At 59.6% G+C, this 56,633-nt stretch carries 53 protein-coding genes and 1 tRNA gene (1 of these 54 only partly in view); 31 read left to right on the forward strand and 23 right to left on the reverse strand.

Annotated elements, in window-relative coordinates; translation table 11 throughout:
• Positions 1-2: 2 nt before the first annotated feature.
• Entirely contained in the window at positions 3-629 is a 627-nt protein-coding gene (locus tag ACZ5Y5_RS08510; protein WP_464808217.1) for a 2-dehydro-3-deoxy-6-phosphogalactonate aldolase, read from the reverse strand.
• Positions 626-1,528 (reverse strand): 2-dehydro-3-deoxygalactonokinase, encoded by a 903-nt coding sequence (locus ACZ5Y5_RS08515; RefSeq protein ID WP_464808218.1) that lies wholly within the window; start codon positions 1,526-1,528, stop codon positions 626-628. Before ACZ5Y5_RS08515 ends, ACZ5Y5_RS08510 begins: the two co-directional genes overlap by 4 nt.
• 139 nt (positions 1,529-1,667) lie before the next feature.
• On the opposite strand from ACZ5Y5_RS08515, the gene ACZ5Y5_RS08520 reads away from it, so the two are divergent.
• The gene (locus ACZ5Y5_RS08520; protein ID WP_464808219.1) at positions 1,668-3,470 is read left to right on the forward strand and encodes an IlvD/Edd family dehydratase; all 1,803 of its coding nucleotides are present in this window, start codon (positions 1,668-1,670) and stop codon (positions 3,468-3,470) included.
• A 109-nt stretch (positions 3,471-3,579) separates the two neighbouring features.
• Positions 3,580-4,326 (forward strand): FadR/GntR family transcriptional regulator, encoded by a 747-nt coding sequence (locus tag ACZ5Y5_RS08525; RefSeq protein ID WP_464808220.1) that lies wholly within the window; start codon positions 3,580-3,582, stop codon positions 4,324-4,326.
• Positions 4,327-4,382: 56 nt separating this feature from the next.
• Here the strand turns inward: ACZ5Y5_RS08525 and ACZ5Y5_RS08530 are convergent, their stop codons facing one another.
• A complete protein-coding gene (locus ACZ5Y5_RS08530) occupies positions 4,383-7,040 on the reverse strand; it encodes a GAF domain-containing protein (protein WP_464808221.1) in 2,658 nt (885 codons plus the stop codon).
• A gap of 168 nt (positions 7,041-7,208) precedes the next feature.
• Here ACZ5Y5_RS08530 and ACZ5Y5_RS08535 point away from each other — a divergent pair, with 168 nt between their 5' ends.
• Both ACZ5Y5_RS08535 and ACZ5Y5_RS08540 read left to right on the forward strand, forming a co-directional pair.
• Positions 7,209-7,928, forward strand: a complete 720-nt coding sequence (locus ACZ5Y5_RS08535) for a protein-L-isoaspartate(D-aspartate) O-methyltransferase (RefSeq protein WP_464808222.1) — start codon at positions 7,209-7,211, stop codon at positions 7,926-7,928.
• Between the two features lie 273 nt (positions 7,929-8,201).
• Positions 8,202-9,191, forward strand: coding sequence for a LacI family DNA-binding transcriptional regulator (locus ACZ5Y5_RS08540; protein WP_464808223.1), 990 nt, complete (start codon positions 8,202-8,204; stop codon positions 9,189-9,191).
• Here the strand turns inward: ACZ5Y5_RS08540 and ACZ5Y5_RS08545 are convergent.
• Together ACZ5Y5_RS08545 and ACZ5Y5_RS08550 are read right to left on the reverse strand one after the other, a co-directional pair.
• On the reverse strand, positions 9,188-10,045 hold the full coding sequence (locus ACZ5Y5_RS08545) for an SMP-30/gluconolactonase/LRE family protein (RefSeq protein WP_464808224.1): 858 nt from the start codon (positions 10,043-10,045) through the stop codon (positions 9,188-9,190). The genes ACZ5Y5_RS08540 and ACZ5Y5_RS08545 overlap by 4 nt on opposite strands.
• 4 nt (positions 10,046-10,049) lie before the next feature.
• On the reverse strand, positions 10,050-11,144 hold the full coding sequence (locus tag ACZ5Y5_RS08550; protein WP_464808225.1) for an aldose epimerase family protein: 1,095 nt from the start codon (positions 11,142-11,144) through the stop codon (positions 10,050-10,052).
• 164 nt (positions 11,145-11,308) lie between these two features.
• Here ACZ5Y5_RS08550 and ACZ5Y5_RS08555 point away from each other — a divergent pair, with 164 nt between their 5' ends.
• A complete protein-coding gene (locus tag ACZ5Y5_RS08555) occupies positions 11,309-12,613 on the forward strand; it encodes a sugar MFS transporter (protein ID WP_464808226.1) in 1,305 nt (434 codons plus the stop codon).
• A gap of 67 nt (positions 12,614-12,680) precedes the next feature.
• Here the strand turns inward: ACZ5Y5_RS08555 and ACZ5Y5_RS08560 are convergent, their stop codons facing one another.
• Complete coding sequence (locus ACZ5Y5_RS08560) at positions 12,681-13,574, reverse strand: N-formylglutamate amidohydrolase (protein WP_464808227.1); 894 nt, start codon at positions 13,572-13,574, stop codon at positions 12,681-12,683.
• A 149-nt stretch (positions 13,575-13,723) separates the two neighbouring features.
• On the opposite strand from ACZ5Y5_RS08560, the gene cpdR reads away from it, so the two are divergent.
• Positions 13,724-14,101: a cell cycle two-component system response regulator CpdR gene (gene cpdR / locus ACZ5Y5_RS08565; protein ID WP_464808228.1), complete on the forward strand. Its 378-nt coding sequence runs from the start codon at positions 13,724-13,726 to the stop codon at positions 14,099-14,101.
• A gap of 5 nt (positions 14,102-14,106) precedes the next feature.
• Here the strand turns inward: cpdR and ACZ5Y5_RS08570 are convergent, their stop codons facing one another.
• Positions 14,107-15,441 carry a dicarboxylate/amino acid:cation symporter gene (locus ACZ5Y5_RS08570; protein ID WP_464808229.1) on the reverse strand — a complete coding sequence of 445 codons (1,335 nt, stop codon included), beginning with the start codon at positions 15,439-15,441 and terminating at the stop codon, positions 14,107-14,109.
• Positions 15,442-15,564: 123 nt separating this feature from the next.
• Between ACZ5Y5_RS08570 and ACZ5Y5_RS08575 the strand changes: the two genes are divergently transcribed.
• The 8 genes from ACZ5Y5_RS08575 (at position 15,565) to ACZ5Y5_RS08610 (ending at position 21,294) form a co-directional block, all read left to right on the forward strand.
• Positions 15,565-15,639 (forward strand) — tRNA-Val (locus ACZ5Y5_RS08575).
• A 515-nt stretch (positions 15,640-16,154) separates the two neighbouring features.
• On the forward strand, positions 16,155-17,192 hold the full coding sequence (locus ACZ5Y5_RS08580) for a tyrosine-type recombinase/integrase (protein WP_464808230.1): 1,038 nt from the start codon (positions 16,155-16,157) through the stop codon (positions 17,190-17,192).
• A 137-nt stretch (positions 17,193-17,329) separates the two neighbouring features.
• Positions 17,330-17,527: a type II toxin-antitoxin system VapB family antitoxin gene (locus ACZ5Y5_RS08585; protein WP_082919612.1), complete on the forward strand. Its 198-nt coding sequence runs from the start codon at positions 17,330-17,332 to the stop codon at positions 17,525-17,527.
• Positions 17,524-17,895 (forward strand): type II toxin-antitoxin system VapC family toxin, encoded by a 372-nt coding sequence (locus ACZ5Y5_RS08590; RefSeq protein WP_464808231.1) that lies wholly within the window; start codon positions 17,524-17,526, stop codon positions 17,893-17,895. Before ACZ5Y5_RS08585 ends, ACZ5Y5_RS08590 begins: the two co-directional genes overlap by 4 nt.
• Before the next feature lie 88 nt (positions 17,896-17,983).
• The gene (locus ACZ5Y5_RS08595) at positions 17,984-18,331 is read left to right on the forward strand and encodes a hypothetical protein (RefSeq protein ID WP_464808232.1); all 348 of its coding nucleotides are present in this window, start codon (positions 17,984-17,986) and stop codon (positions 18,329-18,331) included.
• 235 nt (positions 18,332-18,566) lie between these two features.
• Complete coding sequence (locus tag ACZ5Y5_RS08600) at positions 18,567-18,788, forward strand: AlpA family transcriptional regulator (protein ID WP_464808233.1); 222 nt, start codon at positions 18,567-18,569, stop codon at positions 18,786-18,788.
• Positions 18,789-19,017: 229 nt separating this feature from the next.
• Positions 19,018-20,055 (forward strand): tyrosine-type recombinase/integrase, encoded by a 1,038-nt coding sequence (locus ACZ5Y5_RS08605; RefSeq protein WP_464808234.1) that lies wholly within the window; start codon positions 19,018-19,020, stop codon positions 20,053-20,055.
• A 543-nt stretch (positions 20,056-20,598) separates the two neighbouring features.
• Positions 20,599-21,294 carry a class I SAM-dependent methyltransferase gene (locus tag ACZ5Y5_RS08610; RefSeq protein ID WP_464808235.1) on the forward strand — a complete coding sequence of 232 codons (696 nt, stop codon included), beginning with the start codon at positions 20,599-20,601 and terminating at the stop codon, positions 21,292-21,294.
• Between the two features lie 18 nt (positions 21,295-21,312).
• On the opposite strand, the gene ACZ5Y5_RS08615 is transcribed toward ACZ5Y5_RS08610, so the two are convergent.
• From ACZ5Y5_RS08615 to rlxS, 7 genes are all read right to left on the reverse strand, one after another.
• Entirely contained in the window at positions 21,313-21,726 is a 414-nt protein-coding gene (locus ACZ5Y5_RS08615; RefSeq protein ID WP_464808236.1) for a GtrA family protein, read from the reverse strand.
• Positions 21,690-22,319, reverse strand: coding sequence for a class I SAM-dependent methyltransferase (locus ACZ5Y5_RS08620; protein ID WP_464808237.1), 630 nt, complete (start codon positions 22,317-22,319; stop codon positions 21,690-21,692). The genes ACZ5Y5_RS08615 and ACZ5Y5_RS08620 overlap by 37 nt, the downstream gene beginning before the upstream one ends.
• 2 nt (positions 22,320-22,321) lie before the next feature.
• On the reverse strand, positions 22,322-23,245 hold the full coding sequence (locus tag ACZ5Y5_RS08625) for a glycosyltransferase (protein WP_464808238.1): 924 nt from the start codon (positions 23,243-23,245) through the stop codon (positions 22,322-22,324).
• Positions 23,246-23,252: 7 nt separating this feature from the next.
• Positions 23,253-24,470 (reverse strand): glycosyltransferase family 2 protein, encoded by a 1,218-nt coding sequence (locus ACZ5Y5_RS08630; RefSeq protein WP_464808239.1) that lies wholly within the window; start codon positions 24,468-24,470, stop codon positions 23,253-23,255.
• A gap of 128 nt (positions 24,471-24,598) precedes the next feature.
• On the reverse strand, positions 24,599-26,185 hold the full coding sequence (locus ACZ5Y5_RS08635; RefSeq protein ID WP_464808240.1) for a hypothetical protein: 1,587 nt from the start codon (positions 26,183-26,185) through the stop codon (positions 24,599-24,601).
• Between the two features lie 536 nt (positions 26,186-26,721).
• A complete protein-coding gene (locus ACZ5Y5_RS08640; protein ID WP_464808241.1) occupies positions 26,722-27,141 on the reverse strand; it encodes a hypothetical protein in 420 nt (139 codons plus the stop codon).
• A gap of 148 nt (positions 27,142-27,289) precedes the next feature.
• The gene (rlxS, locus tag ACZ5Y5_RS08645) at positions 27,290-29,344 is read right to left on the reverse strand and encodes a relaxase/mobilization nuclease RlxS (protein WP_464808242.1); all 2,055 of its coding nucleotides are present in this window, start codon (positions 29,342-29,344) and stop codon (positions 27,290-27,292) included.
• A 277-nt stretch (positions 29,345-29,621) separates the two neighbouring features.
• Between rlxS and ACZ5Y5_RS08650 the strand changes: the two genes are divergently transcribed.
• The 4 genes from ACZ5Y5_RS08650 (at position 29,622) to ACZ5Y5_RS08665 (ending at position 31,164) form a co-directional block, all read left to right on the forward strand.
• Positions 29,622-29,984 (forward strand): hypothetical protein, encoded by a 363-nt coding sequence (locus tag ACZ5Y5_RS08650; RefSeq protein ID WP_464808243.1) that lies wholly within the window; start codon positions 29,622-29,624, stop codon positions 29,982-29,984.
• Positions 29,985-30,086: 102 nt separating this feature from the next.
• Positions 30,087-30,227 (forward strand): hypothetical protein, encoded by a 141-nt coding sequence (locus ACZ5Y5_RS08655; RefSeq protein WP_464808244.1) that lies wholly within the window; start codon positions 30,087-30,089, stop codon positions 30,225-30,227.
• A gap of 85 nt (positions 30,228-30,312) precedes the next feature.
• Entirely contained in the window at positions 30,313-30,882 is a 570-nt protein-coding gene (locus ACZ5Y5_RS08660) for a PEPxxWA-CTERM sorting domain-containing protein (protein ID WP_464808245.1), read from the forward strand.
• A gap of 105 nt (positions 30,883-30,987) precedes the next feature.
• The gene (locus ACZ5Y5_RS08665; RefSeq protein WP_464808246.1) at positions 30,988-31,164 is read left to right on the forward strand and encodes a hypothetical protein; all 177 of its coding nucleotides are present in this window, start codon (positions 30,988-30,990) and stop codon (positions 31,162-31,164) included.
• A 106-nt stretch (positions 31,165-31,270) separates the two neighbouring features.
• Here ACZ5Y5_RS08665 and ACZ5Y5_RS08670 read toward each other — a convergent pair whose 3' ends face one another.
• Together ACZ5Y5_RS08670 and ACZ5Y5_RS08675 are read right to left on the reverse strand one after the other, a co-directional pair.
• Positions 31,271-31,588: a sigma factor-like helix-turn-helix DNA-binding protein gene (locus ACZ5Y5_RS08670; RefSeq protein WP_464808247.1), complete on the reverse strand. Its 318-nt coding sequence runs from the start codon at positions 31,586-31,588 to the stop codon at positions 31,271-31,273.
• Positions 31,581-32,486 (reverse strand): ArdC family protein, encoded by a 906-nt coding sequence (locus ACZ5Y5_RS08675; protein WP_464808248.1) that lies wholly within the window; start codon positions 32,484-32,486, stop codon positions 31,581-31,583. The genes ACZ5Y5_RS08670 and ACZ5Y5_RS08675 overlap by 8 nt, the downstream gene beginning before the upstream one ends.
• Before the next feature lie 1,881 nt (positions 32,487-34,367).
• Between ACZ5Y5_RS08675 and ACZ5Y5_RS08680 the strand changes: the two genes are divergently transcribed.
• Positions 34,368-34,562, forward strand: a complete 195-nt coding sequence (locus ACZ5Y5_RS08680) for a hypothetical protein (protein ID WP_464808249.1) — start codon at positions 34,368-34,370, stop codon at positions 34,560-34,562.
• A 116-nt stretch (positions 34,563-34,678) separates the two neighbouring features.
• Here ACZ5Y5_RS08680 and ACZ5Y5_RS08685 read toward each other — a convergent pair whose 3' ends face one another.
• Complete coding sequence (locus tag ACZ5Y5_RS08685; RefSeq protein WP_464808250.1) at positions 34,679-35,308, reverse strand: PEPxxWA-CTERM sorting domain-containing protein; 630 nt, start codon at positions 35,306-35,308, stop codon at positions 34,679-34,681.
• Positions 35,309-35,451: 143 nt separating this feature from the next.
• Positions 35,452-36,045 carry a PEPxxWA-CTERM sorting domain-containing protein gene (locus ACZ5Y5_RS08690; protein ID WP_464808251.1) on the reverse strand — a complete coding sequence of 198 codons (594 nt, stop codon included), beginning with the start codon at positions 36,043-36,045 and terminating at the stop codon, positions 35,452-35,454.
• A gap of 783 nt (positions 36,046-36,828) precedes the next feature.
• Between ACZ5Y5_RS08690 and ACZ5Y5_RS08695 the strand changes: the two genes are divergently transcribed.
• The 3 genes from ACZ5Y5_RS08695 to ACZ5Y5_RS08705 all read left to right on the forward strand — a co-directional run bounded on the left by ACZ5Y5_RS08695 (position 36,829) and on the right by ACZ5Y5_RS08705 (position 39,227).
• A complete protein-coding gene (locus tag ACZ5Y5_RS08695; RefSeq protein ID WP_464808252.1) occupies positions 36,829-37,359 on the forward strand; it encodes a PEPxxWA-CTERM sorting domain-containing protein in 531 nt (176 codons plus the stop codon).
• 906 nt (positions 37,360-38,265) lie between these two features.
• Complete coding sequence (locus ACZ5Y5_RS08700) at positions 38,266-38,577, forward strand: hypothetical protein (RefSeq protein ID WP_464808253.1); 312 nt, start codon at positions 38,266-38,268, stop codon at positions 38,575-38,577.
• A gap of 170 nt (positions 38,578-38,747) precedes the next feature.
• Positions 38,748-39,227, forward strand: a complete 480-nt coding sequence (locus ACZ5Y5_RS08705) for a helix-turn-helix transcriptional regulator (RefSeq protein WP_464808254.1) — start codon at positions 38,748-38,750, stop codon at positions 39,225-39,227.
• Between the two features lie 189 nt (positions 39,228-39,416).
• On the opposite strand, the gene ACZ5Y5_RS08710 is transcribed toward ACZ5Y5_RS08705, so the two are convergent.
• Positions 39,417-40,328, reverse strand: coding sequence for a HEPN domain-containing protein (locus tag ACZ5Y5_RS08710; protein WP_464808255.1), 912 nt, complete (start codon positions 40,326-40,328; stop codon positions 39,417-39,419).
• Positions 40,329-40,838: 510 nt separating this feature from the next.
• Positions 40,839-41,324, reverse strand: coding sequence for a PilZ domain-containing protein (locus ACZ5Y5_RS08715; protein WP_464808256.1), 486 nt, complete (start codon positions 41,322-41,324; stop codon positions 40,839-40,841).
• A 921-nt stretch (positions 41,325-42,245) separates the two neighbouring features.
• On the opposite strand from ACZ5Y5_RS08715, the gene ACZ5Y5_RS08720 reads away from it, so the two are divergent.
• The 5 genes from ACZ5Y5_RS08720 to ACZ5Y5_RS08740 all read left to right on the forward strand — a co-directional run bounded on the left by ACZ5Y5_RS08720 (position 42,246) and on the right by ACZ5Y5_RS08740 (position 48,575).
• On the forward strand, positions 42,246-43,643 hold the full coding sequence (locus ACZ5Y5_RS08720; RefSeq protein WP_464808257.1) for a sugar transferase: 1,398 nt from the start codon (positions 42,246-42,248) through the stop codon (positions 43,641-43,643).
• Between the two features lie 14 nt (positions 43,644-43,657).
• Positions 43,658-45,139, forward strand: a complete 1,482-nt coding sequence (locus ACZ5Y5_RS08725) for a glycosyltransferase family 2 protein (RefSeq protein ID WP_464808258.1) — start codon at positions 43,658-43,660, stop codon at positions 45,137-45,139.
• Between the two features lie 56 nt (positions 45,140-45,195).
• Positions 45,196-45,852 (forward strand): WecB/TagA/CpsF family glycosyltransferase, encoded by a 657-nt coding sequence (locus tag ACZ5Y5_RS08730; RefSeq protein WP_464808259.1) that lies wholly within the window; start codon positions 45,196-45,198, stop codon positions 45,850-45,852.
• A 235-nt stretch (positions 45,853-46,087) separates the two neighbouring features.
• Positions 46,088-47,440, forward strand: a complete 1,353-nt coding sequence (locus ACZ5Y5_RS08735) for an oligosaccharide flippase family protein (protein WP_464808260.1) — start codon at positions 46,088-46,090, stop codon at positions 47,438-47,440.
• A 37-nt stretch (positions 47,441-47,477) separates the two neighbouring features.
• Positions 47,478-48,575, forward strand: a complete 1,098-nt coding sequence (locus tag ACZ5Y5_RS08740) for a polysaccharide pyruvyl transferase family protein (RefSeq protein ID WP_464808261.1) — start codon at positions 47,478-47,480, stop codon at positions 48,573-48,575.
• On the opposite strand, the gene ACZ5Y5_RS08745 is transcribed toward ACZ5Y5_RS08740, so the two are convergent.
• The 3 genes from ACZ5Y5_RS08745 to ACZ5Y5_RS08755 all read right to left on the reverse strand — a co-directional run bounded on the left by ACZ5Y5_RS08745 (position 48,565) and on the right by ACZ5Y5_RS08755 (position 52,778).
• Positions 48,565-49,626, reverse strand: a complete 1,062-nt coding sequence (locus tag ACZ5Y5_RS08745) for a glycosyltransferase family 4 protein (protein ID WP_464808262.1) — start codon at positions 49,624-49,626, stop codon at positions 48,565-48,567. The two genes, ACZ5Y5_RS08740 and ACZ5Y5_RS08745, sit on opposite strands and share 11 nt — an antisense overlap.
• 6 nt (positions 49,627-49,632) lie before the next feature.
• Complete coding sequence (locus ACZ5Y5_RS08750; protein ID WP_464808263.1) at positions 49,633-50,937, reverse strand: hypothetical protein; 1,305 nt, start codon at positions 50,935-50,937, stop codon at positions 49,633-49,635.
• 116 nt (positions 50,938-51,053) lie between these two features.
• Positions 51,054-52,778 carry a hypothetical protein gene (locus ACZ5Y5_RS08755; RefSeq protein ID WP_464808264.1) on the reverse strand — a complete coding sequence of 575 codons (1,725 nt, stop codon included), beginning with the start codon at positions 52,776-52,778 and terminating at the stop codon, positions 51,054-51,056.
• Positions 52,779-53,092: 314 nt separating this feature from the next.
• On the opposite strand from ACZ5Y5_RS08755, the gene ACZ5Y5_RS08760 reads away from it, so the two are divergent.
• The 4 genes from ACZ5Y5_RS08760 to ACZ5Y5_RS08775 form a co-directional block, all read left to right on the forward strand.
• Entirely contained in the window at positions 53,093-54,271 is a 1,179-nt protein-coding gene (locus tag ACZ5Y5_RS08760; protein WP_464808265.1) for a glycosyltransferase, read from the forward strand.
• Between the two features lie 69 nt (positions 54,272-54,340).
• Positions 54,341-55,366 (forward strand): glycosyltransferase, encoded by a 1,026-nt coding sequence (locus ACZ5Y5_RS08765; RefSeq protein ID WP_464808266.1) that lies wholly within the window; start codon positions 54,341-54,343, stop codon positions 55,364-55,366.
• Positions 55,351-56,388, forward strand: a complete 1,038-nt coding sequence (locus tag ACZ5Y5_RS08770) for a glycosyltransferase family 2 protein (protein ID WP_464808267.1) — start codon at positions 55,351-55,353, stop codon at positions 56,386-56,388. The genes ACZ5Y5_RS08765 and ACZ5Y5_RS08770 overlap by 16 nt, the downstream gene beginning before the upstream one ends.
• A gap of 116 nt (positions 56,389-56,504) precedes the next feature.
• On the forward strand, positions 56,505-56,633 hold the 5' portion of the coding sequence (locus tag ACZ5Y5_RS08775; protein ID WP_464810507.1) for a serine O-acetyltransferase. Its footprint extends 303 nt past the window's final position; only the first 129 of its 432 coding nucleotides appear in the window; its start codon is at positions 56,505-56,507; the stop codon falls past the right edge of the window.

Raw genomic sequence — 56,633 nt, forward strand, 5'->3', positions numbered from 1 at the left:
CGTCAGATCGCGCGCCAGGCGGCGACCAGGGCTGCGGCCCGCTCGCCCACCAGATCGGCGCTGTCGCCGGGGCGGTAGAGCGCGCCGCCGACGCCGATGCCTTCGCACCCGGCCGCGAGCCACTGGCCGATCGTGTCCGCGCCCGCGCCGCCTACGGCCCAGAGGCCGACATGGCGCGGCAGAACTTCCTTCACCGCCTTGATATAGGACGGGCCGAGTTGCGCCGCGGGGAAGAGCTTCAGGCGGCGGGCACCAGCCTTTACGGCCACAAACGCTTCGCTGGGAGTCATGAAGCCGGGCAGCAGTTCAAGGCCCAATTCCGCGCCGCGCGCGATGACGGCAGCGTCGGTGTTTGGCGTCACCATGATGCGGCCGCCGCTGCGGTGCAGATCCTCCACCGCATCGACCGTCAGCACGGTGCCGCCGCCGATCAGCGCGCGATCGCCGAACGCCTGCTGAAGCATGGCGATGCTCTCCAGCGGGTCGGGTGAATTCAGCGGCACTTCCAAGATGCGGATGCCCGCATCGATGAGGGCCGCGCCGATCGCCGGGGCTTCATCGGGGCGCAGGCCGCGCAGGATGGCGGCGATCGGAGGGGCGCCGTCGGCGAGCAGGGCGTCGAGTGTCATGCGTCATTCTCCGGTAGGGTGAGGCCCGCGAGCACGCAATCGTCACCATCGAGCATGTGGCTGGAAAGACCGCGCACTTCCAGCGCATGCGCGTAACGGGCGCACAGGCGCTGGTCGCCGATCAATGTGATGTTGCCTGCTGTCCCCAATATCTTGAGAATCTCGGCAATCTCGCAACCTATGAGCAGGCCGGACAGATAACCCGCCGCCCAGTCGGGAGACCGCCCGGCGCGAAGGCGCATGGCGCGGGCGGCAAAGAGGCTGGTCAGCAGACGGCCCTCCCCTGCCCGGCCGAGCCCTTCAGCGAAGCCTTCGCTTTCCAGCGAAGGATCGCGCGTGTCCGACTTGGGTCCAAGGGTCGATTGATCGTGGAGCAGCGCGTACAGCTCCCCCGTAGGGACCGTTCGGAAGGCGATGATGCGGCCGTCTTCGACCAGCGTCCACTTATTGTGCGTACCGGGCAGGACGATCAGTTGCCGTCCCTCGGCCAGTTCGGGGTGCTGCTGGATTGCGCCGAACAGCTGGGTTTCCTCACCCCGCATGACGTCCGCCACGCCATCGCCGTCCGTGCAGGCGAGCCCGGCGAGAATGGAGACAGGCACGCCCCGCCAGTCGAACCGAGCGGCGGCAGAGCGCCAGTCACGCGCGGCGGCGGGGCAATCGGCATAGGGCGCCTCCACCCAGCCGTCCCGCGCTCCCGCCATGCCGCAAAGGCGGATTTGGCCGGGCATGCCCTCTTTCAGCCAGGGCGCGATGGTTTCTGCGAAAGCCGCTTCCGCCTGCGCGCCAGCCGCGGCGATGCCGGGGCCTGCGAGGCGCGCAACGGCTTGCCCCTGTTCGATGCGGAACAGGCGCAGACGGCTTGTGCCCCAATCGCCTACGACCTCATAGCCGCTCATGCCGGAGCGCCTGCACTACAGGGTGCCAGGAGTTTCACGAGAAAATATAATCCATCCTTGTCTCGGTATTTGTATGAGTATATGGATCAGGCGAAGGCGTCAATCTGTCGCGCCGCCCCATCTTTCTCAGGATGCTTTCATGGCCGCATCGTTCCCCACCGACCGGAAATTGCGCAGCCGCGCCTGGTTCGACAACCCCGATAATATCGACATGACCGCGCTCTATTTGGAGCGTTACCTGAATTTCGGCCTGACGCTGGAGGAACTGCGCAGCGGCAGGCCGATCATCGGCATCGCCCAGACCGGCAGCGATCTGTCGCCCTGTAACCGTCACCATCTGGTGCTGGCGGAACGGATGCGCGAGGGCATTCGCGAAATGGGCGGCATAGCGCTCGAATTTCCCGTCCACCCGATACAGGAAACGGGCAAGCGTCCGACCGCCGGGCTGGACCGCAACCTCGCCTATCTGGGGCTGGTCGAGGCGCTTTACGGCTATCCGATCGATGGCGTGGTGCTGACCACCGGATGCGACAAGACGACGCCGGCGCTGCTGATGGCGGCGGCCACGGTCAATATTCCCGCGATCGCGCTGTCGGTCGGGCCGATGCTGAACGGCTGGCACAAGGGGGAGCGGACAGGTTCGGGCACGATCGTCTGGCATGCGCGGCAGCTGCTCGCGGCGGGCAAGATCGATGATGAGGGCTTTATCAAGCTGGTGGCGTCGTCCGCGCCCTCGACCGGCTATTGCAACACGATGGGCACGGCGACGACGATGAACTCGCTGGCCGAAGCGCTGGGCATGATGCTGCCCGGATCGGCGGCAATCCCCGCGCCCTATCGCGACCGGCAGGAAGCCGCTTACCGCACCGGCAAGCGGATCGTGGAGATGGTGGCGGAGGACCTGAAGCCTTCCGACATCCTGACGCTGGACGCCTTTCACAACGCGATCGTGGTCAATTCGGCGATCGGCGGTTCGACCAATGCGCCGATCCACCTGGCGGCGATCGCACGGCATGTCGGCGTCGAACTGCCGCTCAAGGATTGGGAGACGGTGGGGCACAAGGTGCCGCTGCTGGTGAACCTGCAGCCTGCGGGCGAATATCTGGGCGAGGATTATTATCATGCGGGCGGCGTGCCTGCGGTGGTCGGGCAGCTGATCGCCCAAGGGCTGATCCGCGAAGGCGCGATGACCGTCAACGGCCGGACCATCAGCGAGAATTGCCGGGGCGTCGAAATCGAGGATGAGAAGGTCATCCGCCCCTTCGCGCAGCCGTTGAAGGCGGAGGCCGGGTTCCTTGTCCTGTCCGGCAATCTGTTCGACGCGGCCATCATGAAGACCAGCGTCATCAGCGACGAATTCCGCCAGCGCTATCTGTCCAACCCCAACGATCCCAATGCGTTCGAGGGGCCTGCGGTCGTGTTCGACGGGCCGGAGGATTATCATGCGCGGATCGACGATCCGGCGGTCGGCATCACGCCCGACACGCTGATGTTCATGCGCGGCGCCGGGCCGATCGGCTATCCGGGCGCGGCGGAGGTCGTGAACATGCGGCCGCCCGCCTATCTGATCACCGAAGGCGTGAGCGCTCTGCCCTGCATCGGCGACGGGCGGCAATCTGGCACCAGCGGCAGTCCGTCGATCCTGAACGCCTCGCCCGAGGCGGCGGCAATGGGTGGGCTTGCGCTGTTGAAGACGGGCGACCGGGTACGCATGGACCTGAACACAGGCACGGTGAATGTCCTCATTCCGGACGAGGAGTTGGAGGCACGGCGATCGGCCCTGGTGGCGCAGGGCGGCTATGCCTATCCGGCTTCACAGACGCCCTGGCAGGAAATCCAGAGGGCGCTGGTGGGGCAGATGGACAGCGGCGCGATTTTGGAAGGTGCGGAGAAATATCAGCGCATCGCCCAGACCAAGGGGCTGCCGCGCGACAATCATTGATCCTGTCGGAGGGCACCTGAAGAAGCTGGCTGCGGCGGGAGATGAACGGCTTTCCTTGCTGGCGGCATTGCCGTACGGCTGCGTTCGATGACCAACTAGGGAGCGCGCGTTGGGTAGCGAAGGCAAGCATTCGGCTGAACGCATGTTCGGACATGAGGAAGGCACGCTTCGCATCCACCAGGCGATCGCCCGCCAACTGGGCACTGCGATCGTCGCAGGGGTCCATAAACCCGGCGACCTGTTCGAAGGCGAAATCGAGGCGGCCGAGCGGCTGGGCGTGTCCCGCACCGCCTATCGCGAGGCCGTGCGCATCCTGATCGCCAAAGGCATGCTGGAAAGCCGCCCCAAGGCGGGCACCCGCGTGCTGCCGCGCAGCCGCTGGAATGTGCTGGACCCAGAAATGCTGGCCTGGATGTTTGCGGGGGAGCCCGATCCTGCCTTCGTGCGCGACCTGTTCGAACTGCGCGGGCTGATCGAACCTGCGGCGGCGGAACTGGCAGCGCGGCGGCGGACCGAGGCCCAGCTGGCAACAATGGAGCAAGCGCTCGCCGCGATGGGCCAGCATGGGTTGGCGACAGAGGAAGGGCGCGCGGCGGATCAGCTATTCCACCACGCGATACTGGCCGCGACGCAGAATGACGCGCTGGCCGCGCTGGCAAGCTCCGTGGGCGCGGCGGTCAGCTGGACAACCACCTTCAAGCAGCGGAAGACAGCACCGCCGCGCAATCCGCTGCCCGATCATCGCGCGGTGTTCGAGGCTATTGCCGCCCGCGACACGGCGGCGGCGCGCTCCGCCATGGCCGAATTGTTGCGGCTGGCGCTGGCGGACATGGATATCGCGCTCAACGAACCTTGAGACTGTCGGCCTGAGGACTGGCACGGCCTAACAATTTCGGGATGACGAAGTCGGGCTCAGTCGCGGTCCAGTATGTCACGCAGGCGGCTGGCCAGGTCTTGCGAGGTGAAGGGCTTAGGCAGCAGCGCAATGCCAGGGTCGAGCTTTCCGTCGCGCAGGAAGCCGTCGCGGGTATAGCCGCTGGTGTAGAGAATCTTGAGCTGCGGCTGTAGCGCACGGGCGCGTTCGCTCAGTTCCTTGCCTGACATTCCCGGCATCACGACGTCGGTGAAGAGCAGGTCGATCGGCTGGCCATCCGCCTCGATCAGGCGCAGCGCGGCATGACCGTCCGCCGCCTCCAGCGCCTGATAGCCCATGTCCCGCAATATCTCGACCGAATAGGCGCGGACGGCGTCATCATCCTCGACCACCAAGATGGTTTCTCCCGAGGCCGACAACTTGTGGGCCGTGCCCCTCTCCTCCTGCACCCGCTCCGCATCGCCGGTGAAGCGCGGCAGGTAGATTTTGACGGTGGTCCCCAGCCCTTGTTCGGACAGAACCTCCACATGACCGCCCGATTGCTTGACGAAGCCATAGACCTGGCTGAGGCCAAGCCCTGTACCACGCCCGATTTCCTTCGTGGTGAAGAAGGGTTCGAAGATGCGGGACAGGACGGGCGGAGCCATGCCCGTGCCGGTATCGCTGACCGCGACCATGACATAGTTGCCGGGCGCGACATCGCCGCAGGCAGCAGCGTAGCCACTGTCGAGATGGGCGTTACCGGTTTCGATCGTCAGCGTGCCGCCGTCCGGCATCGCATCCCGCGCATTGACGGCGAGGTTGAGCAGAGCGCTTTCGATCTGGTTTGGATCGGCTTCGACAGGCCAGAGATGCGGCCCGCCGACCGTCTTGAGCTGAATGAGTTCACCCAAGGCCCGCTTCAGCAGATCGGACAGCCCCTCGACCACGCGGTCGAGATGCAGCGGCTTGGGCGACAGCGGCTGGCGGCGCGAAAAGGCGAGCAGGCGCTGCGTCAGCGCGGCCGCACGTTCCGCCCCCTGCCTGGCATTGGCGATCGCGCGCATCGCCTTGTCCGGATCGCCGCCATTGGAAAGGCCGCGCTCGGCCAGTTCGATATTGCCGTTGATGACGGTCAGCAGATTGTTGAAGTCGTGGGCGATCCCGCCGGTCAGCTGTCCCACCGCCTCCATCTTCTGCGCCTGACGCAGCTGTTCCTCGACCGCACGCTTTTCGGTGAGATCACGCGTTACCTTGGCGAAACCGATCAACCGGCCCTGATCATCATGGATGGCATCGACAATGATGCTGGCCCAGAATTGCGTGCCGTCCTTGCGCACACGCCACCCTTCCGCTTCGAACCGGCCGGTGCCGGTGGCGACCTCCAGCGTGCGGGCGGGCAGGCCCGCTTCCCGGTCGGGTTCGGTGTAGAAGCAGGAGAAATGCCGGCCGACAATCTCATGCGCGGAATAGCCCTTGATCCGTTCCGCCCCGGCATTCCAGTTGGTGATCGTGCCGTTCGCATCGAGCATGCACATCGCATAGTCGGTTACGCCCTGGACCAGCAGCCCGAAGCGCCGCTCGCTCTGTTCCAGCTCGCGAAAGGCGGCGCGGATCTGTTCCGTGCGCTGCTCGATGCGCTGTTCCAGCGTAGCGTTGAGCTGGCGCAGCTCCCCCTCCGCCACGGTGCGGGCCGCGATTTCACGCTGCGCCTTGTGGTGTAGGCGCGCATTGTCGATGGCGATGGCGGCGTGCCCCGCCACGCCCGCCATGATCTTTTCATGTTCGGGGGTGAAGCGGCCCGGCAGATGATGACCGAAGAAGAGGCCGCCCTGCACTTCGCCGCTATGCGATACGACCGGAACGGCAAGATAGCTGACGACGGGCAGATGACCGGGCGGCATGCCTTTGTGCGGAGCGTTGCGGCCGTAGCGGGAGTCCTGCCGGATATCGTCCGATCGCACGATCCCCTCCCCCGAGAAAGTGGTGGCGAAGACGGCGGTGTTGCGCGGCATCGGGAAGTTGGCGAACGCCTGGCGCGGGGCGCCGGAAAGGCTGTAGAGCATGTAGCTCTCACCATGCTGATCGACCAGATTGTAGAAAAAGGCGCCAAATTCCGCGCCGGTCAGTTCAACGGCGGCGTCGGTTATCGTCTGCACGATGACGTCGAGATTCTGTTCCGCCGCCACGGCCGCGCCCATGCGGTTGACGATTTCGAACGAGGTTTGCAGCGATACGTTGCGTACGGCCGCACCCACCAGGCGAGCCAGCTGGCCCAACATTTCGATAGATAGCTGATCAGGCGCATCCGTCTCTGCCCAATAGGCGCCGATGGCCATCGGCTTTGATCCCGTATCGACCGGCATCATCACCATGCTGCGGACGAAGGTGGCGCTGTAAAGATGATAGGGTACGCGAGGATCAGTGGAGATGTCCCGGATGATGGCCGGTTCGCCATGGATCATCACCCAGCCCGACACACAGGATGAGCGTGGAAAGCGCTGGCCCGCCCAAAGAGGTTCGATGGCGTCTTCGGCGACATAGAAGCACTCGTCCCCTTCGCCCAGAACCACCGTGATTCCCTGCGCCCCGGCAATGGTGCGCGCAGCCGTCCGCACGACCTCTACGACATCGCCGAGCGATCGCGCATTCGCCAGCCGCTCAGCAGCTGCGAATAGCGGCGTCCATCGCAGGGACGCCTCATGGGTCGGCAGCATCATGTCCAATACGGCGACCTCAGGAAAAAAGCTGTGTCCGTCATCATAACGCTTTGTTTTTGAACAGCCAACCGTCCGATTGGGGGGAAGATGGTGAATGGCCCGCCAACTCTTTGCGGGCGTAAGGGCCATTGATGAAGGTCAACGCGCCAGGCGCGGCGAAGGGCTATGGTGGCGGCGGACGGTGCGGCCGAGTCGCGCCTTTCCGATCACATGACCGGAGGCAGCATGGCGGACATGGAGCGCCTGCGCCAGATGATGGTGGAGCGGCAAATCGCCCGCCGCGGCGTTGGTGGGCCACGGTTGCTGGCTGCCATGGGCCAAGTGCCGCGCGAGAATTTCGTTCCCGAGGAGCTGCGCGATCTGGCCTATGAGGACAGGCCGCTGCCCGTCGAGGGAGGCCAGACGATATCGCAGCCCTATATCGTCGCCCGGATGATCGAGGCCGCGGCAGTCGGCCCGCGGGACCGGGTGCTGGAGATCGGCGTGGGTTCCGGCTATGCCGCCGCGATCATGAGCCGCCTTGCCGCGCATGTCTTTGCGATCGATCGGCTTGGTGAACTGGCGGCCCTGGCGCGCGTACGTATGGAACGGCTGGGCTATGACAATGTGTCGATCCGCACCGGCGACGGTACGGAAGGATGGCCGGAGCAAGCGCCTTTCGACGCCATATTGGTTGCGGCAGGAGGCCCTGCCGTACCCCCTCCGTTGCGCGAGCAATTAAGGATCGGTGGGCGACTGGTGATTCCGGTCGGCGAAGCGGGCGAGCAGCAGCTCATCCGTATGACTCGGACTGGCGAGGACGCGTTCGAGACGCAGGCGCTGGAGGCAGTGCGCTTCGTGCCGCTGATCGGCGCACATGGCTGGAAAGATAGAGAGGCGCGGTGAAAGCGCATCCCGGACGGCGGCGTCCTTGTGCAGTTAGTCCGCAACCGTCCGGGATGACGTCATTGCCATTCGGTGAATGACAACGCTGTCTCGGGCTTTTAGAGAGTTGAGCTGATCAATCAAGCTCTTTTTTGATGCAGAATGATTGGTTGCAAATTTCATCCCGATAGCGGCGGGGAATGCTTGTTTTCTGCCGCTTTTCCATGCCAAGGCGATCGCATGAAAGCCTATCGCCCATCATGAGACGCGAACTTCATGCGCGGCAGGACATCCATGCCAAGCATCCATGACGTAGCGGCGCTCGCCCGCGTCTCGATCAAGACCGTTTCGCGGGTGGTGAACAAGGCCCCCAATGTCAGTGCGGAGCTGCGCGAGCGGGTGATAGCGGCGATCAGCCAGCTCGACTATCGCCCCAATCAATCCGCGCGGCGGCTGGCGGGTGGCCGGTCGTTCATGATCGCCTTCCTCTACAACAACCCGGTGGCGAGCTATATCAGCGGCATCCAGGCGGGCGCGGTGAACCGTTGCCGGGAACTGGGCTACCATCTGGTCGTCGAACTGATCCCGCTGGAGGGTGAGGCGCGGTTTGAAATTCTGGAAGGGCTTGTGGCCGCGCTCCGTCCGGACGGGGTGTTCCTGGCCCCGCCGCTGTCGGACGATCCGGCGGTGCTGCAGTGGTTGGCCGAGCGGAAGCTGCCCTGCGCGCTGATCGCGGGGTCGGTGAGCGCGCAGGGCCTCAACATCCCCACGCCCGAACGCGCCGCCGGCAGGATGGTGGCCGATCATCTGATCGCGCTGGGTCATCGCCGCATCGGCATTATCACCCCGCCGCCCAGCCATGGCGCGGCGGCATGCCGGGTCGACGGATTTCGGGACGGGCTGGCGGCGGCGGGTCTGCCTTGTGAGGAGAGCCTGTTCGTCGAGGGCGGGTTCGATTATGCGTCCGGCATCGCGGCAGGCGAGCAATTGCTGAGCCTGGCCGAGCCGCCGACCGCGATCTTCGCGACCAATGACGACATGGCGCTTGGCCTGCTGGCGCTGGCGCGGCGGCGCGGGCTGCATGTGCCGCAGGATCTGTCGGTTGTCGGGTTCGACGATACGCCAGCCAGCCTGACCGCCTGGCCTCCGCTCACCACCGTGCGCCAGCCGCTTGCCGAAATGGGGGCGGCGGTGATCGATTCGCTGATTAATGGCCCAGCCGAAACGCCCGCCTTCCGCTTCGAGTTGGTGCAGCGCGACAGTTCCGCGCCGCCCACCTCCTAGCCTGCGAAGAGCGGCGTGGGCAGGCCCTTCACGCCCGCTTCCACCTCAAACAATGCGCCGTCATATTCGCTTTCGGGGAGGCCCACGGCCGCCGAGCTGACGAACATGCGGTCAAGACCTGCTCCGGCAAAGCAGATGTTCGTGACCTGCCGCGCGGGCAAGGGAATGGCGCGGTCGAGCTTTCCTTCGGGCGTAAAACGGCTGACGCGCCCGCCGCCCCAATGCGCGATCCACAGATGGCCGTCCGCATCAGCAGTCATGCCGTCGGGATAGCCATCCTCTTCGTCGAAGCGGATGAAGACTTGCCGGTCGGCCAGGCCGCCGCCCTCCGCGCGTGCGAAGCGATAGACGGTGCGCCGGGCCGTATCCGAATGGTAGAGCCAGCGACCGCAGGGGGAGAAGGCCGGGCCGTTGGGCACGCGATAGCCGCCGTCCATCTGGATCCAGCGCCCGTCCGGATCGAGCCGGTAGAGGGCGCCCGCATCGGCCTCTTCAGCCATATCCATCGTGCCGCACCAGATGCGCCCTTCGGCGTCAGCCTTCCCGTCATTCATCCGGTTGCCGGGCAAGTGCGGCTCAGGATCGCCGATCGGCTCGATCGTCAGCGGATCGAGCGACAGACGGGCGAAACCGCTCTGCAGCCCGGCGACGAAGCCGCCGCCCTGCCGCTCTGCAACCCAGCCGATCGGCTCCGGCATCGCCCAGCGGGAGATGCTGCCGTCGGTAAGCGACAGGCGGTTGAGCGCGGGCGCGAGTATGTCCGTCCAATAGACCGCGTTCTCGCGCGCGGACCATAGGGTGCCTTCGCCCAGCGTGTCGCGGATATCGCGCTTGATCAATTGCCACTGCGTCATCGGATCAGCGCCTCACCGACAGGCGGTAGATCATGACATGGCGGTAGGGCTTGCCGGGATCGACCCGGGTGGAGGGGAAGTTTGGATGGTTGGGCGAGTCTGGGAATTTCTGCGGCTCAAGCGCGAAGCCGTCGCCCATGCGATAGAGATGACCATTTTTGCCCATGAAAGTGCCGTCCAGAAAGTTGCCGGAATAGAATTGCAGCCCCGGCTCGGTGCTGAGCACGTCGAGGACGCGGCCCGATACGGGGTCCTCCAGCCGGGCGGCCAGCTCAGGGGTTTTGGTCGTTCCCTTGTCCAACACCCAATTATGGTCATAGCCGCGCCCGGCCCTGATCTGCGGGTCGGCGCCGTTACGGACGGCATCGTCCACGCGGCGGGGCGTACGAAAGTCGAAAGGAGTTCCTGCGACCGGCCTGATCTCACCCGTGGGGATGAGCCCGGCATCCACGGGCGTATAAGCCTTTGCCGGAATCATCAGCAAATGGCCAAGCGCCCCGCCCGGCGCGCCCTCCCCTGCCAAGTTGAAGACGGCGTGGTTGGTCAGGTTGACGATGGTAGGCTTGCTCGCCTCCGCCTCGAAACTGATGGTCAGTGCGCCGCTTTCATCCAGGGCGTAGCTGATCCGGGTCTCGAGCCGGCCGGGATAGCCCGCCTCTCCATCGGGGCTGCTGTAGGAGAGGACCAATTCGGGCCGGGGGCCGCTGCTCAGGGAGACGACCTTCCAGACCTGCTTGTCGAACCCTTTCCCGCCGCCGTGCAGCGTGTTGCCCTTGTCGTTGAGCGGCAGCTGATAGCTCTGTCCGTCGAGTGTGAACTTGCCGCCCGCGATCCGGTTGGCGTAGCGGCCGACGGTGACGCCGAAATAATCGGGACGCGCCAGATAGCCGGCCAGATCGTCATAGCCCAACAGAACGTCCGCCTGCTTGCCGTCGCGGTCGGGGCCGCTCAGCGATTGCAAGGTCGCGCCATAGGTGAGTATCCTGGCGGAAACGCCATGCCCGTTGGACAGGGTGATCGCTTCGACCGGTGTGCCATCGGGAAGCTGGCCCGCGGGCGCGCGGCTCGCTTCAGCGGCTGATGCTGATGTGCTTGCCATCAGGAGCGCGAGATAATAGGACGAATATGTTCGAAAAGCATGGCTGATCCAGGCCCTCTGCATGCAATCCCCCCTGCCGCCGAGATATTGACGCCCGACCATGAGCTATATACTCGGACAAATTCAAACAGCACAAGCCTGTCAGCGCCTGTTGGAGAAGATGAATGCCAGCACCACCCTCATCATCCGCCACTCTGACGGCTGAGCATCACCCAGCCACCCGATATGGGCCGGCGCTGACGTTGCTGGCCAGCCTCTTCTTCATGTGGGGCTTCATCACGGTCATCAACAATACGCTGCTGCCCCATCTGCGTAGCGTATTCGACCTGAACTATACCCAGACGACGCTTATCGAGTCCGTTTGGTTCATTGCCTATTTCGTGGCGTCGATCCCGTCGGCCAAGCTGATCGAGCGGGTGGGTTATCAAAAGTCGCTGGTGACCGGCCTGCTGATCATGGCGGCGGGCGCGCTGGGCATGATGCTGGCGGCGAGCCTGCCTTCCTATGGCGTGACATTGGCCATGCTGTTCGTCATCGCGAGCGGCATCACCCTGCTGCAGGTCGCGGCCAATCCCTATGTCGCTGTGGTCGGCAAGCCGGAGACGGCGTCTTCCCGCCTGAACCTGGTGCAGGCGATGAACTCGGCGGGCACGATGCTGGCCCCGCTGTTCGGCGCCTATTTGATCCTGGGCCGGTCGAAGAGCGGCACGGCGGCTGCTGGGACCGTGCTGACCGAGGCAGAGCGGATCGCCGACGCGCAGTCGGTCATTCTGCCCTATGGCCTGGTCGCGCTGGTGTTGGTGGTGCTGGCGATCGTCATCGCCCGCTTCCCGCTGCCCGCTATGGGCGCATCGACGGCAAGGCTGGCGAAGGAAGAGCGCAAGAAACATTCGCTGTGGTCGCACCGCAACCTGGTGTTGGGCATTCCGGCGATCTTCATCTACCTGATCGCCGAGATCGGCGTCGCCAACCTCTTCGTCAACTTCGTCAGCCAGCCCAACATCGCGAACCTGACCCATGAGCAGGCAGGCCGCTACCTCACCTTCCTGTGGGGCGGCATGATGGTTGGCCGCTTCGTCGGATCGGCGATCATGCAGAAGGTGGACGCGGGCAAGGTGCTGGCCGCCTTCGCGACGGGCGCCTTCATCGTCATGGTGGTCACCATCCTGTCCGACGGACCGGTCGCCATGTGGTCGCTGATCCTTGTCGGGCTGTGCCATTCGATCATGTTCCCCACCATCTTCACCCTCGGCATCCGTGGCCTGGGCCCGCTGACCGAGGAGGGATCGGGCCTGCTGATCATGGCGATCGCGGGCGGATCGCTGGTCGTGGTCCAAGGATGGCTGGCCGACAATTACGGCCTGCAGAATTCCTTCCTGCTGACGGCGGTCTGCGAACTCTACATCCTCTTCTATGCGCTGTGGGGTTCGCGCCCCACACACGCCCTGCCGGACCAGCATCTGGAGTAAGGGGCTGACACAGGCTTGAGGAACATGAAGGCCGGGGCAGACCGCTCCGGCCTTTTCATATGTGCGGCTATTCGGCGGCGAGCGGGTAGGCAGCGCGCGGACTTTCCGCCGCGAGGGCGTCGATCAAAGAACTGATGATCGCCTGAAGCCGCGGCAGACCGGGACCCGGCCGGTCTAGCGCCGCGTCGAGATAGAGGCTGCGGTCCACTTCCACCTGCAGCGCGTAGAGATCGTGCGCGGGCTTACCATGCCGTTCGATCATATGGTCGCCCGCATAGGGATGGTTCTGCGCCACCGTCAGCCCGTGGCCGGTCAGCACATCCGACGCCAGCGTCATCAGACGAGTCGATGCAGCCCGGCCGAAGCGGTCGCCCAGCACTACCTGCGGGGCCGCCTGCCCCGCCGCTGCGGGCGGAAGCGGCGGCATGGAGTGCAGGTCTATCAACACGGCATGGCCATGCGCTTCCCTCGCCGCCCGCATCATGCGGCTGAGGCTCGCATGATAGGGACGGTGGATGAGATCGATCCGGCGGCGCACCTCGTCCCAGCCGATCGGCCGTTGCCATAATTCATAAGCCCCAGGCAGACGCCGGGGGATAAGGCCCAAGCCGCCACGCAACTTGGCGCTGCCCTGTAGCGGCAGGTCGCGGGGCAGGCCCGTCACCATCGCCGGATCAATCTCCCGCTCATGGCGATTGAGGTCGATCATCGCACGCGGCGCCCGTGCCACCAGCACCGGATAGCCACGTTCGATGAGGGGATGAGCGAGCAGGTCCGCCCAGCGATCCTCCAGCCGCCGCAGCACGTCCGGCGCGACTCTGGCCCCTTCCAGCAGCGAGGGTTCATAATCGCGCCCGGCATGGGGCACGGAAATGACGACCGGAGCGATCGGCCGTTCCGGGCCGTAAAGGTCGTGCGATGTGGTGGATTCGGCCGGAGCGCGCGGTGCGGAATAGCTCAAATCATCTCCTTCCGCAGGACGCGCCCAAAAATGGTTACTCGGCTGGATATATTCTGATGTTGTCGCATATAATGGCATACAGCGCCACCCGGGAGGGGTGCCGCACAAGATCGGCCGTGACCGGCCAGAGACGAGACTGACTCAAAGCCATGGTTCGAATTCTGCTGGCCGAGGATGATGACAGCATGCGCACCTATCTGGCCCGCGCCTTGGAGCGGTCGGGTTATGAGGTGGTGGCTGTGGCGACCGGCGCGCAGGCCGTGCCCTATATCGACGGCGAGCCATTCGACCTGTTGCTGACCGACATCGTCATGCCGGAAATGGATGGGATCGAACTGGCGCAGCACGCCGCGACTGTCGCGCCCGACATGCGGATCATGTTCATCACCGGCTTTGCCGCCGTGACGCTGAAGGCGGGGAAAGCGGTGCCGCAGGCCAAGGTGCTTTCCAAGCCCTTCCATCTGCGCGACCTGGTGCTGGAGATCGACCGCATCTTTGGCAGCACCAGCATGACGGGCCTCAACTGACGCGGTCAGCTGGCGACGACTTCTTCCATATCGGGAGTCGTAGGTAGCGGCATGCCAGCCATAGCGGCCGCGAATCGCTCCCTGTCCAGGCCCTTCTCCCAGGCTGACACGACGACCGTCGCGACCGCATTGCCGATGAAGTTGGTGAGGCTGCGGCATTCGCTCATGAAACGATCGACCCCCAGGATCAGCGTCATGCCGGCGACTGGGACCGAGGGCACGATCGACAATGTCGCAGCCAGGGTGATGAAACCCGCGCCCGTCACGCCTGCCGCGCCCTTGCTCGACAGCATCGCCACCAGCAGCAGCAGGAGCTGATCACCGATGCTGAGATCGACATTGGTCGCCTGAGCTATGAACAGCGCCGCCAGGGTCATGTAGATGTTGGTGCCGTCCAGATTGAAGCTGTAGCCGGTGGGAACGACCAAGCCGACCACGGACTTGCGGCACCCTGCCCTCTCCATCTTCTCTATGAGGCTCGGCAGCGCCGCTTCCGAAGACGAGGTGCCGAGCACCAGCAACAGTTCCGCCTTCAGATAGCGGATGAGGTGCAGGATGTTGAAGCCCGCAAATCTGGCGACGATGCCAAGCACGACCAGGACGAACAGCAAGGACGTCAAATAGAAGGTGGCCACCAGCCCGGCGAGATTCGCGAGCGCACCAACGCCATATTTGCCAATGGTGAAGGCCATGGCGCCCAGCGCCCCGACAGGCGCCGCCTTCATCAGGATGGACACGAGCTTGAAGATGGCGTGGCTTGCCGATTCCAGCACCCGCATCAGCGGATCAGCCTTCTCCCCGATCAGGGTCAGCGCGATGCCGAAAAGGATGGCGACGAACAGCACCTGAAGAATGTTGTGGCCGTCCGCGACAGCCGAGATCAGCGTGCCGGGAATGATGTCCATCAGAAAGCCGGTCAACGTGCGGTCATGCGCCTGCTGCTGATATTCAGCGATCTTGCCTGCGTCGAGGCTCGCGGGATCAATGTTGAGGCCAGCCCCCGGATGCACGACGTTGGCGACGATCAGTCCAACGATCAGCGCGAGCGTGGAGAAGGTCAGGAAATAAGCGAAAGCCTTTGCCGCGACCCGGCCGATCGCGCCCAGCTCCTTCATACCGGCGATGCCGGTCACGATGGTCAGGAAGATGACGGGCGCGATGATCATCTTCACCAGCTTGATAAACGCTTCGCCTAGCGGCTGAAGCGCGATGCCGGCCTGCGGGAAGAAATGACCGATTAGGACGCCGATGCCGATCGCCGCCAGCACCTGCACATAAAGCTGCCGGTAAAAGGGCAGGCGCACAGCCGTTACGCCCGTCGCATCGTCGATCTTTATCATGCTGTTGGCGCCCCCTTTGCACTGCAGCATATGAGCTGCACCAACGCTGTCCAGAGAATTAAGGGACAAGCGAATTTCCCGCTTGCACACCCCCCCGACCGCCGCTATTGGCGCAACTCCCGTGGGCGTGTAGCTCAGTGGTAGAGCACTGTGTTGACATCGCAGGGGTCGCAAGTTCAATCCTTGCCACGCCCACCATCGAAAACCCCGTCAAATCAATGATTTGGCGGGGTTTTTGTTTGCCCGGAGGAGGCCGGTGGCCGAACCCGGCCTTCGGCCCTTTCGGCAAATTTTGGGCAAATCACCCCCCTCTTTTGGCAATTTCTGGGCATGCGAATGCCGGGCGATCGCAGCAACTTCCCGAGTCGCGGACACCATCGAAACCACCTGTGGGTGTGTCAGCCGATGTCTCTTCGCGGCTGCCCACCCAGACCGATATGGCAGCGTCGCCCCGGCCAGGCCTGGTCCGGTGGAGCGCCCTTAAAGATGGTCTGTGCGCCGACCCGCAGCGGCCAGCCTCAAGGGCTCGGGCGCCACCTGAAGCGATGATCATTGCCTCCAGGCTCGCGACATTCCGCCTTGGCCCAGCATCCAGCCTCCGGCGAAAGGGTCCGCGGAATGCGAGCAATCTTCATCAGACATGGCTCGCCGCTCGTCCCGCATGCGGAGAGATCCGCCGGCGGAGGCGGCGAACAAAATTAAAGGAAACCAAGATGCTATCCATCCGTACCCGTGGGAAGCACGGCATCTATTACATCCGGGGCTCAGTCGGACTGGGCAAGAAGAAGATCATCGTCAAGGAATTCAGCACAGGAACGAGCGACCCCGACGCCGCAGCCCATCTGATGGCTGAGCATGAGACGAAGCTGCGTCACCAGCTGATGTTCGGTCCGGCCGCTCTCGTCGCGCAGGGAACCATCGCTCAGGCCTTCGACAGCTACCTGACAAAGGCAAAGCCCCCATGTGCGTCCGACGTCCTGCGCATCGGGAAGCTCAATGGCCTCATCGGCGACTTTACCTTAAGCGAACCCAAGCAGGCGTGGGAGCATTTTCGCCGCGCCTATCTCACCGGGCATGACCCGGCGGGCCAGGACCGCTATCGCTCAGTGTTCCAGGCGGCAATCAATGTCTATCATGAGTTGCATGATCTCCCGCCGCTGCGGATAAAAGCCATCCCGTTCAACAATGAGCGAGTGCGCTTTCTCAGCAAGGAAGACCGCGACCGGCTGATCGCAGCCTATTCGCCTCACATCCAGCCGATCATCACCATGCTTGCCTTCCATGGTCCGCGCATCCAGACCGCATTGCAGTTGCAGTGGGGCGTCGAGGGCGTCGATATGCAAGAGGGATCGATCCGGCTCAATCACACAAAGAACGCGATCATTCGGTCCGTACCGATGCATCCTCGCGTGATGGATGTGCTGCGCCCGCTTTGGGAGAAACAGGGGCGGCCCACAAAGGAGCATGTTTTCCTCAACCGGTTCGGTAAACCTTATTCCGACACCCGCAAGGCGAAGATCCCCGGTGGCAACCCGATCAAGAACCAGCATGCCACCGCCTGCCAGCGCGCGGGGATCGAGGATTTCACCGTCCATGACTGGCGCCATCACTGGGCGTCTCACTGCGTCATGGCGGGCATCGACCTCATCACCATCATGAACATGGGCGGCTGGAAATCGCTGCGGATGGTTCAGCGCTATTCCAGCGTCAGCGTGGATCACATGCGCGATTCCATCAACAAGCTGAGCTGAGCCAGATCTTTTGGACCTGGGGCAGACCACATGGTCTGCTCCTTTCCTATCGTGAGGAGATGAGCAGCTTATAAAACCAAATACACTGGAACTGTCATCATATGATGCTATATTCCGTGCAGCAGAAGGACGAGGTTATGCGAACTACCCTGGCATTGGATGACGAGCTCATTGCGAAGGCTCAGTCGTTCACCGGCTTGACCGAAAAATCAGCGCTTGTTCGTGAAGCGCTTAAAGCTCTCATAGAACGGGAGAGCGCCGCACGCCTCTCCCGTCTTGGCGGCACTGAGCCTCATAGTGAAGCCGCTCCGCGCCGACGTCCCGATCCTGCATGATCCTGGTGGATACTTCAGTCTGGATCGATCATTTTCGTCATGATGATCCAGCCCTTGGCCGATCACTCGACCAGCGGCAGGTTCTTTCCCATCCCTTCGTTATTGGGGAGTTGGCGCTGGGCAGCCTTGGGCAAAGAGATCTCATCCTCGAAGCGCTACGCGGATTGCCGTCAGCTCTGGTCGCGCACGATGACGAGGTTCATGCCTTCATTGACCGCCACAGGCTGTTCGGCCTGGGGATCGGCTACATCGATGCACATCTGCTGGCAGCAACGTGTCTAACGCCCGACGCCTGCTTCTGGACACGTGATAAGCGCTTGAGGGCTGCTGCCTCGCAGCTCAGCGTGGATGCGAATCTGGATCAGTAGCCGGTGCCTGCCCATTTCGCATCTCCCCGCACCACCTGTTTGCGGACGGCAACGAGACGATGCAGCAGTGGTGCGCGAAACATTTCCTATGTTCGACGGAAGCCATTTACCGACACGGATGCCGAGTTGGTGGTGGCTTTTGTCGCACTCGCCGGTGGCGAACTGTCAGAAAAAGAAATGGCTGACTGGTTTCGCCAGCAAACCCCTTGAGCTTCAACAGGTATCGAGATCGGTTCACAATGGGCGGCTACCGCGCAGCTTCCGCTTCTCGGATGATGTTGGCGGACGCAGCAGATTACCATCCACAAACATGATGTCCACAGGCAAGCTGGAGTCGGGCCTGCTCCAAATCGTGGCGATGTCGAGCATCCTCTTCGGCCGACTGCTTTCTTCCGCGCGCCGTTTCGAGCTTCCATCTCTTCTGCGCATAACATGAAGTATTTTCTCAAACACATCGCAGAAGATAGGGCTCAGAAGATCCCACCTAACCGCCGGGCATGGCGTGATCCAAACGTGATATATCGCGGCCAATCTTAAGCAGACGCCCTGCGCTCCGATACCCCCGATTTGGGCCGATTTGGTCCTTCTCACCCGATTGACGGCGCACCTCGGTGCTACAATCCTGGTTCTCAGGGGCATGTACTACGCATCGCAGCAGACAGGATCTTGCCATGACCGATCAGCCACCCCACCCTATCCTTCGCCTCAACAGCGTGCTCGATCGCACGGTGCCTAGAGCCGAGCAACGCGCGACCGCGAGTTTCGGCCGGATCTTTCCGCGCCAAGCGGGCATCACCACGCGCTGCTCGGGGTGGCGAGAGTCCGCCGTCAACGAGGGGCTGCGCACTACGATGCTCAGGACTGTCGATGAGGCCACGGAAGGGCAGTCGTGATCCCAACAGATTCGCCTGAAACGGGCCCATCGCCGCGCGCATCAACCGCCGGGCCCAGAGAGACCCTTCTCACCCCCCAGGACATCCTGTCACGGCTCAGCTTGACCAGCGCTGACCCCGCGAAATGGATGCGCCGAATGTTCAAAAAACATGGCGTGCCATATGTCCGGGCGGGTGGGAAGACACGGGCGACCGAAGCGCAGTATCGCCTACTATTGGAAAAAGTCACATGCTCTCCATGCGTCGCCGCGGGAAAAACGGCATCCACTATATCCGAGGCGTTGTCGCGCTCGGTGACAGGCGCATCGTCGTCAAAGAATTCAGTTCAAGAACGAGTGACGCGAATGCTGCATCACACCTGATGGCTGAGCATGAGACGAAGCTGCGTCACCAGTTGATGTTCGGTCCGGCCGCTCTCGTGGCGCAGGGAACCATCGCTGAGGCCTTCGACAGCTATCTGACAAAGGCAAAGCCCCCATGTGCGTCCGACGTCCTGCGCATCGGCAAGCTCAATGGCCTCATCGGCGACTTCAGCCTGCGCGAGCCCAAGCAGGCGTGGGAGCATTTCCGCCGCGCCTATCTCACCGGCCATGATCCAGCGGGCCAGGACCGGTATCGCTCAGTGTTTCAGGCGGCGATCAATGTCTATCATGAATTGCATGATCTCCCACCGCTGCGGATCAAGGCCATCCCGTTCAACAATGAGCGAGTGCGCTTCCTCAGCAAGGAAGACCGCGACCGGCTGATCGCAGCCTATTCGCCTCACATCCAGCCGATCATCACCATGCTGGCGTTCCAGGGGCCGCGGATTCAGACAGCCTTGCAAATACCCTGGGGCGTCGATGGGGTCGACATGAAGGAAAGATCGATCCGGCTCAATCACAGCAAGAACGCAGTCGTCAAGTCTGTGCCGATGCATCCTCGCCTGTTCGATGTGCTCCGGCCGATCTGGGAAAAACGAGGACAGCCGACCAAGGGCCACGTCTTCCTCAACCGGTTTGGCAAACCTTACTCAGACACACGCAAGTCGAAGATCCCCGGCGGCAATCCAATTAAGACCCAGCACGCGACCGCCTGCCGGCGAGCGGGGATCGAGGATTTCACGATCCATGACTGGCGACACCATTGGGCGTCTCACTGCGTCATGGCCGGCATCGACCTCGTCACAATCATGAACATGGGCGGCTGGAAGTCGCTGAGAATGGTCCAGCGCTACTCCAGCGTCAGTGTGGATCACATGCGGGAGTCAATCAACAGGTTGAGTTGAGGCAGGTTTTTTGAACCCGGAGCCCGTGACACCGTTCGCCCCGACTCCGCGGTTCGTAGAAAAAAAGCTGAGGAGCACCAGATTAGCCCACAAGCTTTTCGTTTCGTTTTTAGGAGCCTTTTTCTGCGGACTATGATGGACTTGGATGACGAGCTTATTGCCAAGTCAAAATCTTCCGCCGGCTTGACTGACAAGTCGACGCTCATTCGTGAAGCACTCTGGCGCTCATAGAACGGGAGAGCGCTGGGCCTTGGCCGTTTCAGCGCACTCAGCCTCATATTGGAGGTGCACCACGGCAACGTTCCGATCCTGCCTGATCCTGGTCGACGCTTCGGTGGCACAGATCATTTTCGTAAATATCGGCCCGCCCCTCCGAAACTAAACCAGCGTCACCTGGCGGTCCGCCCATGTTGAGGCCGGGGTGAAACACGGCTAGTTAGCCTCACAGCGCGTACCGTTTACAAAGCGCACGAACTCTTCGCACATCGGGGGAAGGGAAATTGTGGTAGACCTCCGCCTGTACAGAAGCGACAAGGATTGAGCATGCCGGAACTTGCTTACGAAACTCTCGAGCGCTTAAAGTCACCGCGCCCTGTGGATCGAGTTCAATTCATCGCGAACTGCTGCCACGGCAAGCGGGTCCTCGATATCGGCTGTCTTGATGAAACCGCGCCGGAAAAACAGAATACACATGAGTGGTTGCACCGGCAGATCGCGTTGGTTGCAAAGGAGGTAATCGGGATCGATATGTCTGACAGACTCCCTCCTGAAGGACTAAAAACGGGCCCTAATTCGCGGATCATGAAGGGTGACGGCACTAAACCAGATGTTTCACCTGACGCGATAGACGTAATTGTAGCCGGTGAGTTCATCGAACACATCCCGAACCCTCTCGAATTTATACGCGAGATACGCGCCCGCTTTCCTTCGCGGGAAATGCTCTTATCCACTCCGAATGGCATTTCCTTCGCCAACGCCTTGCTGGGCACGATCGGACGAGAAGCTCAACATGAGGATCATCTTATGACCTCAACTTACAAAACTCTCAATACGCTATGCCGACGCGCAGAATGCAGCCACTGGAAGATCGTCCCCTATCGGTTTTACGCGACCGAAATGCTGCTCAAGTCCTCAGGTTTCAAAAGGTTTGCTGTTCGCACAGTGGAATCTTTCATTCGTACGTATGAAAGATTTTTTCCGTTGCGAAGCTTCGGATATATCGTGCAGATCACATTGTAGAGCGGAACATCGGCACCATCATCGCGAACGGTGGACAGCCCAATGTGTCACCAGATAGTTGTAGAGCGTCATGCTGATGGTTGCCAGTGGAGCCGCTACAAACATAGGCAGCATCAATGCTCCTCGGAACACGCTGATCGCGGCACCCGCAACAGCAAGACTGGACACAGATGCTACGACGTAGTGCGCAAAGGCTGTCCATGACGCCCGAACTGTGAAGCTCCACAACGCCTGCGCTAAGTAACTTGCGGGGAGGACAAATACGAAAGTCAGCAGTACGGAAAATGCGTAATGGAGACCCGCCGCATCCCCTACAATAAGTATGATGTTGTTAAGGACAGCGCAGGTCCCCCCAACCAGAAGATATCGCGTCGAGCGCAGACTGAAAAACCTCGTCAGCACTGGAACGTAAGCACGTAATTGTTGTGCCATGGACGAACGAAGTCCTGACCGACCGCGCGAATCCTCGGCGAATTTCCCTTGACCAACGCCAACGCCTCTTCTGGCGTTAAATAGGCCACCTTGTCCCCCGTCAGCCACCGATCTCCCGCGTAGCAAAACCAGTGCATCGGAGTAGCGGTTCGCCCCCAGTCCTTCAGCACGAAGTGCCCACCTGGCGCCAAACTCCTGGAAATTGCGCAGATAATTTCACCGCGCTGTTCTTCGGGAATGTGGTGCAGCACGTCTGACAAAGTGATAAGATCAAAGCTCGCGCTTTGCTCCGCGGCAATTTCTTGAATTGAACTCTTCCGGAATTCGACGCCGTTTTCCCGGCCACGATAGAGGCGTCCAAGGCGAGGAGTAATGTCGATGGCGAGGATGCTAGCCTGGGGATACACTTGGGCCAAGAGTTCCGTTATTGCGCCCTCACCGCACCCCACCTCCAGTATTTTACTGGCCTTAGGAGCCCACCCAGTCAATTTCCGGGCGTAATCATTCAGGTCCATAAACAGCCCACGATAAAGTCCTGCAACCTTGTGCTCGTGACGACCGAAGCGCTCCCGCACAAACGCCCCAACAGACATCCTTACAATCCTCCCGCGATACGCATCCTAATACGAGGCAGCACCCGCTCAATGATGCGAGAATAGCGGATGTAGCGAGCTCCGTCTAACGGCCCCAAGGCGAGAAACGTCGCAAGCGCACGACCCATCGCGTGCCAGTTGCCCATCGCAGCTTCAGCGAGCAGCATGTTTATATGCGCAGACGCGTAACTGAGTCGTGCAGTTCTGCTGTCTGCACCCAAATACCGCAAAAGCACCACCTCCAGCTGGCCTGCCAATTCTTTTCGATCCCCTCTCATGGTTAAGGATCGATCATGAACACGGAACGCCGTGACTGGCTGGCCGTCATAAACAACTGAGCCATACTCGCCTAATTTTAACCAGAGATCCCAGTCGGGCGTGTACCATAAGGATTCGTCCAAGCCCCCAGCTGCGATGTAGGCATCTCGTCGAAAAATTGGTGCCGGCATTGCGATCGAGTTCTGCACGATCAGGCGATCCCGATAGACTTTCGGTTCAATCCGCCCAGCTCTAAAAGGAGGGTGCCATTTGCCCACTCTTCGACCGGCGGTATTGATTATGAAGGCAGGAGTGAGAAACAGGCTGGCATCTGGAAACCGCGCAATCAGCTTCTTAGCGAGAGGTAGGCGGCCGTCCAGCCACACATCATCCTGATGCAAAGTGCAAACATACGGTGCCCGGGCGGCTTCGATGGCGAGGTTCGTCTTACGCGTCCAACTCGCGACATCTGGCATGTAGGCATAGTCGATCTTCAAGCGGTCGACATGCCGCTCCACCAAGCTCGCGCACGATCGATCCGGAGTGGAATCTCGTATGATGACCTCAACCTCGCCTGCAGCCGCTGTAGGAATGCTCGCGAGCGCGGCCTCGATCCATGCCTCGCCGCAATGTACCGGCATCGCCACGGACAACAAGGGCAGGCTCATCTACTATTCACTTATCGGCTCGAGCAAGTCTGCTTTCGTTTCCGGCGATAATTGCCAGAACGAAGGCGCCGAAAAACGTCTGGAGTCCTATCGCCCCGAGCGCGGCACTGCCAATCAAAGGCAGCGGGTTCTGTAGCGCTTCAAACCCTCCCTTCGACCATTGCACCCCCACGAGCCCGATACCCGTAAGTGAAATTACCATGAACGCTACCCCGAAGATCAGCATCATCTCTAAGGTAAAAAGGGGGAGAACAGGAGCTAGAATGGGTGGAAGCCTACGATAGCCGCATTGGACTCCGTGGAGATGCATCGCCACGCCCATAAGCAGGCAAAAGTGACCGCAACTAGCGAAGAAACCAGCGATAATGCACCAACTCACTCCGAAGAATGGCGTGCCCCGTACGATGCCCGTTTCATATATCCCTGCAGTCAAAAAGATTGTCGCGGAGAGCAGCAACGCAGCCAACCCTGGAACACCAAACACCCATGTCGGGCTAAGCATAAACAGATACCGTAAGTGACGCCAACCATCTCGCCACGGCCGGAGATGTGGTGCGCGGTCCCGAAGATCTGGCGCTAACGTGGCAGGCACTTGAGCTATTTGCATCTTCTTCAGGCTGGCCTTTATCACCATCTCACTCGCCAGCTCCATCCCGCAGCTGGTGAGCCTGATTTGATCAAGCGAGTTCCTACGAATCGCACGAAGACCACAATGAGCGTCATCAATCCCGCTTCTAAAAAACAGATTGAGTATCCCAGTTAGGGCAGGATTACCGATGTAACGGTTTTTCCAAGGCATCGCCCCCGGCTTGATCCCTCCTTTAAAGCGCGAGCCCATACATAGGTCTGCTCCGTCAACTAGCGCCCCAATCATCGCCGTGCTGTCGGTGAAATCATAGCTGCCATCAGCGTCCCCCATCACCAAATACCGGCCGAAAGCATGCTCGAATCCCCCAAGGATGGCCGCCCCATAGCCTTTCTGGCTAACGGCTACGACGCGTGCACCCAAGCTGATAGCGAGTTCTTGACTTCCATCTGCGGATCCATTGTCCGCGATTATGATTTCACCCGACAATCCATATTTCGCCTCAATCTGGTCAAGTGCTTCACGAGCATTCTTGATGCAGTGACCCAGCGATTGAACTTCATTCAGGCATGGCATGACGATAGACACGTCCGGCACCACGTTGGTCTCTTCGAAGGCCGAAGACCGTAGTAATTCCATTGACGTGCTCCCCCGCCATCCCTGTTCGCCCTGTCGTTAGGCGAATTTGGTTAATCAAGGATTAGCAGAGTAGAGGGAGCGCGAAAACGATATTTAGCTGTTCTCCAACAAAGGTCTCATCGCACTGATTACCTTAGGAGGATGGCGCGGCATCCGGCCCGCTCAAATGACCTTTTAGCCACACCTAAATCTGTATTTTGGTCCTTGGGTGGAAGGGCATTGAAAGAGGCCCAAGCGGAAGCATAGAAATCGCTGGTTCCGACGGCGACCGTCACCCCAGGCCGACACAGCTGCCGGGCCAACGTGGGAACATCGGTGATCTTCTCCGCAAGAAGTCGAATAGGACGGTTCGATAGATCAGGGCGATTTATCACGAGATCGGCTACCAACGGACCACGGCCAGCTTCGATCAACGCGTAGTCAGCGCCGCTCGCATCAATTTGGGCGCTCGCTCGTGCCATTGGAGAGTAGCGTGCATGCGCCATCCAAGCCTGAACTGGCAATACACCAAGGATAGTGGCGACTGTCGCTCTCAAAAAAATTGGCCGCACTTCAGGTCGAACGCATCTCAGCTCGATCCAACCATACGCCGACAGCAAAGCGGCACTGCCAAGAACGCCATGAACATAGCGGTAACCAAAGCCGACGCCTTGGTACGGCAGAATGATCGCCATCACAATTATCGGTAACGTTAGGCTCAGTGCCAGCATGGCGGCGAACTTATTGTGCCGACCGGCTCGCAGTCCTGCCAATAACAGTGGAATAAGAAGAAGATGCTGCCAAGTGAAAAAGCGCAGCAGGTTCGCCGCGGTCAGGGTCGGATTCGCCAACGACAAAGAGAAGGCATCGCGAAGTCGCGATATATAATCAATGCCGCCACCCATAGGCATGGAGTGCGAACTCGTAAGAAGCCGTTCGATGTAACTGGGCCATGAAAGCCAGAAAGCGGCGATGGCTGCGTACCCGATAGCGAAGGCGGCTGCTCGGGCCCACTGTCGCTCCACCAGCGTAAGGAGCAAGAATGGCCCTGCAAAGAGGGGGTGAAAAAGTGGCTGATGCAGCCCAGTGGCGATGAACCCTATCACTAGCGCCAGACAGTCTGAGATACGGCGATCAGCTAAGAACAACCGAAGCCAAAGTAGATTAAAGAATAGGTGAGCGGACATTGCGTATCCGGTCATCCCGGTGATGATAAATTGGCCGGAGCCCATCAGAACTAATGCTGCAATGCTTGATGCTTCTCGATCGCCAGGCCAGAGTCGGTCAGCGATATTCCAGATTAACGGGACCGAAGCGGCGGCCAAAAGCGGGCTCGCTAAATTGCGGTCCGTCAGAAATCCTACAGCCGATCGGAATGCTGCGTTGAACGGCAAATAAGCGGACACCCACGCCGCGGGCCGGTCTACGGGAAGCATGAACTCTAGATTTAAAGCCGCTGCTTCAATCCTCCAGCTAGGTGGGATAGGCCATATTAGGCGCCCGCCAGAGAAGATGAAAGCATCGAAATTTGCCATTTGTTCATCTCGGCTTAGATCATATCCAAGAAGAACTACGTAATGACCAATATAGCACAATATCAAAATCGAAAATGTGCATATAAATAAATGAATTTTTTTCAGCGGAAAAGGAAAAACTGTTCCAGAGCTCCTTTTAAAAACCCATATTGATAGTACAACAAACAACCCAAGCAACCATATGTCTTGCTGAGCCAACATCCTCGATGCGACCCAATAGGTTCTTATTGGAGGAATGAACAATGCTATTGAAACAAAGCCAAATACCGCGAGAATAATTCTAAAATTTGCTCTCGCGAGTGTTTCTGAGTTTGTTAGGGTTAGTGTCATGTATCAGTTTCTTGCAGCTGTTTGACAACCGGAGGATGATTGTCACTTTGACTCACCAGTTAACCTCGCAAATTGCAAGAACTTGTATCACAGGCGGCGGACTGCTCAGCACTATGGCTTCTCGCCGAGATAGAAACACGAAGTCAGAGCCTTTGTCCATGTGCGTCAGACTGGCAGCGACTGTCCTTTGGGACCCCACGAGACGGGTTAGGGATCATGGGGTGGAAAGGCGACATATTGATCAGATTCAAGCTCGGCAGCCTCAGACGATCATTGCTTCCGCAACAATTAACCTCGCGCTCAGTCCCAGCCATATGGCAGCGCGACTCACAACTCTACACCTCCCGCAGGCCCAGCGCGGTTCAGGACCCGTCGACGACATACAGTACGACAAGATCGAACGAAGATCATTGCAAACTCCTAAGCTTTTGGGCGGTGGGATCGTCGCTGGTGGGCGCGGCCTTGCCCGCGAACCGGTCGGCAATCTCGTCGATCAGCTGGGCGAACAGCCTGGCTCCTGCGGCCTGCGCGGCGTCGTTCACCGGGGTCATCGCCCCGGTGATGAGCTGGTGCCGGACCATCCGGGCCAGCACCTCCCACACCAGCGCCTGATTGCGCCGCAGCCAATCGGTGTTGCGCTCGATTTTGGTCAGGCGAATGCCGATGGCTTCGTCGGATTTCGGCGCCTGCCGCCGGTTGAACCAGGCATCGAGCGCCTCGATCAATATTTCAGACCGCGCCCGGCCCGAACTCGTCGCCAGATGCTCGAGCCGCCTGCTCATCTCCTCGGGCAGGAACAGCTGGTGCCGGATCTTCGTGCTCTTCATCGGGCGTTAGCCTTCATGATGTTCGGTGGCAGCGGACCAGGCCAGCGCAAGGGGGGACACCGAAGCGATCCGCTGCCATGGATGATTATGGCTGTCCGGCTTTTGCTTGGGGATGGTGCAGATCGATCCAGATCGACCCAGTTCGGCCTTACACGCTGCCAGGACCGCTGCGCCCCCGTCCGATGGTCCAGCTGATCGGCCGGTCCTCGCGCATCAGCCCTGATAGCTGCTTGCCCACATGCCGCTCCAGTTCATTGCGCCAGGGCACCAGGGTGAACTCATGGCTCCGTTCGATGAGCGCAAACCGCCCAGAGGTCATGTTCACCTTGCGTTTGAGCGTTCCCTGCACCCGCTCGCCCGGCACGCTCTCGGCAAAGCGCAGGCCCAGTTCCTTCGACAGCTGCCCTGCCACGGTCCGAACCTCGCGCTCCCGGAGGATGCGCAGCAGATTGCGACGATAGAGCACGTCATTGCCCTGCCGCTCGGCCAGTTGCTGCTCGACCAGCCATTGCTGGCGCAGCGCCAGTGCCTTGCGGACCTCCTGCCCATAGCTAGCGCTGGCTACGGGCGCTTTGTCCGGTGCCGTCAGCTCTTTGTCCAGCCAGGTCGCCGCATGGACGTTTGTTTGATCAAGGATCGGCGCTGCTGACAACATCTCGACCTTCACTGGCTCGGCCCTTAGCTTGCGCTGCTCATAGGCGCGCACCCTATCGAGATGATCGGGACCGATCTTCCATGTTCCGTTAGGCTCGCGTTCGGGCTTGCCGATCGCCTTGCGGATCGCTTCCAACCGCCGGACATGGGTCCGGGCAAATTCTTCGGTCGCCATGGCGTCATGGGCCAGGTGAATGTCGACGCTGTAGCGCCCGGCATGAGCCTCGGCGATCTGCACGACGGTACGATCCACGGCGCGGGGTTCGGCCTGCCTCGGTGTCAAGCTCACCATGCCACCGATCGGCGTCGGTTCGGCGCTGGTGCCGATATCGACATAATGGCTGCGCCCGTCGATGCCGTCGACGATGAGATAGCGGCGCTCATGATCATCATCGGCGGCGCCCCGCTTTACCACCTTACCAATGACCGGGCCTGTCATCTGTGCGGCTACGCCGTCGATGCCATGGACGACATAGCGGCTGGCATCGATCTGGGGCGCTTCCTTTGCCTGTGTCATTTCGCGGTGCATGAGGCGGATGATGTCGCCGCGTAGGCCCAAATCGGTGAGTGTCTTTTCCATATGCGGTGCCAGCGTCCAGGAGAGCGGTCCGGCCTGCTCTGCCAGTTCCATCCGCTCCAGCATCCGCGCGCGGGCAACCAGCAGTTGCTGATGACTTGGATCTAGCGCTTCCTGCCCCTCCATCCGACGCAGGTCGATCACATGATACCTGGCCTGCGCAAGCATCATCCGGTCGAGCCGGGTGAGCCGTTCTGCCTCGACCTCGCGCTCGAGCTGCTGGCGCACCTCGATCTCGCTCTGCGGGCCCAACGCCCGGGTCATGATTTCCGATGCCCGATAGCGGATGGCATGGGCGATATAGTCGCCTGCTATGTTGAGGGTCTTGCCGTCCTCGGTAATGCCCCGGATCAGGATATGGCTATGGGGATGCCCCGTGTCGAAATGATCGACCGCCACCCAGTCGAGGGTGGTGCCCAGATCCTCCTCCATCTTCGCCATCAGGTTGCGGGTGAAATCGCGCAGATGGTCGAAGGCAGACCCATCCTCCGGCGCGACGATCAGGCGGAACTGGTGGCGGTCGTCCAGCCCACGTTCGGCAAAGGCTCTTGCATCCGCCTCGTCGGCAAAGGTCGAGTAGAAGCGCCCGCGATCCCCTTCGCGGCTGACGCGATCGCGTTCGAGATAGCGCAGATGCATACCCACTGCTCCCGCCTTGCCGGCGAGCTTCACCACCCGCGCCTTCACCGCCACCCGGCGGGGCCGCACGCGCATGCCGCTGGTCCGGTCGAACGACCAGCCCGAACCGCGCGGCACGGCGGCCGCGATCCGCGCGCCGCGGCCGCGGTCATTGAAGCGACCGGAGCGAGGAGGAGAACCCGACCCAACATTCTCAAGCCGACGCGGATTACCGCCGCGCCGCGCCACCTGCTTCATGATCTGCGAGCGCAGTTTCGGCGCACGCGGTTGGCGGGCGCTCTCGCGCCGCGAACGCCCGAGGCGAGGCTCGAAAGGATCATCGTTCTGTACCATCATCAAGAATATGGCGAGGACAGCCCCAGCCTCAAGTATCTCGCGCAAGAGTCGCGCTTCTCTGCGGCTTCGCGGGCAAACAGTGCCGGTTCGATCTCGTTCAGGAGACAGGCCGTCTCCAGCAAAAAGGATGTGCAGACAAGGGTTTGACCGGGCAGATGCGACGAAGCGCGCCGGCCTTTATCTTGCTGTCACCTCCTAAACCGGCACCCCTCCTTTGTGTTCCCCATATGTTCTATTCCCAGGCCTGTTCCGCTCCTCACCGGAAGGGCCAGGCATGGGCGTGCAGCTCGAGGCTATGGACGGCGGAAAGCTCAAGCTCACCAGCGATGTCGAGACCATATTCACGCTTTCCGCCAGCGCTGTAACGGATGGCTTCTCCTTCGCCTTTTCCGACGGAACATTGCTCAAAGGCCATCACGATATCGGCAGCGGGCGCTGCCATTTCATGCTCGCAGCGGAAGGCGTGGCGAGCGTCAGAATCATGCGCGCAGGGCGGCCTGATGGCGCATGGATCGAAGGACAAATCTCCTGGATGACACTTGCCTGCGGCAGCCGGACGCTGTGCCCAATCCATGCGAAAGCGCAGGATGATGGGCGGCAATGGGTGCTGGATATCGAAGCCAGGCAAGCGGCCTGAAGCGCTGGCGCCGCGCGAATCTGAGCAGCAAATTTATGGTGTCATTGAGTGACGAGAAGGCCAGCAGCGGTCTGTCATGTTCGGCAATGGCGTCGGCCAGCCATGCTGCCGGTCATCGTCGCCCGCATCGATTTCCGGTCATGGCGCGGTCATGAAGACAAGCGGGTTGTGGCGCTGGACACCATAGGTCTGACGCGCCGGCTCACCGGAGAGACACACGGCGTCAACGTCATTTACAGCTGAGGATTACTCTCATGCCTAAGCCGCTGAGATATCGTAGCGGCATGGAACTTGCTTCGTTGCACAGGCGATAGGTGAGGAGGCGAGGATGAAGAGGTTGGTGAATGCACTTGCGGCCGCTGTCGTGCTTGCATCAACGATGCCGGCGGCGGCATCCGCAGCCACGGTCCTGACTTCGATCAATGTCACAGCTCCAACAAACGGAAGCCTGGGAAGCTGCCCTACTGTGATCTCAATTGGCTCTACCTGTACACTTGCTGGGAACGCGGGCTTTCCTGGTTACCAGATTGGCGTTCAGGCTGGATCGCCCAACATCTTTACGATCACCCAGTCCGGCGACTTTTTCCTGAACAGCTTTTTCTCATCGATTTCGATCAGCGGCAATAACATTCCGATCACCAGCGCTTCGTTCATCGACGCGACGGGGGCCGGCAGCTTTGGTGCGGGCAACATTTTCCTGAACAACGGCACGCTCACTGTCACAGTCCCAGGCACTTCTACGGCCGGAGCTGTGATTCGCATTGGCCTCGGGACGGGCGCCATCACCTCCGCCGTCCCCGAAACCGCCACCTGGACGATGATGATCCTTGGTTTTGGCACGATGGGTGCGGCGCTGCGGCGACGGCGCGGGCGGACATCCATAGCGGCGATCGCCTGATTGCAATGACGGCGGGGGCTGTAAATGGGATGGCGATCGCTGCAATCCTGCTGGTGACGCTCGCTCGGCAAAGCGCAAACTCGAACGACTGACAGGCAACGAACAATGAAGAGGATCAGATGCCTGCTGAAGGGCCATCAATGGCCGGGGCGATGGACGCGGCGCGGCGCGGGCAAGGCGCGCTTCCGCGGCGCCTATTATGGTGCCTATGAAGCCTGTCTGCGCTGCGGAAAGGAGCGCCTGTGCGACTGGGATTACGGCACAAGTCCGGACAAACCATAAGCGCCGCGGAGCTGATCGCGCGCTGTAGCGGACCGCACAGCGCATGCGCCACGGCAAGGATAACAGGCCTCATCTCCCCGAGCACCCGGTGACGCGGCCAAGATGATCATCCCTTATACCCGAAAGGCCAGAGCCGCCGCCACCGCGCGGCGACGCGCTCCTGGCGGGAGGCATCCCTGCTGACGAGCACCATGGCGCGCGCCAGCTGACGCCAGGCCTGCGCCTCGCTCAGGCCTAGCTGCTCGGCGATTTCGCCGATGGCGAGCCCCTCGAAGCGGCGCAGACGATAGATGTCGCCCAACGGATCGGGCAGCGACTCGATCGCCCGGGCCAGCCGCCGCAGATGCAGGTCCTCGATATCATGGAACCGAAAGCGCGCCCGCAGCCGCCGCCATCCGGCCATCTGTGCGCGGGTGTCACCCATGCTCGCCTCCCTCACCGGGAAGGAAGGCCAACAGATATTGGGCTGCCTTGCTCGCCTTGCTGGCGGCGCGGAAAATGGCGCGATTATCCTCCCGCAAGACGTCGAGCCAGCAGCCGATATAATCGGCGTGGCGGACAGTGGGGGTGATGCCGAGCTCCGCGCAGAGAAAGGCGCTCGCCATTTCAGCGCAGAGCTCCTCCCGCGCATAAGCGTCGCTGCCGAAATCCGCACCCGTCAGCCGGTCGAGCCGCGAGGGATGGCCGGTCCAGTGACCCAGCTCATGCAGGATAGTCCGATACCAGTTGATCGGCTCGGGGAAGGCCGACTGGTCCGGCACCCGAATATAGTCGGGACTGGGCGCATAGAAGGCGCTCTCCCCGCCCACCCGCACGTCAGCCCCTGTCGCGCGGATCAGCCGATGCGCCTGCGGTACCAGCTCTTCGGTCGCGCGTGTCTCGGCCGCTGCCATGAGCGCTTCGGGCAACCCCTCGCACTGATCGACATTGAAGAGGGTGAAGCGTTTGAGGAAGGCGACCTGCCGCGCCTCGCGCTGCTCGTCGCGGGCCTTTTCCTCCTCGTCCCTGGGCGTGAACCGGTCGGCATAGCAGACGGTCGTCCCCGCCTCGCCCTTTCGAACATGGCCGCCCAGCGCCAGCGCCTGCCTGTAGGTGAGCCAGCGCTGCACCCCAAAGCCGCAGGAAAAGAGCCGGTCCCAGAGGATCAGCACATTGATGCCGGAATAGCAGCGGCCGGTCACGGCATTGCGCGGCAGACCCGTCGCCGCATGGGACTTGTCCCAGGGCTGCACCCATGGCAGCCGCCCCTCCTCCAGCTGCGCGATAATGCGCTGCGTCACCTCGTCATACAAAGAGCCGTTCGCTCGACCATCTTTGCCCATCTTCTGTCTCCTGCCTTCCAGCACCGGCCGCCGGAATGGCGGGGTGGGCGGCAGAGAGGCGCACGGCAGGCCCGGGCAGAGAGGCGGGCTGCACCCCCCGGGGCCCCATTGCCCCTGCGCAATGGGGTGGATCAGGGGCCGCAACGGCAGTGAAGGAGCCGGCAGCGCCGGCTTGCGGTCCGCCGGCACGGGCCTAGAGGGAGCCGACGCCCACCCCGCGCTTCCGGCGGCCTTTCCAAACCCACGCCAGCGCGGCGAGGCCGCGATGACCCCATGGGGATGCCAGCGGCAGCCCCAAAGCGTCAGCGATCATCGCCCGGCAGGGACGAGACAAGCGGGACGCGCAGGCTCGGTGGAGCAAAGCGGAGCAGAGCGCGGTCGGCCGCAGGGCCGAGACGCCATGCACCCATCGAGCCAGGACGCAGCTCGAGCAGAGATCCACCCCAATGCCGCAGATGGCGAGCCACTGTCGCAAAGGGAGTGCAAGAGCGCTGTCAGGACGGGAGAGAAGGCAGAGCCATGACCCGCAGGATAGATGGACCGGACAAGGCCCGCGCCCTCCCCCGCATGAAGCGCTGATCCCGTTGCCCCGCGCCCCCGACAGCAAGCAGCGGTAACCACCGCAGAAAGGGAGATAGGCAGAAGACAAGGCGGCAACGACAGCAAAGCAGCACGACCGATACCGGGGAAACGGTGACGCCGCATCCAGCATTCCCGCCACCAGCCTGGCCACCAGCACGGACACGCAACCCGAACCATGGCAGCCCAGTTGGCCGACCCCGTGCAGCGCAACCCCGCCGCATCACAGGCGCAAGCCGACAGACCAGCAGGCCGCCAAGAAGCGACGGCCGCCCGGCCTCAAGCCCGGCCAGCCACGGCGTCAAACCAACCAGCCTGTGACCAACCCAGCCTCAGGCTCCTAGACCCTGCCAAAGGGAAAGACCCACCAGGCATCCCCAAGGCCGCGACACGCCAGGCCACACACCATCCAGGCCGGGAACATGATCGGTCGCCGCCACCGACACCCCCACGAAGCTCTGAGGAGGAAGGACGCCCAAGGCCGCTCCAGGCAGGCGCCTTCCAATGCCGCCACGCCAGGAGCCGCCCACCTCACCTGCGCCCACGCGGCCACCCGGCCTCAAAGGGCAGAACCGCTGCCAGAAGCGAAAAAACGCCTCGCAAAAGGTCCCAAAACCGGCCTGCGCGCGCCCAGAGATGCACGAGGGCAATCCCCGCCGGCGAGGTCGCTTCCCCCCTCTCCTCCAGGCGGACCACAAGACGAGGAACAAGCCCCACCTCAAACCCCGCACCTGGCAAAGCGCCACCACCGATGCCGGCGCCTTGCCGATCCGCCTGAGGTGGAAGCGTGGGAACGCAACCGCTGCTGCAGTCCGCCGCAAGGTGCAAAGCTCGATCGGCTTAGCTGATCGCACGCCATGCGACGCGTTGGGCGCCCGCCGCGGCAATGGCGGCGAGGCAAAGCAGCTCCGAGGCGAGCCCCCTCCGGCGCGCGAGCGCACCCCTTTTGTCTCTCCCTCGCTCGATGCAATTGCCATCCTTCAAGCCCGCGAGGCAGCGATCTGCGCCTCCAGCAACGGAGAGCCGGAGACGTCCCCTGCCCCATCAAGCCTCCCCGAAACGCAGTTTCGAAACCTGAAGGCAAGGAACAGTGGGAAATCGAGAACAGCTGGCCGGGGCCGGTTCGGCAACACGCCGCGCGGGGCTTATCTCATCGTGACGGGAGGAGGAACAAAAGCGCTGAACCAGGCGCCACTGTCCAGCGCAGGCATCTCGTTCATCAGCCGAAAATCTCCATGCCCTCCGAGGCCGCGCGTCACGCGCGGTTGCGTGCTATGGAGGTGCCGCTGTAGGACATTTCGCATGAGCCGCTTCCGCTACACCACCCCGCTCACGAAAGGCCGCTGGTATCAAAGCCGCGAGGAGGCGGAGGATGCAGCGGTCAGGGCAGGATGGGGCAGCCGGAACGAGCGCGCGGGCCCGAACGGCCGCCGAGCCCAGTTCGACGCCCATCCGCTGGTGCGGATCGAGGAAGAAGAGCCGGCGCGCGGCGGGTGAACAGGTGAAAAGCGGAAGGGCCTGCTTCCGAACAAGGCGTGCTGATACATTGAGGGGCGACCCACATGCGGAAGCCAGGAGGCGCCAGACAGGGCTTGTTCGAAGATGCTCGGCGGTCAGGTCAATGCAGCAAGGGGCTTGCGCATCCGCCGCGACCGCAGCGCCCCCCCAATCACCCCAAAGCCGAGGATCATCATCGCCCAGCTGGCGGGTTCGGGGACGGGGGAGACGGTGAACCGAGCCCAGACCGCGTTCGGGATTGTTGAAGTATCGACGAAATCCGCGGCATCGGTTACGAAGACGCCGGGATCATCCACTCCATTTACGTTCACTGCTCTAGCGACATTGATGACGGGGAACGGCCCAGACGGCGTGGAGAGCACTTCCGTAGAATATGGAATGAGCGGTGCGCAGTTCGTGCGCCGCTCCATCAGTTCGCACCCATAGGTTAACTCACTCAGTGAGTCGAACTGCCCCCCGGGAATATCAAGAAACACTTGATCCAGTAGCGACTGAGCCGCCAAAAGCGCCGAGGCCTGCGTAGTAAAGTCGAAGTTCGAGCTAGCGCAACTGCCATAGACAGATGCGCAGGTGCCTTCCACGAAACTGACATTGTACAGAGTTCCACCGATATTAACGCCAGTCGCCCCGACCAGTTCGTTATTGGAGACCAGCGGCGTCGCCGCATTTGCTGGACCCGCGATCATCAACAGAGCAGCAGCGCACTTGATCAGGATCTTCCTCATGACGGCCTCCTCACCTTTGCCTGTGCAACAAAGCAAGTTTTATGCCGCTACGGTATCTCAGCGGCTTAGGGTTGAGACCGGTTCGCAGCTGTAAGCGGCGTTGACGACCTTCATCTCCTGTCAGCCACCCTGCCGGGGCAGCGTCAGGCCGCGGCAGCAACCGCCTTGCGCCCGCGCCTGGAGCGCAGCAAGCTTCCGATCGCGCCGAAGCCTGTGATCAAAAGTGCCCAAGTCGATGGCTCGGGGACCGCCGGCAGCAGGACAACGTCTAAGGTGCCAGCTTGATCGGGGCCGAGCAGTTGGGTCTCATAATGACCCACCTGGGAAAAGGCGCCATCCTGGAAATAATAGGCAAAGCTGGACAGCCCTTGCTGCCCGCTCCCTGTGGTCACGAATGGCGAATAAAAGCCAAACCCGACGATATCGTAAGCCGCTCCATTGCCCGAGGCCCAACTATTATGGGGTGCAAAGGTCATATCGCCGCATGTCAGCTGCTGGGCTGGCACACCCGCGAAGCCGCCGGTGGCGACCTCGCAGCTAGAGAGACTTGCAACGGGAATGTTCGGCGAAAAGAACATGCCATTTGAAGGGCCAGTGAAGAAGTCTGGCAGCGTAACTGAAAATGACCCGGTCTGATTATAGCCGCCCGACATGGCCGTGAACCTGTACATCACGGCAGCATCTGCTGAGCCGATACTGAGTGTTGCAGCGGCAGCCGCGATCAACCAGCGCTTCATAATGTCCCCTTCGTCACCTGCAATCCGGATAGGCTCTGAAGCGCCCTCAGTCCAGTCGCTGTTGAGGGCTAACCCCTTTTGACCGTTGAACAATCGACCTGAGGCCGCGTTGATGGATCGACCCCGGCGATCGCCACCAATTCACCCTTTTTGGTTTCCCGATCGAGCGTTGCAGCGTTCCGGGGTCAACCTCTACCCGCCTCCATCTTCCCTTTCAGAGAGCGAGGAGCTATTGGGGCAGACGGCTCATGCGATCCAAGTGGATAGCCAGCAATCGCAGGGCTCCCCATCGCCAGAATGCCTGCCGCGGCCCGTCGAGCCAGGACCCGTGCTAAAGCGAATTGCGGAGCTGGCAGCGCCCTACACCACCTGCGGCAAACTATGCTGTCGCTGCCACGAGGGCCAGTTTGGCTTCGCGGAGACCCAGGGCTGGACCGAATCAGCAGCGCGCGCCGCGCAGAGTCACCCAAACGCATGATCCTCCTCGATCTCAGCCGCGAAGGCCGGGAGAGAGAAGCGGCGAGAAGAGGCCATGCCGCATGTTACGTTTAGCGGCAGTCAGGCCGCGTGGGAGACGTGCTCGTGCCATGCTCGCAAAGTCTCGGGAAAGATCGGTACAGACGCTCGTCCTCATTGGGCGCGCGCAGGATCGACCGCGAACCAAACCTAAAGTCCGCCAGAGGCTGCCGTCTAGACAAATGAAGCACGCCGCGTCTAATTGTCCATGATCAGGGGGATGGGATGACAATCAACAAATTAGCTCGGCGGTTTTTCCCGCTTTTGATGCTGGCCGCATCTGGCGGAGCCCATGCTGCGTCGTTCCCATTTTCCTTCGATCCTGATTATGGCGTGGGCAGTGTCAGCGGCGTCAGTTCGAGGGTCGAGGGCTTTGTTGAGAACGCCGCTGAGGGCGACAATTTCAACTTCAATCTCACCGCGACCATCACAGCCGCAGCGGATCCATTATCCTTGGGTTCCGGCTACAATCTGCTCTATCTGAATGGCGGCGAGCCCGCGTTCCGGATACAGGGCGGGAAGGTCGTCTTCGCGAGCGCGATATTCACAAGGGCGAGTGGCGAGTATAGCGAGACGCTCGCGCTCTACACCAGCGAACCCTACACGAACCTCTTCCGCACCAACGGGACCGACTATTCCGGACAATTTGCAGAAGCCTCTCCTCAGTTCGGCGATCTTGTTGCCTCTGCGCCGTCCGTTCCCGAACCTGGCACATGGGTGATGTTGCTCGCTGGCTTCGGCCTGATAGGGGCGGCTTTGCGGCACCGCAGACAGGCGGCCTTGGCATCTTCCGCCTGAGCCCGCCGAGACGCAGCCTGAGCGATGACCAAACAGACTGGCAGCCACGAGCGCCGGCAGAACAGCGGTTGAACGTAATTGGGTTCGCACAGCACGAAACACTCGACAGGCCGCATGACGGCTCGCACTGCTGCCGCCCAGACCTGATGAAGGATCGGGCATCTTCCTTACCAACGCCACCGGGACAGCCGTCCCCTCCAGGCAAGCCATTCTATCCCAAACAGCAACTGCTGCTGCGAGTGGAAGGGTGACCCCGGACAGCTACAGCGTACGATCGGGAAACCAGGGGGGGGATTGGTGGCGATCGCCGGGGTCGTGAGTTCAACCCTCGAAGCGGCAAATCGTTCAAGGGAAAAAAGCGCCAGTCTGCCCTGCCCCGCACGACAGCAGCGGAGCACGAAACGGTCATAGCCGCCCGCCGCTGCCCTTGGCCTCGACGCGAAGCGCCACACTGCTAGCTCTCAGACCAAAGCCGGTCAGGATGACCTGGTGCTACCGCCCAGAAGCGAAACGAGCCAGGTGCCGCCGGCGAACAGCACAGGCGGCCGCCGAAATGAATGCGGCCTCACATTCGACCGATGCCCCCCGTCGTGCAACCGAACCCCGCCGCCCCGCGGCTGGCAATCGAGAGACTGTCAAAGAGCCTTCCCCCAACCTCTCCGACTAGATCTTCTCTGCTTCCCTTGAAACGACAGGCTCTCATTTCCCTAACCAAAGGCCTTTTAGCGCATCGGCGAAGTGCCAAGCGCCTTCGCGATCCCGACGGGGCAAGACCTCAGCCTGTCCAGGAAAGGGACGCTGCCGATCATTACCTAACCTCAAGCAATTAAATAGGACTAGCGCTGCTATTGATCGCTGACGCTAAATTGATAAAGGCAGAGGGAAAGATGGCGGGGTCAAAGCAGCGTGACATTCCTTCAGCAATTTCATACCGAGTTTTCGAATGCTCGGAAATATGGGTTTACTCCGAAGAAATGGCTGATCGGAACGAATGTTCTTAAGCAACTGCACCACATGGTCCTGAAGCAAGGACGTGTGATCGACCCCAATCCGAGGATCCTTGGTCTGCCCTTCGAGGTCGTCACAACGCGGCCGAATGGCATCGAGCTGGTGACCGGCGAGCGCCGTAATCTGCGCAGGCGGGACGTTGACCTATCTTCAATACCGCGCAGCACCGATCGTCCGTCCTGCGACGAGCTCGAAGCCCTCATCGACTGAACAATATAGAAAAGCTGGTGCCCTCAATATCCCTTCGGCGCTGTCGCCGTCACATCGGCGCGCGGCGAAAGAATAAGCCTGCCACGCTTAGCCTGTCACAGCCTCAAGAGGCAGCAACCTTCGCCTGGCTCGAGGCAGATCAAAGGCCGCGCATTCTCGTTTCCGCAGAATTGAGGATCGCGTGGAGAAATTCCGCAGCGCATGCGGAACTGCAGAAACGGCAGACCATCGAAGATCTTGCGGGCTCCCTGACGTTCATCAACGATCATCATCACGTCTCCTTCGCAAGAGCGATCGGCGTTCAAGAGAGCGCCCTCGCCATCTGGTCAGGCAGCCTGCCAAGCGGAGAGGGGCGACTGATCTGCCGCGTTCAAAAGGTCGGCGCCGATCAACCGCTGTTGGGGATCACCTTCCTCAAAAGTTCCGGCTTCCGCCCCGACTATCAGGGGTTGCAGCAGGCCTTCGGCCTGACGGATGCTGAACATCGAGTCCTGCTGGCGCTTCTTCAGGGTAGCGATGCCAATGGCGTGGCAGGGCTTCATCAGCTTTCCATAGAAACGGTCAGAACCCAGATCCAGTCGCTCTACAGGAAATTCAAAGTGCGATCCCGCGAGGCCCTGCTCTTCAAGGCGCAGCCCTACCGCCTCTGAGACGAATATAAGGGCACAGCGGGTTCAGCGACCTTCGCCAGCCCGGAGGTTTCCAGCTCAGAACCAAAGCGGTGCCCCACTTCCGAGCCGAAACGCAGCTCAACCAGAATTCTTCACCGGCAGCAGAAACCGCTCCATGCAGCGCCTAAGGATAGCGACGCGGACACTCGCTCTCCGGAAGGCAACCGTTCAAGCGGCCCGCGCAAGGCTTGCGATGCGGGCCTCGCAGGCGTCACGCACAAGGATTTGCAGCAGCGCGACGCGCTGGGCGATCCAGTCCAGTTCTTCCACGGTGATGCGGTAAGCACGCGAATAGCGGGCTTTGATATAGGCGTCGCGCAGCAGGGAATAGCAGCGCTTCTCGAACCGGCTGTCACGTGGCCAGACGGTTTTCAAGGAAGGCTCCAGCTCCTCCGCCAGATCACGCAGCCGGTTCAGATTGTGGCTCTTGGGGCTGTAAAGGGTGCGGACCAAAAAAAGGCAGTGATAAAGCCGCTCAACGGTCTGGTGCAGATCGAAAGCGGCTATGTTCAGCGCTCCATCGTCAACTGCGTGTTCGAACTGCCGATAGAACTGCCCAGCGCTTTCAAACCAGTCCTCATAATACTCCTGCGTCTCCTTGAGTGCCTGCTCTGGCGACAAAGCTTGCGGCTCGACAAAAGCGTAGCCGGGCTCCTCGAACAGGCTGATCCCCTCCCGCTGAATATCTATGAAGAAGTAGCGTCCGAGCCGCAGCTTCTCATTCACATCGTCGAGGCTGTGATAGATGAGGCTGACCGGCGTGCGCAACGCCGCGCCCGCCGACAGATCAGCGAGCAGCTGCGCCTCGGTCTTCTCCCAAAACTCTGCAACATCGGTGAGGTCGTCGTGGTTGACGACGACCAGCAGGTCATAATCGGAGAAATAGCGTCCCACCGGGTCCTCGACCCAATCACCACGCGCATAGCTGCCGAACAGGATGATCTTGAGCAGCTTGCCCTCGCGATAGCGCGGCTGCGTGCGCTGCGCGATCGCGCGTGCGAAACCCTGACGCACGGTATCAACCACATGCGCGAGTTCGCGCTGCTTACCCTCGGGCAGATGATCAAGACCGGTCTTCATGAGACGCAGAATCGCGATTTTCCGGGTCCTGCCAAGAAGAAAGTGGCCGACGAAGTTTATGGCAGGCCGGCCGCAAACATGCGGGAGATATCTGGCGCGGCCAGTGAAATTGAAAGCCCGCGATTGGATAGCATCGAATAGTGACGGGACGAGAGAGACGCGGCGAGCAGGCGATGCGATGACAAAGCGTCATCCGACACGGTCGGACGACTGCTGGCGGCCGCTACAGCAACATATGGACAGCGCGCGTCCCTCCAGCAGCGCTACCGTCCAAACGTGCACCATGCCCCGGGCACAACCCAGGACATCCTCTGCTTACCTTTCCGCAGTCGGCCGCGTGGCGTGGGACAAAGAGGCCTTAAGAGCGCGGAATGGTGGCATGAGCATCGATTTGGCTCGCGGGCGGGCCGCCAAGTCCATCGCCCTTATGCCAAGAACACCTACCTCGCGCTGAGCCAAGCCCGCAGCAATGCACAGGAGCGCTTCGCCTGTTTCAATCGCTCAGATCCCTCATGCCAGCCAGGAGGCGGCGAGAACATAGCCGCCACTCGCTAGAGCGGCTATCAGCGCCCAGGCAGTGATGGCCGCTACGAGAACGACCGCCAGTCGCATCCGTGGCGAAATGATTTCCCGATCGAGCGGCGCATCCAGCGCGATGGAGGGGACTGGCCGCGGCTGGAAATCGACATGCATCAGGGTTTCGGACGTTCGTGTCGCTTGGACATCGGCATAGGCAAGGGGCGCCGTGAAGGCGCAGCCCGCTTCATCCCCTTGCTGCCAGATCACCCGGGCAGCGCGCATTCCGACACCAGGAAGCCCAATCATGATCTCTTCATCGATTTCAACAGAAATCGGCGTGCTCAGCCGACAACCGGTGGTAGAGAGATCTTCGATCCTGACATCAACCGGATCGCCATCTGGACCGCGGAGAGTCGAAGCACGGCCGATCGGAAGCCGCTCCGATGTCCGGTCCAGCCGATAAAGTGTGGCGTGCATGATTGAGTGCATTGTCGTCCCTCCGCCCCGCTGAGATGGACGCAAAAAACTAAGAGATGGTTTACGCTCCTTAAGAGTCTCTCCGCAAACCCGAACCTGTCGGTGAAGGAGAGGCTTTCGCTGACGCATGGCGGAGGCAATAGCTATTCCGCGAACGAATAGGACCTTAGCGCCCGACCGGGTAGATGCTATGGGGAAGGTATGCGCCAGGAGTTGAGCAGCCGCTACTGACCTTGTCTGGCGATAGTCTGTTGCTAAGCTGCTCCTGCTCTTCCAGCAAACCGGTTCTGCAACGCCCTGCCCGCGACGCCGCCGGATGGGCGAATTTCTCCGAAGCCTCGTTATAATTGGTGTTTTCGCCCTTTTCCTGCTAAAAGAAGCTGCACCGGACGGAGCAACCGGGCAGATGGAGGGTGTCGTGATAGATGCGGTTCCGCCACGCTCGGTCCGTGGCCTTCTTCTTGCCGCAAGCTTGTCATTGGCCCTCTGGCTTCTCATCGCTGCGCTAATCATCTTCATAGCCGATTAGCGGCAAGTTGATGCAAGTTCTTGCTGTAGATTAAATACGTTGTCCGGAAGAAATTGCGGCTGCAAGAATCGGAGATGCGGCCGCCTGCGATTCCCGAGTGCGTTAACCAGAAAATCTGACGCTGCAGCCGGTCTTCTGTTGGATGGACAAGTAAATCTATAACCAACGATATAGCCCGCCTTCGGAGATCCTGCGCTTCAACTGGTCAGCAAGATTCCAGAATTATCGTTATTTTTCAACGGTGTCCCGATTTTGCACAGTTCATAAAAAATGAATCGTGCTGCACGGCACAAAATGCCTTGCGGTAAACCAAAGTTTTAGTCATTCCGAAGCAAAGGGGTCGCTGCAAAGAACACAGATTTGTATCACGTTCTTGCGTGGGGGTAGTTTCAGTGAATCTGATCAGCGATTTTCGTGAGGCTTCTGCCGATTCACTGGCAGGTGCCTTCGAAAGCAAATATAATTTGCGGGTCAGACTCTATCTCCAGCTCCTTTTACTCGACTGTCTGCTGGTGGGCTTGGCCTTTGGGAGTGTAGGTTGGCTGAGCGCGTCCTCATGGCTGAGTGTCGAGGGTGTCAATCTTGGCGCCATGGTCGTGCCTATCTATGTCGGCGTCGCGATCAATGGTAATGCCTATTCGCTGCAGGCGCTGAAGCAACCAGCCCAATCTGCTGCTCAAGCAGCATTTCTCCTGCTCTTCACCATGCTTGCTGTCCAATGCGTGCTCTATTTCGCGCATGTCAGTGCATCGGTTTCTCGCCTTCTGTTCGCCTGCGGCATTCTTCTGAGCGCCGTTCTGCTGGCCGCAGCAAGACATCCCTTCAGCCGCTATGCCGTAAAGCGCGCCGGCGGCAAATTGACTGCGGAATTGCTGATCGAGGACGGAATGCGCCTCGAGAGCTACCCGGGCGAGGACACGCTGGTGGTCGTCGATGCGCAAAGCCACGACATCCGTCCCGACCTCAACGACCCCTGGATGTTGCATCGCCTCGGGAGCTGGCTGAAGAATTTTGACCGCGTGATGATCGCCTGCCCTCCTGAGCGGCGGCATGCCTGGTCCATTCTGCTGCGGGGAGCCAGCATCCAGGGTGAGATCATCGTACCGGAATCGGCAAGCTGCGGCGCGATCGGCATCGGAGATTTCGCGGGGCACGAGACGCATGTCGTGTCAAAAGGCGCGCTCAATATGTCGAACAGGGTGAAAAAGCGCCTGTTCGATCTCGCGCTCACCCTGCCCGCGATTGTTCTCCTTGCACCTCTCATGGCTCTGGTGGCGATCGCCATCAAGCTGGACAGCCGAGGACCGGTCCTCTTCCTTCAGGATCGCGTAGGACTTGGCAATCGCCTTTTCAGGATCGCGAAATTCCGCAGCATGCACGTAGAGGCTAGCGATCATGCGGGCCAAACCTCGGCGTCTCGCGATGACCCGAGGATCACGCGTGTCGGCCGCATCATCCGGGCGACGAGCATCGATGAGCTGCCGCAGCTCTTCAATGTTTTGCTCGGGCACATGAGCATCGTTGGTCCCCGCCCGCATGCGCTGGGTTCAACGGCTGAGACCAAGCTCTTCTGGCAGATCAATGAACATTATTGGTGCCGACACGCCCTTAAGCCGGGGATTACAGGTCTGGCGCAGATCCGTGGCTATCGCGGCGCTACCGAAAAAACAGCTGATCTCGAACAGCGCCTCGGGGCTGATCTTGAATATCTGAAAGAGTGGTCCCTGACACGAGAAATACTCATTCTCCTGCGGACATTTAAAGTCATCGTCCACGACAACGCATTTTAGCCAATCCAATCGCTTTGAGCGGAAACACACATGCTGAACTTACTTCTGATTATGACCGGCGCAATTTGGACTGCGGGTATTCCGTGGTTCTGGCACCTTCAATCGCGGTCGCGGCCTGTGGTCGAGGTGACGATGATGGATCGAGCGCTCACGATCTTTTGGCTACCGGCCTATCTCGCGATCCTTTCGCTGATGGGGATATCCTCGCTTCGCCCGCGCAATTAGCGCTGAAGCTTCTGTTAATCAAACTCATCACCGGCGCTGCCCGAGCTGCGCTCTCTGAGCAATTTCGCGGCGCTGCCGAGAGGACCGAAGCATTGTTCTGGATATTGGTTCTGTTCAGTCTGTTGACGGCGCCCGCAGTGCTCACCTTCGCGCTCGAAATCCTGAGTTCGCGCAAGCTTGTTCAGGATCGTTCGACTGAGATGGCGCCGCCTTTCACTGTCCTTGTGCCGGCCCACAATGAATCTTCTGTGATCGCTCAAACACTGGCGTCCCTGATCCCGCAATTGCGCGAGAATGATCGTCTCCTGGTCATTGCCGACAATTGCCAGGATGATACAGCATCAATCGCAATGAGATGCGGCGCGGAAGTCACCAGGCGCGACGAGCCGGAAAAGCGCGGAAAAGGCTACGCCCTCGCCCACGGCCTCAACCATGCAGCCAAATGGAAACATCCTGTCATTATCGTCGTGGATGCCGACTGTCGGGTTAGCAAAGGTGGGCTCGAAACACTTGCATCCCAAGTCGCCACGACAGGCAAGCCGGTGCAAGGTGCCTATACTCTGACGGCGGCGATGGACGCATCTCGGTCCATGCGTTTCAGCGCCTTTGCTTTACAGATCAAAAATCATGCGCGCCTTCTGGGTTGTTCCCGCCTCGGAATGCCGTGTGTGCTGACCGGCAGTGGCATGGCTTTTCCCAGGGAGCCGCTCGAACGCGTCAAGATTGGATCCAGCGAGATCGTAGAAGATCTGCTTCTCGCCATCGACTTAGCGCTCGAAGGATATCCCGCAAGTTTTTGTGCACAAGCTGAGATAACCAGCCCATTGCCGGCAAACGAGCAGGTTGCCGCCGGACAAAGACAGCGCTGGGAGCAGGGATTTCTATCGATCATGCGCCGGTTCATTCCGCGTCTGATTGTGGGCGGGATCAAAAAGCGCGATTGGCGCCTGTTTGCCCTGGGACTGGATATAGCCGTTCCACCGCTCAGTTTGCTCGGGCTGATCCTTTTCGCATCCCTCTCGCTGAGCCTCATCTACCTTCTAGCAGGCGGCACCATTGTTCTCGCTGCGATCGGCCTAGCGCAGATCGTGATATTCTTTTCGGCGGTTCTGCTCGGCTGGGCTTGGCACGGCCGCCCAATCCTAAGAGGCGCAGATCTTCTCGCGCTGCCGCTCAGCGTGCTCAAGAAGATCGCCTTTTATAGGCGGTTGATCCGAGCACCTCAGCGCGAATGGGTGCGGACTGCACGTGAGGAAGGCACCGTTGAATGATAAATTCCATATCATTTCTAGGATTTCAGTTCGCGCGTGGTTCTCGCTCCGAACTCATGGCCCAGGTGATCAACCGGTCACGCCAGCCTTATAGCTTTGTCATAACGCCAAACGTCGATTTTGTGACGCGCGCGGCCAAGAACGAGGACGTGAAAGACCTTTACCAGCAGGCAGCGATGCAGATCTGCGACAGCAGGATCTTGCAACTGCTCGCTAAGACCCAGGGTGTTGATCTCGATTGCTATCCGGGGTCTGACATGGTTGCCGACCTGCTAAAGCGAAACAGCAGCCTGAAGATCAGTGTGATAGGCCCCAGCATGCCGGATTGGCATCTTTTGATCGAACGGTTTCCGAAAGCCCAAATCAGCCTCATCCTGTCTCCACCTTTCATGAACCCTGGGGATTTTGGATGGGGAGTCTGCTTGAAGGAAGCGGCGGAAGCTGAATGGGATATTTTGCTGATATGCCTGGGGTCTCCCAAGCAGGAACAATTTGCCACCGATTTGGCAGAAATTCGAAAGGGCTCCGGAGTTGCGATTTGCGCCGGGGCGTCGGTTGACTTCCTTACTGGCAACCAAATTCGTGCGCCCTTGTGGATGCAGAAGGCAAGCCTGGAGTGGCTCCACCGCCTTTCATCAAATCCACGGCGGCTGTGGCGGCGTTACTTAGTGGACGGGCCCAATATACTGCTCCTGCTTACGAGACATCGTTGACGTAGAAGCGCGATGCTCTACGCCGTTGGTCAGGTTCGCCATGTAACTCCTTGTAGTGAGCCGTATCAAATTTCACCAAATGTTGTCGGATGCAGCTTAAAGACAGTCTTAATGCCCAGCCCAGCCCCTCTTCACCCGCTGCATTGAGTCGGAGTACGTACCATCTTTGTGTCTCATTACAGGCTCTTTCTAGTCCCATCTGGTCTCGTTTGGACGACCATGTAGGGAGCCAGCCATGCAATATGCTTTAAAAGGTCTTCTGAACGACGACGGAATCCGCGCGCGCGCCTTGAGAAGTTCGGCCATACTGGTCTTCGGCTTTGGCAGTACGAATGCGCTGCGCCTAATATCCAACCTGATCCTCGCGCGCCTCCTTTTCCCTGAAGCGTTCGGACTCATGTCGCTGGTTTATGTTTTCCTAACCGGGCTAGTGATGTTCTCCGACCTCGGCCTCAACCTATCCATTATCCAGAACAAGCGCGGCGAGGAACCGGATTTCCTCAACACCGCCTGGAGCCTGCAAATCGTGCGCGGTGTGATACTATGGCTTTGTGCCTGCGCACTCGCCTATCCGGCGGCACTCGTCTACGCTGAGCCGCAACTCGCTCAACTGCTGCCCGTTGCAGGACTGACGGCAGTAATTCAGGGATTTACAACAACTAAGCTCGCCCTGGCCAATCGCAATCTTCAGATCGGGGTGCAGGTCATCACCGATCTGGGTAGCCAGATCGTGACGCTGGTGGTGACGGCTGTTTTGGCGTGGATGACTGGAAGTGTTTGGTCACTCGTGACTGGTGCGCTCGTCGGCGCCTTACTGAAGGTGATGACGCAGCATCTTACGCTGAAAGGGCCGCCCAATCGCTGGCACTGGGACTACGAGCTGGCGTGGGATATGATCCATTTCGGAAAATACATCTTTCTCAGCTCCATTGCGGGTTTCCTCATCAACCAGAGCGATAGGGCAATCCTAGCCGGCTATGTCTCACTGACGAATCTAGGAATTTTCATGGTCGGTTTTATTTTTGCAAGCGTCCCTGTGGACTTAGCCCGAGCTGCCGGTTCGCAGATCGTCTTTCCATTGTTCAGCAAGTTCCCACCAGCACAGAGTGTCGAAAATCGCTCCAAAGTCCTTTTAGCTCGTCGTTTGGTTCTGCTTTCTACGGCAGCGCTTAGTGGGCTGTTGTCGCTTGTTTCGGTACCGATGGTCGAGTTCCTTTACGACCAACGTTATCACAAGGCTGGCCCGATCCTTGCATTGTTCGGATTCACGGCGACGACCCAAATCGCTGCTTCGAACTATGATGGCTCCTATCTCGCGTCCGGCAATTCCAAACAGCATTTTCACCTGATTTCAATCCAAGCGGCCCTGCAGGTTTTCGTCTCCTTCTTGCTAATTTCACTCCTCGGCATGTTTGGAGCCATCATTGCTGTGGGTGTAACCATGCTTTTGGCCTATCCCTTTCGGGCGGTTGTGGCATGCAGGTACAAAGCGTGGGATCCTGTCGTTGACGCTGCCACACTCGGTGTAGGATGGGGATCTGCGCTGCTGGCGCTCTGGATTTGGCAGGTTGAATTGCAGGCAATTTAATTGCCACATACGACCGGTTTTTCAAAGAGATAGTAAGATGAATATAGATGTCTTTGGTTCATTCGGATTTGGAAACCTCGGCGACGAGATCATCCCAACATGTGTGAAGAATTTGTTTAGTTCTCTTGGACAGTCGGTAATAACCCGCGCATTTAGCCGTTACGATGGGTTAACAACCTCAAATGTACTGGAATATAATGAGTATTTAAATTCAAACTTAACGCGTACACTTCTTTTGTGTGGGGGAGGCATCGTTGAAAATCATGAAATGTCTTGCCTTAGACGAGCGATGTCGAAGCGGGATCAGGAAAACTTTGAAATTCTGCCATTCGCGATTTCCGTAGAGCCAGGGGTAAGATTCGGGGTAAAGGCACGCCTGAAACTTATTAAGGATATGAGCAAATTTCGTAAGGTGTACGTCAGAGATGTTTTGTCTTCGCAAACCCTTAAGTCTCTCGCGCCTTGGGTTGATCAAGATGTGATTGGCGATCTAGGCCTGTGGTGCGAGGGAAGCAGTTCGGAACTCAACCTTGATAATTTGCCATCGGAATACTTCACATTTATACCCAGCGACAACTGGAGAGATGACAGTTTTATAAGCTGGATTTCAGAAGAGCTCATTTATATTTCAGAATGTTTGAGCTTGCCTATTGTCCTTTTACCTATGTCTTTTTTAGTCGGAGATGACCTAAAAATATGCCGAAGAATTTATGATGCAGTAAAATCCAAAAACAAAAAAATCGAAATTTTCAATTTCGGCACAATCAATTCGTATCGAGGCATTACCGGCGAGGATATAGCTAAGGTCGTTTCGCACGCAGCGATAACGATCTCAATGAGGTTACATGGCTGTGTAATCAGTTATGCACAAAGAACACCCTTCTTAAGCCTTGTATACCACCCTAAACTCTTAGGGTTCATGCAGACTATCGGATGGGATTATGCAAAGATCCCTGAAAATCTTCCTCTGAAGCAAACCACTAACGTTTACGGGTATCGTTTCGAGGCACTTGGTTTATCAAGAGGGGATTTGATGAGAACGATTCCACATGTACTCATGAATCAAAATTACGATATGCTGGAAATTTACAGGTCAAAGCAAAAACATGCAATTAAAAAGCTATTTAGTTTATGATATCCACGCTAAGCGCTTCTTCAAATCGACGTATAGCTATTTCGATAGAGTTTTTCTTCGCTACCTTCTTTGCTTCTGAAGAGTAGCTCTTCCACTCACCACTGTCCATGCGAGCGAATCTTACAATATTCCGCGTCATTTCTTCCGTTTGGTGAGATTCCAGTAGAACCCCTCCACCGCTCGCGAGAATTTCTGGTGCGGCTCCAGCCGGGGCTGCTATGACCGGAGTTCCGCAGGCCATCGCCTCGAGAATCGGAAGTCCGAAACCCTCCTCGCGACTTGGAAATACCCATGCCACGCAGCGACTATATATCTCCCTTAGGTGGGTTTGTGGCGGCGCCTTTTGGTACTCGACAAAATCGGGAAGCGACAATGAACGGACTGGGTTGCTGTGCCCAAATGCGATGCAGCGAAGCTCAGGAACAATTTTCTTTGCGTTGACAATCGCCTCAACTGCTAGATCGATTCCCTTGCGAGGATGCGTGGCATACACAAAGCCGATTGTCGGCTCGTGAGGCATTTCACGATCGCCTGCGAAGAATAGCTTTGGATCGACACCGTTCGCTACTACCGTGGGCTCATCGGCGCCCAAGCGGTTTACTAGAATCGCTCTTAACCACTCCGAAATGGTAATCTTCTGCATGGGGAGACGCAATGTGGTATCGACACGGGCCTTATGTCCATTCCAAATTTCGTAGTCCTGAACAAAGTAGAACTTCTTGCCACGGTCGGCCGGGAAGTTGGCGATCCATTCAGCTGTCTCCCACCATGTCGCGATAATGACGTCCGCTAACGGAACATCGGACAATTGAACAGGCCGGAATTTATTTAGGATCTTCACGGCCACCCCGGTACCTTGGAAGTGGTGATGACGAGACGAAACCTCTCGCTTGAACAAATTCCGAAGCTTTCCTCGCAAGTCATAAGGCTGTGGCCTGCGCGAAACGACCAGCACATCGTGCCCCTTTTTACGCAGACCCTCGGCATATTGAGCTACCACGCGGACGCCGCCTCCCATGTCGAGGGCAGGCAAAACAAATGTTATACGCATAAAAAGTTATCCGCTTACCGTTGATAGTTGTCCAGAGGACGAGGAGCCGAACTCGGCTTGGTGAGCTCTGTGCGGGGGACTTCGACCGATGGCGAAGACTGCTCCGGCGATCAACCAGGTCGCTGAGCTTACTGAGGAGTTTGGTATGCTGTCCAAGAGATTGATGACAAGCAGCGCGCAGAGCGAGGCGGAAGACACTGAAGCGGTTCTCAAACTCCGTTTCCGCCATAGAAGCCGTGTTGATCCAGCACATAACAACCCGAACATCGAAAGATATCCCACCCATCCCCATGTTCCGAAGACGATAATCCACGTGCCGTCAGTCACGCTGAGATCGCGGCCGTCCACCTCCGAATAAATGCGATTCCTGCCCCATCCGCCCCAGCCGAAGATCGGCTTTAAGGCCGTGCGTCGCAGCAACTGCTCCTCATTCACCATTCTAAATTCGAACGAACCAGCGCGATCGGTGCTGAGCGCTTGGGTTGCCTGCAAAATGGCAGAGGTCGGTGTGATGCCCGACGCGCGGACCGTTGGATAAATTAGTATCAGAGCCGACATTAAGCCGCAGACGATCATCAGAAACCGTGGCCGCAACAGCGCAACCAGCGGGACAAAAAGAGAGGCGAGCAGCGTGGCACCAAGTGATTTGCATAAAAGTAGGAGGAACCACAGGTAAGTCGCCATATATCCCGCTTTCCGGCGCAGTTTGCCGCGGGATGAGCGCCACGTCGCCACTGATGCAGCGACGGCCATTGCGCAGAAAATAGCGACAAGAAGACCATGACCCAAAAACACGACGGGCCGAAACCCGCCGGCGCGCATCTGCTGTGCAAAGCTGTGCGGGAAGAATCCATAGATCAAACGGTGAAGTTGGGGACTCAACCTGATCTCGATCAGCATCAGCACCGAATAAAATATCGCGAGGACCATAAAGGAAAAGAGCAGCCACCGCCGCCGCTCATCGCTATTGATAAGGCCGTATCCCACAACGAAGGGGATCAACGTGATGGCGTTTAGCGCCGCCTGCGCAGCGGCGTCGTAGAATGTCATAGAGGGGATGAACCGGGAGGCGTAGACGAGAGGCTCCGAATTAAACGTCGCGGTCCCTAGCGGGGACAGGATGAAGATTGCGGCAAACACGGTAATAAATCGGTCATGCACGATCCCGAGCCATTTCTCGCGCACGAAGATAATGCAGCAGGCGAGGATCGCTAAATTGGGTATGCTGATCTTGTCCAGCGATGGGATAAGTGGAAAATCGAAAGAAGTTCTGACGGGAAGAAAGAGATACGCGCCCAGCACCGACCACACGAGCGCTCGATATGGACGAAGATTCGCGAACAGCAGCAGCGTGATAATCGGCCAAAGGATTAGCGCGAAATATGCAAACAGGTTTGGAATGAGAATGCCCCTCGAATGCGCAGAAGTTATGCGCGCGCACTATTGCAGTCGATTAGAGCCCGCATTTTCGGACTTATAGAATTCGGAGTGTCATAGGTCTCCTTCGCGCCCCAACTCCCCCAGCGCGTTCCCTGGCGCCCGACGCTACTGAAATGCGCGAACAGGCTGCACCCGGCGTCTCGATTGAGACGAAGGAGTTCGACATAAAGGTCATACATCCGTGGATGGCTTTGGGCGGCTGCAAGCGCCGCGTTATACGGAAGCTCTGCTTGCCTTTCCGGTTGAATATGCTGACCGCCTTCGTAAGCCACATATCCAAGGCCATGTTGCCTTCCATACTCGACCACTTGCGTGTAGCTACTGTTCCGACGCAGAGATATCAATCTATTCTCTAAATCGTCAATAACCGTGCTTGGCGTCAGATTGGACCCTAGCCTCGACCACTTAGTATAAATTTCTTCGTTAGGACCGATATAGGCGGATGGTGAGACTGCATCGGCACCGCCATTGTCGATACACCAATTTATAGTCCGAAGTGATGCATCGAACCACGCGGCCTGGACGGCGCAGACACGAACAAGCCTCTTCCGATCATTACCTGCCCATTCGCGTTCCCAGATGGCATATGTTCGACGAAACAGCGCCCCAATACGCTCTGGATGGTTACTACCTTCCTTTTTGCTGCCGTCCTTCCAAGCCTTCCCGCCCTTCGCTTCTACCAAAGCCCCTGCCAGCGGCGAACGAAGCATCCACCCAGCCTGAACAAACATCCAGTTCCAAACCTCATTCGAATATTCGAGATAAACCTTCAGCCCGGGATTAAGCGTTTTTCGCGCCAACTTAGCGAATTGCTCGATATACTCATCGGTAGCTCGGTGCGGGACGCAGAACCACGCATCGAGCTTCAGCTCGTTGCAGAGTTGGATCATGATTTCGATCGCCACGCCACCCGAGAATTTCATCTCGAAAGGTGTCGGAGCAGGGCCGAAGGTCGCCTCGGGATCTCCCGGCAATCCCACCATCGTGTAAAAACTCGGCTGCTTCCGGCTGTCCCAATGCTCTTCTGTAGAGTTATTCGTCTGAGCCCAGTCCATGAAACGCAGGCAATGGAATGGCCGACAAAAATCCAGAAATTCGGGGAGGAAGGGTGCTTGCATAAGGTCGACATTTTCGTCGGCCTCTGCAACGAGCCGAATGTTCCGCACATGGTTGCCGAGCTTCGAGCGCTTGATCAGGATGGCTTCAAGCTGATCAGGCGCGTGTGACATGCGAAGTTTCACTCGTCCAGGCTTGCGCGAGATGATCTTAGTCGATGCTAGCCCGTCGATCTCACCCTCCCCGTCATACAGCAAGATGTAGATGCCGGGCTTTCGGCGATTCGGCACGTAAGTGAAGACCGTCTGAGGTTCGGTCTGTCCTGGTGCAGCTACGGGGACCTGAAGGGGGTAGCCGTTCTCATCGAATTCGAAAGCATCTTGAGCCTTGGTGTCATGCGGCCCTAATCCGGTGAGATTACGGGTCAACCAGGGACGCGCGCCCCAGAACAGGTTTCTAAAGGGGAAGCCCGGTTCCCAATCGGCAATGCCACTGAGATTCACACCGATCGGCAGTTTGGGAAAGGCGCTTCCAAGAGGGACCGGCTCAAGGTCTCCATGCTTCAATATCTGCGCGCCGAGTCCCGCCATCCCCAGAGTCAACAGTCCCGCGCCCGATGCTGAGCCAATGATCAGTGAACGGCGATCTTGTCGCATACTTCGGACCTTCCTAAAAATGTCCCCACGGCCAACTTGCCCGCAAATTCCCTTTACACATCGCCATCAACTTAAGGATAGATGATGCCGCTATGAGGGGCATCACGACCACTGCCACCGCGTAAGCGAGAGGGGTGAAGTAATCTCTATCTAATGTCGCTTAAGGGACGAGCGCGCACTTCGCCATTGAAAAGATAATTAATGAAATCAGCCCCTCCTTGCAAAGATGGACAAACGCCTTAGGCGGAGGGTGAACACTATATTCGGGGGCCGAACCGGTGCGAGTCGCCTATTTGACCAATCTTTATCCTGCGGTGAGCCACAGCTTCATCCGCCGGGAAATCGTGGCAGTTGAGGCGGCAGGCGCAATAGTGCACCGCTTCTCCGTGCGCGCGGCCGATCCCGCGCAGCTGCCAGAGGGTCTGGACCGCGCTGAACTGAACAAGACCGTGGTGCTCCTCGCTGGCGCTCCTCGGATGATCATGGAAGTGCTGCGAACGATGGTAAATATGCCTCGGACAAGCCTTAAGGCGCTGCAGATCGCTTTTCGTCAGGCCGACCGGAGCATCCTCGGGCTGGCTCGATGCGCTGCCTATTTCGCCGAAGCCGCCGCGCTAGCGAGGCGGATGCGCGCTCTTGGCATCGACCATCTCCACGCCCATTTCGGGACCAATCCCGCGATGGTGGCTCGGATCGCCAGTAGGTTGTCCGGAATTCCCTACAGTTTTACCGTACATGGCCCGGATGAGTTTGACGCGCCCGGCACATTAGACTTGCGCGGGAAAATATCCGACTCTGCATTCTGCGTGGCGATAAGCAGCTATGGGCGTAGTCAATTAATGCGCTGGAGCGTTGTTGCCGATTGGTCCAAAATAGAGATTGTGCGCTGTGGGGTCGATGAACGCTATCTCAGCCAGGAACCGCTGCCGGCTATTCCCGATGCTCCCCGGCTTTGCGCAGTCGCTCGCCTGAGTGGGCAAAAGGGCATTCCCCTATTGATAGAAGCGGCTGCCCGATTAATGCGCGCCGGGAGGAGCTTCCGGTTGACGCTCGTCGGTGACGGCGAGTTAAGAGCTGAAATTGAGGAGATGATCCGACGGTTCGAATTGCAAGATGTGGTTGAAATTACAGGATGGGCGAGTTCGGATAAGGTTTCCGACAACCTGCTGGCCTCCAGAGCCATGGTGCTGCCAAGTTTCGCCGAAGGCCTGCCGGTGGTCATTATGGAGGCGCTGGCGCTACAGCGTCCTGTCATCGTAACAGCCATCGCTGGTACACCCGAACTGGTCGATGAAGAATGCGGATGGCTCATTCCTGCAGGATGTATCGAATCTCTCGTTCACGCGATGGACACGGTGATCAGCGCGCGACCCGATGCGCTGAGCGGCATGGGTCGGGTCGGACGGCAACGTGTTATCGAACTGCATGACTCCCGTTCCAACGGCCAGCAACTTTATGCGCTGATCCGACGGCATCATGAGGGGCGTCGCTAATGCGCCACTTCCATCGCTCCTCATCATTTCGCGAGAGGACTGCTTCGTATCGCGAGAAGGCCGCATAAAATGCACGTTGCCGTCGTCATCGTAAATTATCGCACGCCTGAGATGGTGCTCTCATGCCTTAACGCGCTAAGCGGGGAACGCAGCGCTATACCGTCGCTCAATGCGATCGTGGTAGACAACGCATCGGGAGACGAATCAATCCCCATGTTATCGACTGCGATAGGCCAGGGACCGCTTGCGGATTGGGTCCGCTTTCAGCCTCTTTCTCTCAATGGTGGGTTTGGCTGGGGAAATAACGAGGCGATCCTGTCTTTGCTGACTGGCGAAACACCGCCTGAGGCCATCATGTTGCTAAATCCGGATGCCATGATCCATCCTGGCGCACTTGTTGCTCTAATAGAGGATATGAAACGCCGGTCGGATGCGGGTGCAATTGGCAGTCAGCTAATCAATGAGGACGGGAGCCTATCGGGCTCATCCTTCCGCTTTCCCACTATCGCGAGCGAGTTCATACGGGGCTTAGGGATCGATCGTGTAGGACGTTTGCTTGGCATCAAGCCCGTCCTGATACCCATCGGTGAAAGAGGCCCCATTGATTGGGTTACGGGTGCCAGCGTGCTTATCCGAACGCATGCCCTCCGGGATGCAGGATTATTCGATACCGGGTTCTTTCTCTATTTCGAGGAAGTCGAACTGATGCACCGCTTCGCCCGCTATGGCTGGAAATCCTATCATTGCCCTGAGAGTCGTGTGATACATGTGGCGGGCGCGTCGACCGGCGTGGTAGACGGCCAGCGGAAAGATAGCCGCCCTCCGCCCGACTATCTATTTCACTCGCGGCACCGCTATTTTGCGCTCACCGGCGGCCGGTTTACCTCATTAGTCGCCGACCTTGCCTGGCTAATGGGAGATCTCTGCGCGCGCCTCATATCAGCGCTTTCGTTCAAACGAAGCGCAACTAATTCACAGGCGGAACGCGCGGCGCTATTCCGAATCGGGCTCGGGGCGAAGCGAAAGGATGCCATTTCAGCCGTTACGGGAGCAAACGATCGGCCGGGCCACACTCCTGCATGGATGAAAGGATAATGGAAACGCCATCGATCGCTGTTGTCGTCATCGGTCGGAACGAAGGCGATCGGTTGAAGCGCTGTCTGCGATCAATTCCCCAGGCAATACCTGCGGTCTATGTGGATTCAGGATCGACCGATAGCAGTGTTGCATTCGCTCGCTCGCTCGGCATAGACGTCCTTGCGCTTGATATGAACGTCGGCTTCACCGCTGCGAGAGCGCGCAATGCCGGGTGGCTTCACATCGTCGAACGTAAGCCCAGCAGCGAATTTATCCAGTTCGTTGACGGCGACTGCGAGATCGATGCGAACTGGCTTGAGGAAGCCACGACAGCGATGCGCACCGAAGCTGGCGCCGCTGTCATCTTCGGTCGGCGGCGCGAGCGTTTTCCCGAGAAGAGCATATATAACCAAATGTGCGATGACGAATGGAACGTGCCGGTCGGTGTGGTAGCATCCTGCGGTGGCGACGCGCTGTTCCGTGTGTCGGCGCTTCGATCGGCCAATGGCTATAGCGAGGATTTAATCGCGGGAGAGGAACCAGACCTTTGTCTTAGACTTCGCCGTCTGGGGTGGTTCGTTCGGCGAATCGACGCGGAGATGACGCTACACGATGCCGATATCCTTGCCTTCGGCAGCTGGTGGCGCCGCGCGAAGAGGAGTGGTTTCGCCTACGCCCAGCATGTTCTTCGCCACGGCGAACTATCCGAGCCGCAATGGCGGCGACAGTTTAATAGCATAATTTTCTGGGGATTCATCTGGCCCGGGAGCGGCGTAGCCCTTGGGCTTCTGAGCGGGCTGTGGCGACCTGCCGCCAGCGCCGCGATTTTGGGTGTGCTTGTTGTCAGCTATGCCATCCAGACTGGCCGCATTGCAGCGCGAAAAAAAAGTGATTCAGGCTGCAGTTCGCGCTTCGCACTTCTGTATGCCGTGCTGATCAGCGCTGGAAAATTTGCCGAATTCAGCGGCGCGCTGAGTTGCTTGATCGGCCACAAATTGAAGCGTCCGAGCCGACTGATTGAATATAAGAGGCCGACATGAGTGCCCCCTTTTCTGCCCTTTGCTCGCAAGTCGCCGAGGATCTTCGGGCCCACGGGCGCGAATGGACAAAGCCCGGCTTTCGCAGCGTTGCCGTTCACCGCTTCGGCGTCTGGCGGATGACGGTGCGAAGCAAAATCCTGCGTGCACCGCTCAGCATTCTTTACCGCTGGGGCTATAGGCACTGCCGAAATGTCTACGGGATAGAGTTACCTTATACTGTCTTGTTGGGGCGACGGGTCATCGTC

This window comes from Sphingobium sp. TomTYG65, from assembly GCF_055395525.1.

Bases quoted from the DNA above. Each gene is read 5' to 3' on its own strand.
- ACZ5Y5_RS08590 (WP_464808231.1), top strand. From the start codon at position 17,524: ATGATCCTGGTGGATACTTCAGTCTGGATCGATCATTTTCGTCATGAT.
- rlxS (WP_464808242.1), bottom strand. From the start codon at position 29,344: ATGGTACAGAACGATGATCCTTTCGAGCCTCGCCTCGGGCGTTCGCGG.
- ACZ5Y5_RS08655 (WP_464808244.1), top strand. From the start codon at position 30,087: ATGCTGCCGGTCATCGTCGCCCGCATCGATTTCCGGTCATGGCGCGGT.
- ACZ5Y5_RS08710 (WP_464808255.1), bottom strand. From the start codon at position 40,328: ATGAAGACCGGTCTTGATCATCTGCCCGAGGGTAAGCAGCGCGAACTC.
- ACZ5Y5_RS08735 (WP_464808260.1), top strand. From the start codon at position 46,088: ATGCAATATGCTTTAAAAGGTCTTCTGAACGACGACGGAATCCGCGCG.
- ACZ5Y5_RS08740 (WP_464808261.1), top strand. From the start codon at position 47,478: ATGAATATAGATGTCTTTGGTTCATTCGGATTTGGAAACCTCGGCGAC.
- ACZ5Y5_RS08540 (WP_464808223.1), top strand. From the start codon at position 8,202: ATGCCAAGCATCCATGACGTAGCGGCGCTCGCCCGCGTCTCGATCAAG.
- ACZ5Y5_RS08600 (WP_464808233.1), top strand. From the start codon at position 18,567: ATGACCGATCAGCCACCCCACCCTATCCTTCGCCTCAACAGCGTGCTC.
- ACZ5Y5_RS08660 (WP_464808245.1), top strand. From the start codon at position 30,313: ATGAAGAGGTTGGTGAATGCACTTGCGGCCGCTGTCGTGCTTGCATCA.
- ACZ5Y5_RS08675 (WP_464808248.1), bottom strand. From the start codon at position 32,486: ATGGGCAAAGATGGTCGAGCGAACGGCTCTTTGTATGACGAGGTGACG.
- ACZ5Y5_RS08530 (WP_464808221.1), bottom strand. From the start codon at position 7,040: ATGCTGCCGACCCATGAGGCGTCCCTGCGATGGACGCCGCTATTCGCA.
- ACZ5Y5_RS08745 (WP_464808262.1), bottom strand. From the start codon at position 49,626: ATGCGTATAACATTTGTTTTGCCTGCCCTCGACATGGGAGGCGGCGTC.
- ACZ5Y5_RS08715 (WP_464808256.1), bottom strand. From the start codon at position 41,324: ATGCACGCCACACTTTATCGGCTGGACCGGACATCGGAGCGGCTTCCG.
- ACZ5Y5_RS08695 (WP_464808252.1), top strand. From the start codon at position 36,829: ATGCTGGCCGCATCTGGCGGAGCCCATGCTGCGTCGTTCCCATTTTCC.
- ACZ5Y5_RS08550 (WP_464808225.1), bottom strand. From the start codon at position 11,144: ATGGCAAGCACATCAGCATCAGCCGCTGAAGCGAGCCGCGCGCCCGCG.
- ACZ5Y5_RS08685 (WP_464808250.1), bottom strand. From the start codon at position 35,308: ATGAGGAAGATCCTGATCAAGTGCGCTGCTGCTCTGTTGATGATCGCG.
- ACZ5Y5_RS08585 (WP_082919612.1), top strand. From the start codon at position 17,330: ATGCGAACTACCCTGGCATTGGATGACGAGCTCATTGCGAAGGCTCAG.
- ACZ5Y5_RS08765 (WP_464808266.1), top strand. From the start codon at position 54,341: ATGCACGTTGCCGTCGTCATCGTAAATTATCGCACGCCTGAGATGGTG.
- ACZ5Y5_RS08510 (WP_464808217.1), bottom strand. From the start codon at position 629: ATGACACTCGACGCCCTGCTCGCCGACGGCGCCCCTCCGATCGCCGCC.
- ACZ5Y5_RS08665 (WP_464808246.1), top strand. From the start codon at position 30,988: ATGAAGAGGATCAGATGCCTGCTGAAGGGCCATCAATGGCCGGGGCGA.
- ACZ5Y5_RS08640 (WP_464808241.1), bottom strand. From the start codon at position 27,141: ATGAAGAGCACGAAGATCCGGCACCAGCTGTTCCTGCCCGAGGAGATG.
- ACZ5Y5_RS08755 (WP_464808264.1), bottom strand. From the start codon at position 52,778: ATGCGACAAGATCGCCGTTCACTGATCATTGGCTCAGCATCGGGCGCG.
- ACZ5Y5_RS08545 (WP_464808224.1), bottom strand. From the start codon at position 10,045: ATGACGCAGTGGCAATTGATCAAGCGCGATATCCGCGACACGCTGGGC.
- ACZ5Y5_RS08770 (WP_464808267.1), top strand. From the start codon at position 55,351: ATGGATGAAAGGATAATGGAAACGCCATCGATCGCTGTTGTCGTCATC.
- ACZ5Y5_RS08635 (WP_464808240.1), bottom strand. From the start codon at position 26,185: ATGTTGGCTCAGCAAGACATATGGTTGCTTGGGTTGTTTGTTGTACTA.
- ACZ5Y5_RS08520 (WP_464808219.1), top strand. From the start codon at position 1,668: ATGGCCGCATCGTTCCCCACCGACCGGAAATTGCGCAGCCGCGCCTGG.
- ACZ5Y5_RS08680 (WP_464808249.1), top strand. From the start codon at position 34,368: ATGAGCCGCTTCCGCTACACCACCCCGCTCACGAAAGGCCGCTGGTAT.
- ACZ5Y5_RS08555 (WP_464808226.1), top strand. From the start codon at position 11,309: ATGCCAGCACCACCCTCATCATCCGCCACTCTGACGGCTGAGCATCAC.
- ACZ5Y5_RS08515 (WP_464808218.1), bottom strand. From the start codon at position 1,528: ATGAGCGGCTATGAGGTCGTAGGCGATTGGGGCACAAGCCGTCTGCGC.
- ACZ5Y5_RS08605 (WP_464808234.1), top strand. From the start codon at position 19,018: ATGCTCTCCATGCGTCGCCGCGGGAAAAACGGCATCCACTATATCCGA.
- ACZ5Y5_RS08730 (WP_464808259.1), top strand. From the start codon at position 45,196: ATGGCCCAGGTGATCAACCGGTCACGCCAGCCTTATAGCTTTGTCATA.
- ACZ5Y5_RS08595 (WP_464808232.1), top strand. From the start codon at position 17,984: ATGTTCGACGGAAGCCATTTACCGACACGGATGCCGAGTTGGTGGTGG.
- ACZ5Y5_RS08690 (WP_464808251.1), bottom strand. From the start codon at position 36,045: ATGAAGCGCTGGTTGATCGCGGCTGCCGCTGCAACACTCAGTATCGGC.
- ACZ5Y5_RS08570 (WP_464808229.1), bottom strand. From the start codon at position 15,441: ATGATAAAGATCGACGATGCGACGGGCGTAACGGCTGTGCGCCTGCCC.
- ACZ5Y5_RS08650 (WP_464808243.1), top strand. From the start codon at position 29,622: ATGGGCGTGCAGCTCGAGGCTATGGACGGCGGAAAGCTCAAGCTCACC.
- ACZ5Y5_RS08670 (WP_464808247.1), bottom strand. From the start codon at position 31,588: ATGGGTGACACCCGCGCACAGATGGCCGGATGGCGGCGGCTGCGGGCG.
- cpdR (WP_464808228.1), top strand. From the start codon at position 13,724: ATGGTTCGAATTCTGCTGGCCGAGGATGATGACAGCATGCGCACCTAT.
- ACZ5Y5_RS08625 (WP_464808238.1), bottom strand. From the start codon at position 23,245: ATGAGCCTGCCCTTGTTGTCCGTGGCGATGCCGGTACATTGCGGCGAG.
- ACZ5Y5_RS08610 (WP_464808235.1), top strand. From the start codon at position 20,599: ATGCCGGAACTTGCTTACGAAACTCTCGAGCGCTTAAAGTCACCGCGC.
- ACZ5Y5_RS08630 (WP_464808239.1), bottom strand. From the start codon at position 24,470: ATGGAATTACTACGGTCTTCGGCCTTCGAAGAGACCAACGTGGTGCCG.
- ACZ5Y5_RS08620 (WP_464808237.1), bottom strand. From the start codon at position 22,319: ATGTCTGTTGGGGCGTTTGTGCGGGAGCGCTTCGGTCGTCACGAGCAC.
- ACZ5Y5_RS08615 (WP_464808236.1), bottom strand. From the start codon at position 21,726: ATGGCACAACAATTACGTGCTTACGTTCCAGTGCTGACGAGGTTTTTC.
- ACZ5Y5_RS08535 (WP_464808222.1), top strand. From the start codon at position 7,209: ATGGTGGCGGCGGACGGTGCGGCCGAGTCGCGCCTTTCCGATCACATG.
- ACZ5Y5_RS08580 (WP_464808230.1), top strand. From the start codon at position 16,155: ATGCTATCCATCCGTACCCGTGGGAAGCACGGCATCTATTACATCCGG.